The organism is Candidatus Saccharibacteria bacterium oral taxon 488, assembly GCA_013100805.1.
Taxonomy (GTDB): domain Bacteria; phylum Patescibacteriota; class Saccharimonadia; order Saccharimonadales; family Saccharimonadaceae; genus Nanosynbacter.
In genome coordinates this window covers 346029-403699 of sequence record CP040000.1, presented here as the reverse complement: position 1 = coordinate 403699, position 57671 = coordinate 346029, and the positions used below count along the sequence as shown (strand labels likewise).

Below are 57671 nucleotides of genomic sequence, written 5' to 3'. Positions count from 1 at the left end.
AGGAAGTCCTAGCCGATGCCTCGGAAATCGTCAAGCCTAACGACTTTTACGATAAAAACCACGGGCTGATCTTTGGTGGCATGATGCGGCTGTTTGAAAAGCACAAGCCAGTTGACCTGTTGACCTTGACCGATGAACTGAAGCGCAAGGATGAGTTGGAACTCATCGGCGGCTCGGCGTATTTGACAGAACTCACCAACTACGTACCGACGGCAGCGCACGCGGCGGCGTACGCCGAAATGGTGGCGCAAACAGCGGTGCGGCGGCGCTTGATCAAGGCTAGCAGTGGCATCACCGAGCTTGGCTACGATGAATCAACCACCACCCAAGAATTATTAGAAAAAGCCGAGGCCGAATTATTCAGCGTCTCCGACCAATCATTGAAACAGGATCTGGTCAGCCTGGAAAGCATCTTGACCGATAGCTTTGATCGTATCGAGGAGCTTCACCGCAACAAGGGCAGCCTGCGCGGCATGCGAACTGGCTACCGCGATCTGGACACTATGACGGCGGGGCTGCAAAAGTCGGATTTGATTATCCTGGCGGCGCGGCCGGCCATGGGTAAGACCACGCTGGTGACTAACCTGGCGTACAACGTGGCGACGATTGAGAAAAAGCCGGTGCTGTTTTTCAGCCTGGAGATGAGCAAGGAGCAGCTGACCGACCGTATGCTGGCGGATGCGGCCGGCGTTGATAGCTGGAATATTCGTACCGGTAATCTAAGCGGCGATGATTTCGAGAAGCTGTCCGAAGCCATGGGCGAGATGGCCGAAGCGCCGATTTACATCGATGATACGCCGGGTCTCAGTATTTTGGAGATGCGCACCAAAGCTCGCCGTTTGGCACACGAGGGCGAAATCGGCCTGATCATCGTCGACTACCTGCAGCTGATGCAGGCCACCAACAATCACAACGGCAACCGCGTTCAGGAAGTGTCGGAAATTTCCCGCGGCCTCAAACTGATCGCTCGTGAACTCAACGTGCCGCTGATCGCCCTGAGCCAGCTGAGCCGTTCCGTCGAGTCGCGCACGCCGCCAATTCCGCAGCTAGCCGACCTACGCGAGTCCGGCTCCATCGAGCAGGACGCCGACATCGTTAGCTTTATTTACCGCCCAGGCTACTACGAACCAGACAACCCAGAAGTTCAAAATATCACCGACCTGATCATCGCCAAGCACCGTAATGGTCCGGTCGGCAAAGTCCAATTGTACTTCCACCCAGAACGCCTGCGTTTCATGAGCCTCGATCGCAAGCATGACTAGAATTGTGCTATAATCAATACCAATGAAAAAGCACAAACTCGCCGACTCGGCTGTCTATCGCTGGCGCTATTGGCTGGGCTACATGGCGCTGATCGTGCTATTCTGTGCGGCCATCACCGCCGCTAGTTTGTATGCTCCGGGCGGCGTGACCGAGGCGGAAATTGAGGCGCTTAATACCACTAACGCTATTTCGCCGAGCCATCTCGGCTCGTTCGCGCAAACCAACTTGCCATTCCACCTCCTGCAGCGCGGTCTGTTCAGCGTATTTGGCGTCACCATCTATACCATCAAGCTGCCGTCGCTCATCCTGTCGTTCATCGCCGCCGTCGCCGTGTTTTTCCTGCTGCGGCGCTGGTTCAAGCCTAATGTTACCATCCTGTCGCTCGTCATCATGACGGTCACCGGCCAGCTGATCTTCTTTGCCCAAAGCTTCACGCCGCACATCCTCTACATCACCTATGCTGCGCTCATCCTCCTCTTTGCTAGCCTAATCGTTCAGCGCGCTAAAGGCTCGGCCTTGTGGCGGCTGCTACTAGCAGCGACGGTCGGCCTGAGCCTGTTTACGCCGTATTTTTGGTATATTCACCTGACGCTGCTTCTGGTAGCGCTCATCCATCCACACACACGCTATGCGCTGCTCGCCAAACGCAATCGCTTCAAATGGCTGCCAGCGATCATCGTTCTCGCGCTCACCAGCGCGCCGGCAATTTTCCTCGCCGCGACACATCACGATCTACTCAAATCACTGGTCGGTATTCACAGTCTCAGCTGGGCGTTGGTCGATAATTTACGATTGCTGCTGTATCATTATCTCTGGGTCAAGCCAACCGTTGTCGGCGGTCAGATCGCACCAGTGCTCGACTTTTCGGCGCTGTTTCTGATCATGCTTGGCATTTTCAAAACTATCCAGCACCACCACACCGCGCGTTCATACATGATCGGCGTCTGGCTGCTGTTGAGTTTGCCGCTACTGGTGCTGCAGCCATCAATGACCAGCATTATCATCTTGCCGCTATTTATCCTGCTGGCCGTTGGTGTCGAGGCACTGCTCAATCAATGGTATTCGCTATTTCCGCGCAATCCTTACGCCCGCATCACTGGCTTATTGATGCTGATGGCGCTCATCGGCGTGATGGTGCTCTCGGGTCTCGACCGCTTTACCAATGGGTATCGCCATTTCTCGGGCGCAGTGCATGAATTTAGCACCGACTTACCACTGCTACAAAAAGCCATCGCCGGCCGGCAAAACGTCGTTCTCGTCGCTAACCCGCACGAGGCACCGCTCTACGAAACCGTCGCCCGCTATAGCAAGCACAAACTCGCCGTCAATCAACCAACCACGGAGAGCGCTACACTCGTCATCACCCGCGCTGAACAAATGGCGCACCCCAACACTGACGGCTGGACGCTCGAGCGCATCATCACCAATAGCCACGCCGAGCGGGCTGACCGCTTTTACCTCTACAAATTGGCGAAAAAATAGCGTATAATGAAAAAGTAAATTCAAGGAGGAATTAATAATTATGGCGTTTGACCAAGTCAAGATGTTGCAGCAACTGCGCAAGGCCCAGAAACAGCTCGGCAAGGAAATCATTGAAGTAGAGGCCGGCGACGGTGCGGTGATTGTCCAGATCACCGGCGAGCTAAAAATTAAGTCGATCAAGATTAATCCAAAGATGGTTGATCTCGATAATATCGAGCAGCTGGAGCACTGGATCCAAATCGCAATTCGCGATGGCCTGGCTAAGGCACAGGAAGTTGCTGCCGAGACGATGAAACCGCTGATGGGCGGGCTGGGCAACTTGCCGTTCTAATGAAACCGACGATTTTGCCGGCGGCGCTGACGACGCTGATTGATGAGTTTGGCGGGCTGCCTGGGGTTGGGCCGCGAACCGCTGAACGCTATGCCTATGCCGTACTTCGGCGTGACGCCAGACGGGCCGAGCAGCTAGCGCGGGCGCTGGATCGGCTGCACACACGCGTCAAAACCTGTCCGGTCACGTTCGCGTTGATTGATCATGATCAAGAGGTGTCACCGCTATACCAAGACGAGTCGCGCAATCGACGCTTGATTTGCGTGGTCGAAGAGCCACTGGATATCGTGGCGCTAGAGCGGACGGGGCAATATAGCGGCACCTATCACGTGCTGGGCGGCGCGATTTCGCCAATTGATGGCATCGGCCCGGAGCAGCTGCATATCCCCGAGCTCATTGAGCGGATCAAGCATGATGACGCCGAGGAATTGATCATCGCCACCAACGCGTCGGTCGAGGGTGAGTCAACCGCGCTCTTTTTGCAGCGCTACCTCCAGGAGGCCGGCCTCACTATCACCATCTCACGCCTGGCCCGCGGCATCCCCGTCGGCGTCGACCTCGAATACGCCGACCAAATCACGCTGACGCACGCGCTGGAGGGGCGGCGGACATTATAGCTTGCTAAGGCCCTCCTGCTTTTGCTACAATACAACCATGAAACCAGAGGTGGGAAAGGTGCGCGCTGAGGATATCGCGGCATTTTTAGCGAAATTTGACGATGTCGAGGAGGCAATCGACGCAATCCGCAGCTTTGCCCAGCCGGCTGTTTCAGCTGGCTTAGTCGACTTACCTCCAACCGCCAAACCCGATCCAGCCGCCAAGGTTATGACACCGCCCGCTGCCGCGCCAGAACGCTCCGGCCGCTGCCACATCGCCGTAACCGACCTCGCTAAATCTTACCGCGTCGGCCGCCAGACCATTCCAGCGCTTGGCGGCGTTAGCCTTGATATTTTCGCTGGCGAATTCGTGGCCATCACTGGCGCTAGCGGCTCGGGCAAAAGTACTTTACTGCAGCTCATCGGCGGGCTCGACAAGCCGTCCACCGGTCAAATCCTCATTAACGACCAGCCGCTCAGCCGCTTGTCCGACCGGCAACTGTCGCGGTTCCGATCGCGTGAAATCGGCTTTGTTTTTCAATCATTTTATCTGCAGCCATTCCTAACTCTGTCCGCCAATCTGGAAATACCCGCCATGTTTGCCCGCGTCAAGCCCAAGCAGCGCCGCGCCCGCGCCCAGGAACTCGCCGAATTGGTCGGACTAGCAGACCGAATGCACCATTTGCCGCGCGAACTTTCCGGCGGTCAAATTCAGCGCACTGCCATCGCCCGCGCCTTATTCAATCGCCCGAATATTTTACTCGCCGACGAACCGACAGGCAATCTGGACAGCGCCAATTCCGACCGCATCATCGATCTATTTCACCAAATTCGCCGCGAACTCGGCACCACGGTCGTTATCGTTACGCATAATCCAGACATCGCCGCAGCAGCCGATCGTGAAATCCGCCTGAAGGACGGGAGAATAGCCGATGCTTAGAATCACCGATTCGCTGCGGCTGGCTGGCACCAAACTCCGAGTGCGGCGCATTCGCTTATCTATCACCGTAGTCGTGTCCGGGCTGCTTTTCGCGGCGCTGCTGGCGGGACTAACTATGCTAATGGGCGCCCAGCAGAGCGTCGAGGAGTTTGATCGAGGCAGCCTGAATAGCCGCTATTTGGTGGCGCAAACTGCCATTCGGCCAAATAATATTGAATTTACCTCAAATCTAACTGCTCGCGCCGAAGCCGAACGTACGCAAATGATCAAGGACAAGCAGGCGCTGGCCGCCCGCCTCGGCCTGCCATACGACCCAAAATCCGAACCACCAATTATGCAGTCGTTTCCTGATAGCCAGCCGTACCCGAACAACCAGAGCGTCATTGTCCAGCGGCTTATTCGCCAGGAGACCGCCAAATTACCGCGCCTCACAGCGGACGCGCAGTGGCAATTTGCCCGCACCCACGGTGCCGTGCGACAGTTTAGTATTCAATCAATCGCCACCAATGGCATGCTAAATTATATGGAGCGAGGAATTGAGTCGTTTGACGACAAGCGCCAGCAAAACAACCAGCCGACACCGCTGGAAGAATTTAAACAGCAATTCAGCAGTATAACCGCCATCGACCAATCGTTGCTGGGCGGATATTTGCTCGCTGGCGCCAGCGCCAAACCCAGCGAGATCCCGCTGATTATCCGCTACCAGGACGCCGAAGTGCTGCTTGGCCTCAAGCCGCTGGATAAAAATGCCAGCAATGACACGCAACTAGCACGACTCAAAGAATTGCGCCAAAAAGCCGGGCAGCTGACATTCAGCGCCTGTTATCGCAACCCGACTTCGCGAGCGTTACTGCAAACCGCCAAACAGCAAATCCAAGCTGCCGCCAATCAGGCCAAGAAACCATCCGCCGATTATGTCAAGCCAGACCGCGAATACGCCATGCCGTCCGCTGATTCCTGCGCTGCGCCAACCGTCATTAAGGATAATCGCTCAGCCGAAACCAAGCGTACCGAAGCTAACCAGCGCTATTTTGATCAGACTTTCGGATCAGCCCAGCCCGAACCCGCCCAGGCTAAATTTACTTTCCGCGTCGTCGGCCTGATGCCAGACGGTATTAAGGCTACCCAAAGCGACATCGGCAGCTTCTTACAGCAATTTTTAAGCACCCGCCTGTCATACACCTGGATCATGCCGCGCGGCTCAATGACTACCGCAGCGCAAACGGCATTTGAATCGACTATTCAAACCGCCAACAATGATCAAGGCGGCGCCAATAGAGACGAGACACTAGCTATCTATGAATTCAGCGACCCCAATAAAGCTCGCAGCTACCTGGCAGCCGCTTCTTGCGGCGAAGGAGCTTCTGGCGGTACGGAAATAACCGATTTATCCGCGCAACCCGAACCCGCTGAAGCTTCCAAAACCCAAAAATCTAATAAGTCAATCTGCCTGCCGCACTACGTAGTATTCGCGTCGCCCACCGGCAGCAACTCGCTCGTCAATTACGACGCCATGGAACGCCTCAAGCCGATCATCATGTGGACATTCATCGGCGTGACGATCATCGCCGCCTTTATCTTGCTGATTATCATCTCCCGCACTATCGCCGACAGCCGCAAAGAATCCGCAGTTTTTCGAGCGCTCGGAGCAACGCGGCTTGATATTAGCCAAATTTATTTCGTTTACACCATGATCGTGGCGCTGCTTACCGCGCTGTTTAGCATCGCCGCCGGACTAATTGTCGTATATATCGCCGACAATGTGTTCGCTAGTCAAATCACCGCGACGCTGCGCATCGCCATGACGCCGAAAGATTTGGCGACAACTTTCCATTTCTGGACGATTGACTGGGCAATTATCGGCGCGGTCGCCCTCAGTATCATCGCTGCTGCTGTACTGGCGTGCCTGATACCGCTCATCCGCAACACCCGCCGCAACCCGATCAAGGATATGCGCGACGAGTAGCCCCGTCACCCCATCGAAACTCCCATCTGCTATAATAAGACTATGTTTGATATCGCCGAGCAACTCATCCAATCTGCCAATAACATCGTTATCATCCAGGCCGAAAACCCCGACGGCGACAGCCTGGGTTCTAGCTTGGCGCTGGAGGAAGTGCTGAGTGATTTGAATAAAACCGTGACGCTATATTGCCCAGTCGACATCCCCAAATACCTGCGTTACATCCGCGGCTGGGACCGGGTAGTTGGCGATTTTCCAGCCCGCGCTGATGCCGCCATCATCGTTGATACCAGCGCTGATATTTTGCTTAGCAAAGTCTTAGAAACACCCGGCGCGCGGCATTTTTTGGAAACGCATCCGGTACTAGTTATCGACCATCACACCGCCGAGTCGACGCTGAGTTTTGAGCACACCATGCTCTCTGACACCGTAGTAGCTACTGGGGAATTGCTCTACCAATTGTTCACCCACGCTGGCTGGACTATCAACCAGCAAGCGGCGGAGAATCTGCTTATCGCCATCATGTCCGACAGCCTGGGCCTGACCACGCCAAATACCACCGCGTCAACCTTCCACGTGGCTGGTGAATTGACCGCGCTCGGCGCCTCCAACGCCGACATCGAGGAGCGGCGGCGCGAATTTATGAAGAAATCGCCGGAGATCTTAACATACAAAGGCAAGCTAATTGAGCGAATCGAATATTTACTAGACGGGCAATTGGCGCTCGTACACGTGCCGTTTGAGGAAATTCAAGCCTACAGCGACGCCTATAACCCCGGCGCGCTGATCGGCGACGAACTGCGGCTAGTCGAAGGCGTGGCGCTCAGCTGCGTCATCAAAACCTATCCCGACGGCAAATTAACCGCCCGCCTGCGCGGCAATTTACCAATTGCCGACACCGTGGCTGGCTACTTCGGCGGCGGCGGTCATCCGTACGCGGCTGGTTTTCGCGTGTACGAGGAATATGACGAAGTCGTGCGGGAATTGGTGACGGCGGTGGATAAGGCTTTGCGAGAAGCGGAGCAAAACTAGTCATTCCTTATGAACATGCCACAAAACTATCCACTTTTCTTGCTATAATTACGGTTACCATATGAACAATTATTCAAATATCCTCTTCCCGGAAATAGTCAACAAAGCATTCCCAATTCTCGACGGCGCATCATATATTCGCCAGCTGGCGTCGCTTGTGCCACTCTGTCCCGACACGGCGTTTCATTTGTTTGACGATAAAAATGGGGGCTTTTTCGCGCTGGTAATGACGGATTATCCCGACCCGCTTTATCAGAGCGAGGAGTTGAAGCAGATTTCTGGCGAATATGGGTTTGAGTTCGCTTACCTCATCAAGCCATACGCCAACAACCAGCATATTGAAATTCGTCCGAACGACGATATCGATAACAGCTTTTTCGTGCCAGACCCAGAGAGTTATTATCGGTATTATTTAGCGGCGACCAAGCAAAGGCTGGATCGGTGATTTTCGCATACATAGCGCGGAAAGCGGCCACCGATAGCGAATGCGAGCTATCATCGCTACCCAAATTTATTTATAATCATAACAGAGGTGAGAGAAATATTACACCACATTTTTGACAAAATCCATTGACATTTTATTCTATTAGTGATATATATATATCAGCTTTCAGCTCAGAGTTTAGTCTAAGGGCGGAAGTCGCCCTTTAGCTTTGAGCTTTCTCTAGGAAAGGTAGAAGGTATGTCCAAGAGTGAACTCATACCCCTTGTGGTTGTATCCCTCATCGGAATTTTGGGGGGATGGTGGTCGCTTTGTAATGGCGCATGTGCCGATCTTGATCAATGCATCGGGATCAAAAACTGCGCTGAAAGCGAAAGCTGCTCCGCCGCATGGATTGGCATCATCCTGGGAGGCATCGGGATCATCGTTACGGTGTTGAACATCGTAGCCGACCACATGGAAAAGTAAGCGTAATCAAGGGCCGCCCACCGAAAATAGCTCACCGACTGGGCTCAAACTGGTTGAGATGCATCATTTGCATTTCCTGGGTTGAGATATATCCAGTTCTGGTTTGAGCTCATTCGGTGGGCTATTTTCATTGGAGATAGTTGTTACTAATTAGAGACCTATTCGCCCGCTCATTCTGGGTGGTTCGTCTGAGTCTGCTTATCAGCCACCTCTACCATATCAGCAAACTTCCGACCAGCGCGGCGAGCCAGCCACCACTGGGCCAAGGCGACGGGAACGACTACAGCGATGCCCGGCCAGAGCAGGGTGACATTTGGCATAGTAAAGTCAAAGAACTGCCTGAGCGGCTCAATACCAAAGCTCACCAGAGTGACGAACAGCACACCCGCCATATATAGCGTCCGCGCCAGATGCGCCCGCTTATCCAGGACCACACCGAGCATCGGACCGACCAAAAACACCAGATAAACCCCGAAGAACGTAGCTGTGAGGACCGTCATCGTCGCTGCCTCGGCCGCCTGATTTGGATGCAGCGTCACGCCCGACCAATAGGTAAAGGCCACCGTCAGGCCCGTCAGCAGCGCAATTGGCGCCACCGCCCGCAAGGTGTCGCGCCAGAAATGCGCCGGATTGACCCGGTGGCGCGGCCGTGGCGGAAACAGCGTCCACATGATCGTCGGCATGGTCACCAGGAAAATATTGAGAAACGTGATGTGCCGCGGCGCGTACGGATAATTCAGCCCGACCAGCATGGTACTGAGTAGCAGCACCACGCCGTAAATAATCTTGTGAAAGAACAGGGTGGCTATCACTTCGATCGCTTGCATGATCCGATTGCCCAGCTTCATACCGATCGGCAGGGATGTGAACGAATTGTTGAGTAAAATTATGTCCGCCACCCGCCGCGACGCCGGAGCACCGGCGTACATCGCCACACCGAGGTCAGATTTTTTCAGCGCCAGCGCATCGTTAACGCCGTCGCCGACCATGCCGGTGAACTTACCGGACTGCTTGAAATGAGCGATCAGCCGCTCCTTCTGCTCCGGTAGCACGCGGGCAAAAATCGTGTGTTCATCAGCGGCCTTGTCGAAGGCCTTATCGCTGAGACCTGCTAGCGCCGAGCCGAGAATCGCCTTGTCCGGATTGTTGATGCCCGCCTGGCGCGCAATGTGCTGAACGGTGCGCGGATTATCGCCAGAAATCACGCGAATAACCACGCCTTGCTCCTGGAGGAACTTGACTGTATCAATCACGCCGTCGCGCAGGGAATTACGCAAGATCACCGCGCCAATCGCCCGGCCAGAGCCGTCTGGCAGATCCTTGAGCTTCGCCGTTTCATCATCAAATTCCGCCAGCATCAGCACCCGTAGGCCGCTGTCTGCCCACTCGTCCAGCTGGCGCTGGAGCATGGCGTCAACCGGCGCTAGCTTGGCCACAAACTCCGGCGCCCCCATCATCAATGTCCTGGTTTTCCCGTCAATCTTCGCCCGGACGCCCGCCATCTTGCGCGCCGAGGAAAAGGCCATCACCTCGATGATATCTGCGTGCTTGGGCGGCGTGATTTCCGCTAGGATCGCTTGCCCGGTGATATTGCCGCCGCTGGTTTCATGGGCGATGAGGGCGGCCAGCTCGGCAACGTCCGAAGCAGCTTCAGATAGTTTTATCTCCGAAAATCTACGCTCTGGGCTGCCCGCGGCCGCTTGGGCTGCGGATTTTTCCGAGGTATCCGTGATCGAATTTGCCAGTATCATCTCATCAAACGCCACCACCCGCTCCAGTGTCACCTCGTCGCTGGTCAGCGTGCCAGTCTTGTCCACCGCTAGTAAATTCAGCAGGGCCATTGCCTCGATCGCCGCTAATTTCTGCGGCAACACCTTGGCCTGCGCCAGCCGCAGCGAGCCGAACGCCAGCAGCAGGGAACTGGCCAGCAGCAACCCCTCCGGCACCACCGTTACCGCCGCCGAAGTAATGGTCTTTAAGATAATCACCACATCATCGCCCGAGAAATAATACACTATAAAAATCAATGTCGCCAACACAATCGCGCCGTATGTCAAGAAAGTGATCGCCCGCCAAATCGCCACCTGCAGCGGTGTCAATTCCGGTTTGTAGCGCTTGAGGACTTGGCTGATAGCGCCGGCTTTCGTCTGGTCGCCGACCGCCGTGACCCGCGCCGCACCTTCGCCCGCCAGCACCGTAGTTGCCGCCAGCACCGTGTCGCCAACCGCTTTCTCGACCGCCGCCGACTCGCCAGTGAGCATACTTTCATTCAGCTCCAGGCCCTTCGACGCTGTCACTGCCGCGTCCGCCGGCAGCTCATCACCAGCCCTAAGGATAATCTCATCACCCACCACCAGCGAATCATACGGCACCTCCACCGCCTGGCCATCACGCAGCACCCGCGCCCTGGGCGCACTCATCAGCTCCAGCCGGTGCAGCACCCGCTTGGCACGAATTTCCTGAACGATGCCGATCAGCGAATTGACCACGATCACCACTGAAATAAACCAAGCGTCCCGGTACTCGCGCACATAAATCAGCGCCCCGGCCAGCAGGAAAATCGCCAGCACAATCGGCGACAGTAAATTTCTCTTGATAATATCCAGATAATCTCGCATTATATTGCCTCGCTCCTTTTGTAATGTAATCGCGCGCCGACACGATAGCCGCCGCGGGCGTCCGGGTCAAATTGGTATATTTCGCCACGCTTGACCTCCGATATGACGACCAGGGCTGGATTATACGGCACCAGCGTTCGATAATATATCAAGTCATCCGGCGAAGTCACATTCATCCCCGGAAAAACCGCCTGAAACTTCTCGGTCGCCACGTCGTCAAAGTAGTTCGGCTGGTGCTTTGGCGGCACGAACCGCTCTGGCCGCAGGCCCATTCGCCGCACCAACCGCTTGACATCACCCAGCGTCATGATAGCCCGCGCCGTGATGTAAACCAGCAATCCACCCGTCCTATCAAGCACCACCGTCGCCTGCGCCGTGCGGCTGACATCGCTCATCGGCAGCACGACCGACTGGATTTTGACCGTCAGTCCAAACTGATCATCAATCAGCGCCGCGAGCGCCCGTTCATCGTGCATATCTACCATTTTACCATTGTTACCAGCGCTTGTGCCAGCGTGCTACAATTGACTCATGGATTTTCACACTCGCTACGCCACACTGAACGCCAATCAGCGCCAAGCGGTCGATTATATTCACGGCTCGCTCCTGGTGATCGCCGGGCCGGGCACGGGCAAGACCGAGCTACTGAGCATGCGCACCGCCCAGATTTTGCGCCAGACCGACACGCTGCCGGATAGTATTTTGTGCCTGACATTTACCGAGAGCGGCGCTGCCAACATGCGCCAACGCCTGCGCCAGATTATCGGCGAGGATGCCTATAAAATCGCCATTCACACCTTTCATAGCTTTGGCACGGAGATTATCAATCAGCACCGCCAGTATTTTTTTCGCGGCGCTGACGCCCAGCCGGCGGATGAGCTGACGCAGCACCAAATCGTCACGGGGATCCTCGAGGGGCTTGACTGGCGTAATCCGCTGAGCGTTAAAAACAACGGCGAGTTCGTCTACGCCAGCGAGTTAATCCGGGTCATTTCCGAGTTCAAGCAGAGCGGCCTCACGCCGGCGGAACTGCGGCTGGTGATGGCAGATAATCAGCGCGTCATCGCTGACATTGCCTCCGACATTCAGCAGGTATTTGCGACCAAAATTTCTAAAAAAACCATTGAATTATTTGCGCCGCTGGCAGAGAAGATTGCCGAGAGAATCGGCGAGGAAAATGCTGCGAAAACTAGCAAGGAAGGCGCTACAGAGCTTTCTGAAAATGCCGCCAGCTCAGCGCCGCACCATATCAAACCGTCCGCTGCGCTACCATCCTCCATCACCCCGTACGCTCAGGTTCTGGCGCTCAGCATCGCTCACGCGGCCCAAGAGGCCATCGACGCCAACTCCACCAAACCGCTAACCGCCTGGAAAAACAAGTGGTGCGAAAAGAACGCCGCTGGCGAGTTCGTCCTGAAAGATTTTGCCGCCAGCGAGAAATTATCTGCCGCCATTGATGTCTACGAAGCATACGGCAACGTGCTGGCCGAGCGCTCGCTGTTTGACTACGACGACATGATTTTGTCAATCATTCAAGCCTGCGAAGCCCACCCGGAACTGCGCGCCAACCTCCAGGAGCAATTTCAATTCATCATGGTCGACGAATTTCAAGACACCAACCTGGCGCAGCTGCGGCTACTGTTCGACCTGACTGGCGATGAGGACAATCCCAACATCATGGCGGTCGGCGACGACGACCAGGCAATTTTCAGTTTTCAGGGCGCGGACGTTGGCAATATTCAGCGCTTCCGCCAGCAATACCACGACCCGAAAATCATCGTGCTGACGGACAATTACCGCTCGGTGGCCGACATCTTAACGGCGGCGCGGGGGGTGATCACCCAAGGAACAGATCGCCTGGAGAACACCATTGACGGCTTGTCAAAGCAATTGACCGCGCATGCGTCTGGTAGCGGCGCGCGGGTTGAGGTGCAGGAATTTACCTCAGTGAGCGAGGAGCGGGCAGGGGTAGCCCAGCAAATTGCCGAACTAATCAAACGTGGCGCAGACCCAGCGCATATCACCGTCATCGCCCGCCATCACAAGGAGCTGATCGAGCTGCTGCCATACCTGTACCGCCAGAGCCTGACGGTTAATTACGAGCGGCACGACGATATTTTAGAGCAGGACATCATTCAGGCGCTGGACAAGCTAGCGCGAGTCGTCATGGCGATTCATCAGAATAATCTTGACGTCGCCAACAGCTTACTACCAGAGGTAATCGCCCATCCGGCGTTCGGCTTTTCGGCGCTGGATATCTGGCGATTAAGCCTCCACGCTTATAAAAATCGAGAGCTGTGGCTGGAGAGTATGTTGGCGAACAGCACCTTTCAGCCGTTCGGTGAGTGGCTGCTAGAGCGAGCAAAGGACGTGCCAAATTTGCCGCTGGAGGAGCAGTTGGACAAGTTGTTGGGATTGGAGATAGACGCCGGAATTACTCCAATCGACTCCGTACAGCGAACATCGCCTGAGAACCCTCAGACGCCCGGCGCGAAAAGAGTATTCGATAGGGATAGTTCCGGCGCTCACTCTGGCAGGGAACTCTTGCAATCAACCGGCGAGGAGCTTTCCTCAGAACTTCGTACAGCGATTGCAGCCCGAGCGTCCTCAGACGCCCGGCGCGAAAAGAGGAGTCCTAGTAAAGGCTCTTCGCTTAATTCTCTCGCCGACCACTACTTCTCGCCCGACAACCTCGCCCAAAATCCCGACGCCTACCTAACCACGCTCGAGAGCCTGCGCACGCTGCGCCAAAAATTACGCGACCGCACTACCGACGCGACCCCGACACTGGCGGACTTCCTAGAATTCATCGACCTGCACCGCTCGACCAAAACCCGCCTGACACACATCCGCCCCCAGGCCAGCGCCCTCGGCGGCGCCATCAACCTGATGACCGCCCACAAATCCAAAGGCCTGGAATTCCCGCACGTCTTCGTCATCGGGGCAATCGACAGCGCTTGGGGCGAGAAAGTCCGCTCGCGCTCGCGGCTGATTCGCTATCCCGCCAACCTCCAGCTCCAGCCCGCCGGCACCAGCTACGACGAACGGCTGCGGCTATTCTTCGTGGCGATGACCCGCGCCAAAACCACCCTGACCATGACCTATTCCCAGACCAACGACGCCGGCGGCGACACCATGATCGCCAGCTTTCTGACCGACCACACACCGACGATTATCCCCGCTGCCAACACACCCGCGACGCAAATTACCGTGGCGCAAACCGACTGGAGCGCGCGGCTGAGCGCGCCGATTACCGCGGAGCTCAAGGATGTACTGGCGCCGACCTTAGAAACCTACAAACTTTCCGTCACTCATCTCAATAATTTCCTCGACATCTCGCGCGGCGGCCCGCAGAACTTTTTGTTGAATAATCTGCTGCGCTTTCCGTCCGCCAAAAGTCCCGCCGCCAGCTACGGTACCGCCATTCACGCCAGCCTCCAGCAGCTGCACAATCTGCTACGCGCCGACCACCGCCTGCCGCCTGCCGAACGCATCCTACAACATTTCCGCACATCGCTCGAGACCCAGCACCTGCCGCCCGACGATTTCGAACTGTATTTGGACAAGGGCACGGCGGCGCTGACGGCGTTTCTGGACGCCAAATCGTCCGATTTTCATGACACGGAGCTGGCGGAACTCGATTTCGCTCATCAGGGCGTCGTCGTTGGCAGCGCGCGCCTGACTGGTAAGCTGGACGTCGCTGACATTGATAAGCATAATAAAACCATATTCGTGACCGATTACAAGACCGGCAAGCCATCGCACTCCTGGAAGGGCACGTCTGATTACGAAAAAATCAAGCTCCACAAATACCGCCAGCAGCTGATGTTCTATCAACTCTTGGTCACATCATCACGCGATTATGGCAATTTCACCTTCACCGGCGCCCGCCTGCAGTTCGTCGAGCCAGATATGAAAACTGGCGACATCCTCAGCTTGGAAGATACGTTCTCCGAGGAGGAATTAGCTGAATTCGCCCGGCTCATCGGCGTCGTCTGGCGGAAAATCACCACGCTGGAACTGCCGGATATTTCTGGGTATCCAGCGGACTATAAGGGGATGGTGCAGTTTGAGAATGATTTGTTAACAGGGGCGGCGTAGGGAATTATGCCAAAAGATATTGACATTTCTTGATCTTATTGATATAAATATACTTGCTTTTGTTCGACGGAGCTAACTTCCGGTGAGGTGTCGCGAATGACACCAAGCCCTGACCATACTTCGCACAAAAGCATGGTTCGACAGGGGAGTTAGCTCTTTTCTACGCGCCGCAACTGCGGCAGGAAGGGGGTGAAACCCCTTGTTTAGCTACTACAAGGGTTCGCCCAGCGCGTCAGGCTGGGTGAACCCGGTCTGGGTGCGATGCAAGCACTGTTCCCAGAAAAATAACATAAGTTCGGTACCAGGGGGGAATCCCTGGCTTTGCTACGCTTGTGGCAAACTGAACTAATTATTATTACGTGGCGGTCGGGGTTTGTGCGACCCCGAAACTCGCTGACCTTGCGTCAGCAGTAGGGTGTCCGTCCGCCCCTGGGATGATTCGCCCAGCCGGTAATCTGGAAAAGAATCACAGGGTGTGTCGCGGTAGAGGCAAGGTCTTAAAAACCGATGCGCCTCGCGGGTTCGACTCCCGCCACATCCACTGAGGGTACATGCGTCGCTCAATAGCGCGCGGCGTATGGCAGACTGACAGCCCCCACAGCCTGTCAGTCTGTTGTGAGAACAACGTTGTTCTCCACCCTCAATCTTCCCGGGAGAGCCCCGGGAAGGATTCCCCCGAGAGGGGGAGAAAGGAGGTCACTATGGGAGTGTAGACCTCCGCCCCGCGACCAGCGACTCCGGGAGAACGAACAATTCACCTGGTCGCGGGGCCTTAAACCCCCGGACTCGCGAGATTCACTCGTAGTAGCAGCCCTCCGGGCCGCTCCGAGCAGAACCGCTTGAGTCCACTACCCCGCGTCAACGATGACGCGGGGATTTCACCTTTTTGGGGGTAATTGTCGGGCAGGGGTAGCCACTTGTACATCCCAAAGACCCTCGCCACCATACCATCAGACTACGAGAAAACATCGTGTTATTTGACAAACATCATGATGTTTTGGTAATATCACGACATGAATGCTGCGCAATTACTCCAAGAAATTCTGATGCGGACAGGCCTCACCCAAGAACAACTGGCGCGTCGCCTAGATGTGCCGGTGCGTACGCTCAACGCCTGGGTACACCAACACATGTCGCCGCGTGCCAAAAACCTGGCGAATATTCAGCTATTACATCAAGAGATGATCGGGCGGGACACCATCGACGAGGCGAAGCGCCTCGCTACTGAACGTGCCGCCCATGCCAGCTGCATGACGATCCGGACACTCCTCGCGAATCAGGAACTACTTGACATCCTGACGCTCCACTTGACCTACCACACGAACACGATCGAGGGTAGCACAATGACCCTAGCAGACGTCGCAGAGGTGCTGAACGATGATAATCGCGTCCTCGCCAACAAGACAGCGCGCGAACAGATAGAGGCCCGTAACCACCGCACTGCGCTCTACTTTCTGCTGGATGCCCTGCACAAAGAAGGAACGCATTTTACGTGGAGCGAAGAGTTGATCTTACAAACGCACGTCCGGCTGATGAATACGCTGGTGTCTGATGCCGGACTCTACCGCCGGCACGGTGTGCGCATCATGGGTAGTCGTGTCACAATAGTAAATCATCTGCGCATCACTGAAGCGATGTCCGAGTGTATTGATGAAATGAACGAGCTGCCCAAAACAGAGCCAATAGAATGGCTAGCCCGTACTCATGCGACATTTGAAAAAATCCATCCATTTAGCGATGGCAACGGTCGCACCGGGCGACTCTTGCTCTTTGTCCAGGCCCTGCAACTGGGGTTGGTGCCACCCCTCGTTGCCAAAGAGCGTAAGCGAGCGTACTATACCTATCTGGAACGAGCGCAGGTTCGCGGCGAGCTGGACGCACTGCGTCTATTTATCGCGGAAAGTATATTGTTTAGTAAAGGACTGGTGACGTGAACATGACATGTTGGGACAACTTACCACAGCCATTTTTTATCTTGGCACCCATGGAGGCCGTCACTGACGTAGTGTTTCGTCATGTCGTCAAGCAGGCGGGCGCGCCCGACGTGTTTTTCACCGAGTTTGCCAACGCCACCGGCTGGGTACATGCTGGCGACAAGGCCATCGCTGGACGGCTCGTCAAGACCGACGACGAGTATCCATTGGTCGCCCAAATCTGGGGCGGTGAGCCAGGCGACATGGAGCAATTTGCCAGCTATTGCGCCAAGCTCGGCTTCGACGGCATCGACATCAACATGGGCTGTCCCGCCAAATCCGCCACCAAAAGCGGGGGAGCAGCGCTCATCCGCCGACCCGATGTAGCAGTCGCCGCCATCACCGCCGCTAAAACCGCCGGGCTACCAGTTAGTGTGAAAACTAGGTTGGGCTATTCACGCGTTGACGAGTGGAAAGAGTGGCTGGGCACGCTACTGGCGCATGACCTCGCCAACCTGACCATCCACCTCCGTACCAAAAAAGAAATGAGTAAAGTCCCGGCGCACTACGAACTCATCGACGACATCATCGCCCTGCGTGATGACATCGCCCCACAAACCCTACTAACTATCAACGGCGATATCCGCAACCGAGCCCACGGTCTAGAGCTAGTCCGTCAACATCCCGGCATCAACGGCATCATGATCGGGCGGGGGGTTTTCAGCGATCCGTTTTGCTTTGCCTGTACCGACGCTCGGACATCTCATAAAATAATCCGGGACCCGCTAAAGCCAGCCCAGATTTTTTCTGAGATGCCGCTCGCGCCAGATGCGCCAGCACCGACGACACGCTCGCGCCAAATCTCCAGTGGAGATTTAAGCGAAAAGTGTGCTTCGAATCAGAACGATGCGCCGTTCACCAACGCTTTAGAACACAAATCTGAACTGATTGTCTTACTGTACTACCATCTCGACCTCTTCGACCACTACCAGCCAACCCTCGGCCGCCCCTACGAAACCCTCAAACGCTTCTTCAAAATCTACATCCGCGACTTCGACGGCGCCAAGGAACTGCGCGACCAGCTGATGCACACCACCAGCACCGACGAAGTCCGTAAGATATTTGAAAAATATAAATATTATGATATAATGTGATAATGTTACCTTCAGAGATACGCGTATACGACACACTCCCTCAAAGTCAACCAAAGCGAAAACTGCGTACAGCGATAGAGAATACACCTAACGGACAACTCCTTGTAGCATATGATACACCGCTAAGTAATGTCAGCTGTGGTCAAAAATTGACATTCACTCCCATTGAAGAGTATTCTATAGGACGACATGACACCACGAGTGGTGTCAGATTCGGAAAGATATCAACAGGTAATACGGACATACCTGTAGCTCTTAAGCCTCACTGCAATGCCGCCTCTGCGCTCTCGGAATTCTGTATTACACAGCGGCTTACTAGTGAAGGGTACATTAGGCCATATCAGCCGCTGGGATTTCTACCAGACAGGAATTCTATACATACAATATCAATGTTTGAGGGTGATGTCGTAAGTTGTGACACAATTACGGATCGTACAGATGATCCTGAAAAAATACAACGCGTCCTACTCATAGGAGCAACAACACTCGCGAAACTACATAAATCAGGAGTTGCCCACGGTGACGCACAAATTAAAAATACCGCATTTCATACAAAGACAGGGGACGTGCGAGCAATAGACCTTACTTCCTCTTATTTCGACAAAAGCTGTCGCGGCATTATTGATGATATGGATTGGTATATGGGAACATTACCTGATTATATTACTTCAATGCCAAGTAGTGAGTGTATTAAGACATATTTTTTTGACCCATACTTATCGCTAGTTGCTGGCGCATTATCAAAAAAGCAACAAAATAATATATACCATATCACTAATGATTTGTTGGCAGGTCTGTAAACGATTAGAATAATACCTTCCGATCCTCACCTGGCTCGATATAAGAATAAGATCTCCTATCATCGGGAGATCTTATTCTCTTACATTTCAAACCTAGCGTCGTCGCTTGCGCCGATGCAAATCTGCAACCTTTAGCCGTACCATGTGCCGGTCGATGAGCTGTTTGGCTTTCTCGCGTTCGACTTGGTCGCCGGCTTCGTCGCGGGCTTTGATGGCACGCTCTAGTGCCGCCTGAGTCTCCGCCTCGATGATGTCGTCGCCATGATCCGCTTCGTCCACCAGGATCTGCACCGATGAATAATCAATTTTCACCACGCCGCCGGAAATTGCGAAATACTCCAACTGATTGTCAGAATCTTCTTGGCGCCGGCGCACGGTGATCACGCCGTCCTTGGCCACTGTCACCAGCGGCTCGTGGCTCGGCAGCACCGAAATCTCGCCGTCAATCGTCGGGATAGTTACCGAGTAGACCGCCTCATCCAGCTTGACACCACCGAGCGTTACTAGCTTCAAATTCATCAGGCTAGTCCTTCTTTGCCTCTGGTTGCTTTGCTGCTTCAGCGTCGCGAGCTACCTGGTCAGCCAAAGTGCCTTGCACCATGTAGAACCAGCTTTCTGGCTTGTCGTCGTATTTACCAGCCAAGATGTCGGCAGCGTCGCGAATGGTGTCCTCTAACTTGACGTACACGCCTGGATTGCCAGTAAATTTCTCAGCCACGTGGAATGGCTGCGCCAGGAAGCGCTGAATGCGGCGAGCCCGAGCAACGATTTGCTTCTGGTCATCCGACAATTCTTCCATACCGAGGATGGCAATGATGTCCTGCAATTCTTTGTACTGCTGCAGCACTCGCTGAACTTCGCGCGCCACGCGGTAGTGTTCCTCACCAACGATTTCTGGATCCAACGAATTAGAGCTAGAATCCAGCACATCGACAGCCGGGTAGATACCAATTTCCGTCAAAGCACGGTTCATCACGATGGTCGCGTCCAGGTGGGCGAAGGTGGTTGCCGGCGCTGGGTCGGTCAAGTCGTCAGCTGGCACATAAACCGCTTGAACAGAGGTAATTGAACCCTTTTTCGTCGAAGTAATGCGCTCCTGCAGGGCACCCATTTCTTGCTGCAAGTTTGGCTGATAGCCCACAGCGCTTGGCAAACGACCAAGCAGCGCCGACACCTCAGCACCAGCCTGCGTGTAGCGGTAAATATTGTCGATAAACAGCAGCACGTCTTTACCTTCGTCACGGAAGGCTTCAGCCATCGCCAAGCCAGACAGCGCCACGCGCAAACGTGCTCCAGGCGGCTCATTCATCTGGCCAAACACCAGCGAGGTCTTGTCCAGCACGCCCGCTTCTTCCATTTCGTAGTACAAGTCATTTCCTTCGCGAGTACGCTCACCAACGCCGGCAAAGACCGAGTTACCAGAGTGGAACTTGGCAATGTTGTTGATCAGCTCGGTGATCAGGACGGTTTTACCAACACCAGCACCAGCAAACAGACCAGCCTTACCACCTTTGGCCAGCGGTGCAATGAGGTCGACAACCTTAATTCCAGTTTCCAAAATCTCCGTCTTGTTCGACTGCTCACTCAGATCTGGAGCAGGGCGGTGAATCGGCGCGGTTTTGCCCTTTGGCTGTGGCTTCTCGTCAATCGCTTCACCAACCACGTTAAACATGCGTCCCTGAGTCTCGGCGCCCACTGGCACAGAAATCGGCGCACCAGTCGCCACCACGTCCGCACCGCGAGCCAAGCCGTCAGTCGACGACAGAGCAATCGTTCGCACGGTGTGCTCGTCGAGGTGCTGTGCTACTTCCAGCACCAGCGTCTCTTTGCCGTTCTTGACATGGAGCGCATCATAAATCGCCGGCAATTTAACGTCACGTGGAAACTCCACATCGACCACCACGCCAACGATTTGAATAATTTTTCCTAATATTTTACTCATCAATTCCTCCTTTTACTATCTCGATTATCTCGCCATTCTTAATACCTTTTAGCGATGCCACTTCATCAATAGATAATCTCTGTATATATGCTTGCAAAAATTTATACACCTCGCTATTGCTAATGATGAGAGTAACTCCAGGCAAACGAACTGCGTCCTCATAAGCAGATGCGATAGTTGTTAATATCTTATCTAGCGGCCTGAGCTCACGCTCTGGTCTCGAGGATTTACCGTGCCACCCATTTCTCAACCAGTACATTAGTGCGTCGATATCAAAATCCAGCCATCGCTCATCAACACTAATTTGTACATCATCGGATCCAGCCGTTTGAGCTATTTCCTTAGCGGCAGCCCTTACAACAAGAAGCGGTGAAGTAATAATCCTATCAATTATTAAATTTTTATCCAAAATACCCCGTTTAGTTCGCTGGATAGCTTCAGTACGCAAGGATACTTTTCCTGAGAGCTGATCTTCATCGTAGCAAGCAAAATACACACTCATTGTTCCATCGCCTCCACGCCGCCGGAAATTTCTGCCAGCTCTTGGGTAATCGCGCCTTGGCGGGCTTTGTTCATCGCCAAGGTCAGATCATCCACCAAATCACTGGCATTATCCGTCGCATTCTTCATAGCCATCATCCGCATAGAGTGCTCACTGGCGCGGGCATCCAATAGCGCCTGAAACAGCCGCGCACCCGTCAAACGGTAGGCGACGGCGTCCAGTACCTCTGGAATGTTTGGCTCATACTTGGCGTCAGAAACTGTGTTCGAGACCTCGCTCGGATCAATTAAGGCTTTAGTGCCCGCCGGCAGCAAGCGCGACAACTCCGCCGTCTGCACCATGCTATTGACAAACCGCGTGTACACCAACGTCACCGCGTCAACCTCGCCATTCTCAAACATACTAATGGCGGTATTCAGAATCGTGTGAAAGGTGAGTCCCGACGGCTGATCTGGCAAATCTTCGTACGTACCGATAATCTTTGTATCCTTCAGGCGCGAGGCGAATTGCGAAGCTCGGCGGCCAATGGTCAAGGTCAAATTCTCAATGCCGCGTTCATCGTCGCGCTTCAGCAGCTCCAGATATTTCTTCAAGACGTTAGTGTTGTATGCACCGGCCAAACCCTTGTCACTGGCGATGACAATGATCAAACGCTTGTTAATCTTGCGGCGCTTAAACAGTGGGTGATTGTCAGTCGCACCTTGACTGGCCAGGTAGCTCAGCAGCTCCTCCGCCGCCATGGTGTAGGGAGCCGAGGCCTTGTCCGCCTCTTGGGCGCGGCGCATCTTACTGGCGGCCACCAACTGCATCGCCTTGGTGATCTGCTTGGTCGAGTCCACCGAGCGAATGCGATTTTTCAGCGCACGAGTACTCGGCATGGATTACTCCTCAAAGCCTTTCGCCGCCACTTGGGTTGCCTCGTCAATGACTTTCAGTTGCTCGTCAGTTGGCTTGGCACCCTTGTTTAGCTCGCGCATGGCGTCTTTACTATTTTTCCAAAGCTGCGTCAACAGAGCGGCCTGCGCTTCCTTGATCTTAGCAACCGGCACATCATCAAAGGCGCCGCTAGTCACCGCATGAATACTGACAAATTGCTCCCAGACACTCATCGGCTGATACTGCGGCTGCTTGAGCAGTTCAGTCAGGCGTTGACCGCGGTCAATTTGCGCCTTAGTCGCATCATCCAAATCGGAGCCAAATTGCGCAAACGACGCCAATTCACGGAACTGGCTCAAGCCCAACTTCAGGTTACCGCCAACCGACTTAACCGCCTTGGTCTGGGCGGCACCACCAACGCGTGAGACCGACAGACCAGCGGAGATAGCTGGGCGAATACCCTGGTAGAACAGATCGGTTTCTAGGAAAATCTGACCGTCGGTAATGGAAATCACGTTGGTTGGAATGTAGGCCGAGATGTCGCCAGCCTGCGTCTCGATGATCGGCAGGGCAGTCAGTGAACCAGCACCCAATTCGTCTGACAACTTGGCTGAACGCTCCAGCAGGCGAGAGTGTAGATAGAAGACGTCACCCGGGTAGGCCTCACGTCCCGGTGGGCGGCGCAGCAGTAGCGACATCTGGCGGTAGGCCACGGCGTGCTTGGTCAAATCATCATAAATCATCAGCGCATGGCCGCCGTTGTCGCGGAAATATTCACCCATGGCGGTACCAGCATATGGTGCCAAGTACAACAGGGAAGCTGCGTCCGACGGGCTGGTCGCCACCACGATGGTTTGTTCCATCACGCCTTCTTCTTTGAGGCGGTCAACCAACCGAGCAATCTTTGATAATTTCTGTCCAATCGCTACGTAGACGTTCACCACGCCGGTCTTTTGCCGTGCCTGGTTGATCATGGTGTCGATAGCAATCGCGGTCTTACCAGTCTGGCGGTCACCGATGATCAGCTCGCGCTGCCCGCGACCGATCGGGAACATGGCGTCAATTGACATGATACCGGTCATCAGCGGCTCGTGCACCGACTTACGACCCATCACGCCGATGGCTGGGCGCTCAATCAGCCCACGCTGTTTCGTCTTGATAGCTGGTCCGCCATCGAGCGGCCGACCGAGCGGGTCAACCACACGGCCGAGCAGCTCCTCGCCAACTGGTACATCCAGCACCGCACCCTTGCGGCGAACGCTGGCGCCAGCCTTGACTTTTTCTTCACCACCGAGGATCACCGCACCAATTTCATCTTCCATCAAGTTCAGCGCAAAGGCTTCCACCGTGCCGCCATCAGTCTCAATTTCTAGGACTTCGCTGTAGCCAGCTTTGCTGAGGCCGTGCACCCATGCCACGCCGTCACCAACGCGGATAACCACACCAGCGTCCTCTAACCCTTCCGTTGCCTCCAGCTGCGCGATTTTTTCCCGCAGGCTTTTGGCTAGTTCTGTCACATCAATCTTGCTCATTTTTCCTCCTAGATTTTCTTCGCCCGCAAGTCGTTTAGTTTCTTGGCAATTGTCGCGTCCATCACTTGGGTCGGCGTGGTAATCTTCACCCCGCCGATCAACTCGGAACGGATGATTTCGCGCAGGCGCACCTGAACGATGCGGTCGCTCGGGACTTCCGTATCAGGAAGTTCGACATGCTGAGTGGCACGGTCGCTACCATCTGTTTCGGGTACGCGGGCTTCGCTCCGGGCGTCCTTTCTGGACGCTCGGGCTGCAGAGCGACCCTCCACAGATGACAGCGACTCCATACCCGAGTCAGACGATAGTAGCTTTCTAATTGCACCCTTTGTCGCCTCGTCCAGCGATGTCGCACTCTCCACCGTCGCCACAACCGTCCCACGCTCAGCCAATTCCGCCTCAATATCCTGCACCAACAGATCAACCTCTCGCTCGCGCCGCTCGTGGACGATCAGTGCCGCCAGTTCATCAATCACCGCCGCGTCGCCCGCCAGCAGCCGCTCGGCCGCGTGTCGTGCCAACTTTCGCCGAAGCGTCCGCGCCATGACTAGGCAACCTCCTTGACCGCAGTCGCGATTAGCTTGGCGTCTGTCTTAGCATCAACTTTCTCGTGCAAAACCTTGCCAGTCGCCTCGGCCACCAATTCCAGCGTTTCATTGTGTAGCGCTTTCTTAGCCTGCTCAACTTCCTTAGCAATTTCCGCCTGTGCCGCGCTGACGATGGTCTCGGACTTGGCAGTCGCCTTAGCGGCGGCCTGCTCGACGACCAAGGCTGCTTCCTCGCGCGCTGCCGCCACGATATCACTGGCCTCCGCCCGAGCTTTTCGCATCAACTCGTTGGTCATTTTTTCGGCTTTATCAGCGTTATCACGCGCCGACTGCGCCGCCTTTTCGGCTGTGCGCATGTCTTTTTCGCGCTTGTCGAGCATCGCTGCCAGTGGCGGATACACCCACTTGCGGAGAATCACCAGCAAGATCAAGAACGCCGCCGTTTGTAACATCAGTAGCTTCCAGTCAATGCCCAGCGAACTGAACAGATCAGCCTTCTCGGCCGCGTGCGCTTCGGCACTCGCAAATTGTGTCAAAATTCTCTCCACAATTTACCTCTCAAATTACATAACTTTGCCGACGATAGCCGCCACGAAACCGATAATCGCCAGGGCGTCGATGAACGAAATACCGAGGATCATCATGGTGCGTAAATCGTTAATTTTCTCTGGGTTGCGGCCAGCCGCGTTCATCGCTGCCGCGCCGACGATACCAGCGCCGATCGCTGCCAGCGCAGCCGGGATGGCGTAGGTGAGTGCAAATGCTAATTCTTTCATATAATTTCTCCTTTATTTAATACTTTACTTTTCTAATCATTCGCCGCCGCGAGTTTCGTCGTATCAGCAGGTGAATGAGCATGATCAGTCGGCTCGTGTGTGTCGTGGTGAGCCAGCCCCAGCGAAATAAATACCGTTGACAGCATAAAGAAAATGTACGCCTGAATACCACCGATGAACAGCTCGAACAGATAAAATGGCTGGAGCGCCGCCGGGGAAATAAACTGCGTCAAAAAGGCAATCATAATCAGCAGCACCTCACCGGCCAACACGTTGCCAAACAAACGGAAACTCAGACCAAGCAGGCGCGAAAACTCCGCCACCAACTCCAAAATACCGACAAACGCCATGATCGGATCGCGCAATGGATTAACAAAGTAACGGCCCATATTACCCTTAAAACCAAGGTATTTGAAGGCATAAATTTGGGCAGCGACAATTGTCACAATAGCGAGGCCAAACGTCATATTCAGATCAGCCACACCGCCACGAAACAGCGGCGTACCATGACTACCCACAGTAATCGGCCCGACGATCGGTAGCAGCCCCAACCAATACTGCGCCACCACGAAAAAGAATATGGTGATGCACAGCGGCGCCACTCGACGCGCCCATGTCTGGTCCGGGATGACTTGGCAAACCGTATTGTACAGCCCATCAAATGTCCAATGTACCAGCCGCGTCGCAAAATTATGCTTTTTCTTGCCCAGCACTGCCGCCCGCGTCCGAAACATCAACCACACCAAAACGATCAGCCCCAGCGCGCCGAGCATGTGCGAATTAGTAATTGACACGCCCATAACATTCGCTACTTCATCAGCTTTGACTGAAATGTGCGGACCGGCACTGGCAAATCGTTGCATCATATGTTTTTACGCTCCTTTTTTCGTTTCACACGCCCCAGCTGCTTATTTACCAGTAGATACGCGCCCAAAAAACCAACTACCACGCCAGTAAACATCAGCCACGGCTTCAAACCAGACACACTATCCAGCCACACACCCAGCAGCGTACAGCCGATACTCGGCACAAACATCCGCCACGTTGTGTCGCCGATCGTCCCGAGAATAACCCGAGCCGCCGCCACTTCCGTCGCTGTCGTTACGCCATTCTCAATATCTGGTCTCTCAGCCATTACTCTGTCACTATAGCAACATGCTATACTCTTGACAAGATGCCACGCCGAAATTATCCTAAAAATCAACCAAAATCAGCCCGGGTATTAGTCAAGCCGATGTTAACAACTACTGATCGCGACACGTGCCGGCGTAAGCGCCGCTTCGCCACCGAGCAAATCGCCAGGCGAGCGGCTGATACGCAGGAGCTGATGTCACCAAAGCTGGAGTTAGACGTGTACTATTGTCGAGGGTGTGACGGCTGGCACTTAACGAGTCGGGCGTCCCGAGACTAGGGTGGCATTGCCGAGGCACCGATGCTTATGCTACAATAGAGAAAAGCCATAAGGAGGGAAGTTATGAGCGAAGATAACACGGCCAATCACCAAGACGCTAAAGTCACTGTCTATAGCACCAGCTGGTGCGCATTCTGCCACACCGAGATGGAGTGGTTGAAAAAACTCGGCATTGATTTTGTCGCCAAGGACATCGAGGCTGATCCAAGTGCCAAAGAAGAATTGCTCAGCAAGAACGGCGGCAATTTCCAGGGCGTACCAGTGACTGATGTTTGCGGCGAGGTCATCCTGGGATTCGACCGGCCGAAGCTTCAGGATGCGCTGAAGAAGAATGGTTTGATAAGCGAGTAAATATCACTGATTGACGCCAAAAAACCTGCTGCCTAGGAACTTACTGGCAGCAGGTTTTTCATTAGTACACCCTTTATGCTGCGCCGATTTGCACCACCTCACCGCCAATTGCTTGACGGAAATAATTGTCGTGGCTGACGTACAGGATAGCGCCAGAATATTTCGCCAGTGCCGTCTCTAACTCCTCAATGCTCGGCAGGTCAAGGTGGTTGGTCGGCTCATCTAAAATCAGCAGCTGCGGGTCATTCGCCAGCATAGCAATGATCTGAAAGCGAGCTTTCTGGCCACCCGACAGGCGCGCCAGTGGCATCATCCGATCCGCTTCAGTGAACAGATAATCGGCTAGTAATTGGCGAATTTTCGTATCAGAAATCGGCAGGTCATGGCTAAGATACAACTTCTCAATCGCTGCCTCCAACGGATCCGCCAAATACCGCTCATCAATCTCTTGCTCATACACGCCCACCCGCACCTGCAGATCAAGGAAGAGATTACCGGAGTAGAGGATAGGGGTGACGACTGCGCCACGCTCCTGCGCTGGAGTACTCTTTTCGCTTGTATCTCTACTGGAGATACTACGCGAGCGTTCGGCTGAAACGTCCGCTCCTCGCGAACGTTTCACAGCCTCCAGCGCAGGAGGTGTCGCTGTTGCTGGTGCATCTGGCGCGAGCGGTGTCTCAGATTTCTTCTGAGTGTATTCAAGCTGGCTCGTCAAACTCTTTTTCCGAAGGCTTTGCCTTTCCGGCGAGTGTGCGCCAAGAGCGCCAACTGAATCAGTTAGCGGCGCGCCGGCCTGAGGAAAAAGATGTTTGCGAGACGGGCGAGCCACATCACCGCTTGCCAACAGCATCCGAATCAGCGTCGTCTTACCAGCGCCATTACGGCCGCGCAGCTCCACCGCTTCACCCTCACGCAGATCAATATTCACGCCCTCAAACAATAGCCGCTCGCCAACCCCAACTGCCGCATCCTCAACTCGCACCAGCACATGCTGACTGCGACTGACCGCATCCTTCATCGATAGCCGAATATTGCGCGCCTTGAACTTACCGTAGCGCTCAGCTGACTTATAATCGAGCTGCCCAGCCGACTGCTTGTCAATCCAAAACGTAGGCTTGTCCATCTCTGATAATTCCGCTAGCTCGGCCCGCGCCTCATTCTCCAGCCGCTTGAACTTCTGGATGGTGCCGGGGTTGCGCGACTTTTCCTTTAGCCGCTGATAATCCAACACCTTTTGCCGAAGGTTAGTCATCCGCTTCTCAATCTGCTCAAAATTATTCATGCCCGCCGCCGTCGCCTGAGCATTCTGCTTGAGGTAAGCGTCATAATTACCGCGGTAGCTGACCGCTCGGCCGTCTTTGAGATCAATAATTCGATCCACCCGGCCCAGCACATCGCGGTCGTGCGTGATGATCAGCATGGCCTGGCGCGGCTGCGAACTCATCCAATCAATGAATTGCTGCTTGGCCACATAATCCATGTGGTTGGTCGGCTCGTCAATCAGCGCCAAATGCGCCCCCGAATGCATAATCTTCACAATCTCCACCAGCCGCTTCTGACCACCCGACAGGGAACCAAGCGGCCGCTCACTGCACCCGCTCAGCTGAAAATTATTGAGCTCCCGCTCGATCTTCTCCTCAATCTGGTAAAAGCCTTTCTGGTCAAATCGCTCCAGCGCCTGCGTATACTCCTCAATCTTACGCATATTATCGCCCATGGTTTCAGGATATTCATCGATAATTTTCTTTAAGCTCGCATATTCTGGCAGCCCCGCCAAGATGTAGCTCAGCACCGTCTGATCGCCCAAACCGTGATGCTCCTGTGCCGTACTGGCCACCGTGATGCCGCGCCGAAAAATTACCTCGCCGGTGTAGTCGGTGTCCGTACCCGCCAAGATGCCAAACAGCGTCGATTTGCCGACGCCATTGCGACCGACCACGCCAATTTTCTCGCCGTCGTCCACGCTAAACTTGACGTCGCGCATCAACGTCTTGTCGCCAAAACTCTTCTCGGTGATGTGAATGTCGGCTATCATGCTTGGGATATTGTAGCATATCACCCTTATGACCAGAGCCGGCTGGCTGTTTTTTGACGATAAGACCGCACCTGGCACAAACGCAGATATATGATATGCTACCATTATGGGTATACACGACAAACCGCCAACAAACACGGCAAAAACGCCGGAAGCGATAGAAACCATCATGAAAGGATATGAGTCGCGCCTCAATGGTATCTTTACTGAGGCCAATGCCGTACTAGATAATCCAGAAATGCATGAATCCCGAGAAGTTACGATAAACAATCTAAAGCGCATGACAGCTCTCATCCTGTACGCCAGACACCGCATCCCAACGGATGAAATTACCAAGAATATGAACGAGGCGATCGAGGGCTTCGTTTGTGATCGTGATGATGATGGCGAGCTAATTGAAGGTACGCTCAACAACACGATGCTGCAGCTGATTGTTGATATACATAAGGCCAAAGACAGGACGAATAGAAAGAATCGTGCTTGGAAAGATCAGTGGTCAAATGATATCAAACAACTAGGAATGGTAGCCGCCGTGCGAGTCAGCGCTCTGACGGATGAACCACCTTTGACGGTTGATGATCACTAAATATTCGGTAGACACGTGTACGCCAATTACATAATACCCGATGCTTTCAGCTACAAAGTGCAGCATACGGCATGCCTCGATACATACGTTGTTATTGCTTTTTAAATTATTTTATGTTATAGTTAAAAACTATGGAAACCATGAGTAAAAACCGCCCAGCACGCATGCAGGAGATCCCTCGTCTCACTGACGACATGGGGCAAACACACCCAACAATTAACGCCATACGAGATAAGTGTAAAGAGGTCGACAAGAGAGACGACCCTAATTACGTCTTGAGTTTTGCCGATAGTCTCAATGTTATTGGCTACGTTGCCAAAGTGGCAGCAACTGGCGACCGTGAGGCGGCACAAAACGCTCTTATAGAGTTCAATGTAGCTACCGGTAAATACAGCGAAGAGTTGTACAATGATATCCAAGATACGGCCACATCTGTATTTGCCTATATTGCTGTAGTTAGAGAACGACTCCCCAAAGAGAAACTGGACAGCAACCTTGAGTATCTACTAACAACACTGGATGACTACTCCAAGAAACTCGAATATAATGACAGCGTTATAAAACAATTTAAAGAATTTTCTGCGGTAGAAGCAGAAATGGAAAAACGCCGTAGTAAGCTAACGAGGTTACTCGCAGAAAGGACTAAGCTGTTAGCAAAAGTAAACGACGTTGAGGACGAATTAACTAAACTAGCAGGCTAGCGCTAATAATCAAATCGAATTTATTGGTATAAAAGTATGAATATAGAGACGGCACCACGAGCATCACAAGAGCCAACAGATAAAAGATACCCAGCCAGCGGCACTAACGTTGGCGCACCGTCTGAACACGAACTTGATATAGTTAATCCAAACGAAATTTACATAGTCAACGCCCCAGACAAACTTGATGTGATTAGGCAGCAAATTCTAAGCCCTCCAGACCCTGAGCAGGCAATGCTATGCCTCGTTTACGCAGAGATTGTCATTGAAGCTATCCAAAACATCCTCGAAAGTGAGCTAGCTGGACTACTAGACAATACAGAAGGAAAGAATCGCTTAGCGCGTCAAGTGTTGTTAAATGAAGCAGGACTTCCAGGCCCCCTTCCGCTTATTTTTACATCAGACAAGTCAGGGTTACTTCGCCAATTATATTACGAGTCTCTGGATCGTGTTGATAGCATATATCATGATGATGAATTAGATGTGTCACAAAAGCAAGCAGCCCTGGGAGAAATCGCAGACGTCATGAATAAGTTACAGAATAGTATGATGATTCTAGCAAAAGAGGAAATTGCAGCGCCAGAAGATCCCAATGAAAGACTTTTCTCGCCTCTAGATTAGATGTAACGGGACGCAGTCTAGACAGACCAATCATCTTCTAGCTAAGGCTCCAGCCTACATGCTACAATAATCACGTGACCAAGCCCACCAAGACCAAAAAGCCGTCCACTCAAGCCGTCGTGAATCGCCGAGCGCGATTTGACTATGAGTTGGGCGAGGAGATTGTGGCCGGGCTGGTACTGACGGGCATGGAGGTGCGCGCGGCCAGGGAAGGGCACGTGCAGCTAAAGGGGGCGTTTGTTAGCATGCGAAATGGTGAGTTGTGGCTAAATAACGCGAGTTTTTCGCTACGGCTGAACATTCGCGGCCAGGCCAACGCCCGCAGCATTGACACTTCGGCGCGGAAATTATTAGTCAGCAAGCGCCAGTTAGCGCGCTTTACCGAAGCAAAAAAGCAGGGCATGACTATTGTACCGACCAAATTATTAACCAACGACAAATTCATTAAAGTAGTCATCGCTCTGGCCAGAGGTAAAAAAATCTATGACAAGCGCGAAACCATCAAGCGTCGCGATCAAGATCGCGAGACGCGGCGGCAGCTTTCTGGGCGATAACCCGACGGTATAATTTCTCTAATTTGCGGACCTGGCGGCGCTCGGTGAACGTGGCCGCTAATTTTTTGCTCTCAGCGCCAAACTTTGTTCGGCGGGCCGGTGAACGGAGCAGCGTAATGATGGCATCTGCCATGCTCTTGGGCCGATTTTTCACGAATATACCGTTCACGCCGTCGCGCACCACTTCGGATACTTGCGTGTCAATGATGATAATTGGTTTACGAGCATGCGCCGCTTCGTGTAGTACCCAGCCTTGCGTATCCTTAAGTGACGGGAAGCAAAACACATCCAGCGCCTGATACGCTACGCCTAATTCCTCGCGCGGCAAGGCACCAGTAAAGATGATCCGATCAGCGTACTTACTCTCGGCTGCCATCTCCTCAAGCTTTTTGCGGTATTCAAAGTCGCCAACGAACAGCAATTTGGATTTGGGGCGAGCCTTGGCGACGTACTTGTCAAAGGCTTTGATCAAAATCGGTAAGTTTTTCTCTTCACCCAGCCGCCCAATGAAGCCAAACACTTCATCAGACGCCCTGAGGCCCCACTGCGCCCGAAAGGCCTTGAGCTGAGCCGCCGACGGTCGCGGCAGGGCATTGACACCATTTGGTAGCAATGTCAAATCATACAGATGATCATCGTCCTGCCAACCACTGAGCTGGGCGACGCTTTTGCGACTGAGGGCGATGACGGCATCAGCTTTACTGTAGAGAATGCTGATGGTGCGCTCGATGATGGCCTGATTCCATTTGGTGATACCACGCGGCCGGTATAGCTTGACCAGCTCAAATAAATCACGACCTCTGAGTTTAATCGACAGCGGCAACACCACGCCAGCCAGCGTCAAAATCCCCGGCAGTACCGCCGGATAATGCTCGGCAAATTCGTACATATCGGTGCAGTGCTGGATAACGAGGGGGGTCTGCTGCTTGTGCGCCGCACTGACGCCAACCAGCCCAATTTGCGACGGCGTAAAGATATGCACGATGTCGAGCTCCAGCTCTTTGATGCGGCGCTGCACCACCGGCGGGAAGAACACCGACGTATCGTAATCATCAAAAAACGCACCCTTGATCGACGGAAAGCGAACGATGTGCGAATCCGGATCTTCGTTAAGCAGCTCAGCCTGCTTGGCCGGATTTATCGACTTAGCGGGGCAGAACACGTAGACGTCGTGGCCCAGCGCCTCGAGCTCGCGCTTGAGCGATTCGACCACAAAAACGATGCCGTTAATCGACGGCCGATAGGTATCGGTAAATAAACCTACACGCATACAATTCCGCCATTATATCACAAGATGGTATAATAGGGTAAGTTATGAGGAGACAGCAGCGACTGCGGATCGCATTGGTGACTGACGATTTTTATCCGGCATCCGGCGGTATCGGACGGTCGATCCAGACGCAAATTAGCGAATTGGTTAGCTTGGGGCATGAGGTGACCCTGCTCGCGCCGCGGCATTTTTTGGAGCGACCAGTTGGCTGTAAAACCGTCGTTGTGCCTTCATTTTACGTCCCGGGCACGCCCTCGCACATGTGCGTTCTCAAGTGCGGCCGGCGTAGCGCCTGGCGTATCTGCCGCCAGCACCGCTTTGATATCATCCACAGCCAAACGGAGCGGGGCGGCCTGATGTTGGCAGCGCGCATCGCCAAAGAGCAGGGCATCCCTCACATTCACACCTTTCACGCCAATCTCGCCGGCACTCACACGTCGCAGCCATTCGGTGCGTTTTGGGGGTCGATGGCGTATCTATTTTTGATCAATCCAATGATTTCGATGATCGCCGATAAGCGACTCGACCAGCCAGTATTCTTTGCACCAAAAAGCCCCGACGCACCGGGGATCTTGGCACGATTTGACTGGCACACCATGGCGACCGTCGCCTCGCGCGTCGATGCCTTTACCGCACCGGCTGACTTTATGACCCAACGGATTAGCGACTGCGCATCGTGGCTGGACGAGCGCTCGCACATCGTACCGACCGGTGTCAATCCTAATCTCAGCCACGCCATCGCCCATACAGAACGCCGCCGCACCGACCGCACCATCCGCTTTTTGAGCGTCTGCCGCCTGGCGCCTGAAAAACGCGTCGATGCCATCATCCGCGCCTTTGTTCAAGCCAACCTACCAAACGCCGAGCTGCACATCATCGGTGACGGTAAGCAGCTCAAGCTCCGACTGCTCGCCGAAAAGCACCAGGGCATTATCTTTCACGGACATGTCTCGTGCGTCAAGCAGATGGCCGAGGCGTTCGTCAACGCCGACGTCTTTGTCCTGGCGTCGCACGGCTTTGATACCCAGGCCATGACCATCGGTGAAGCGGTGACTGCGGGACTGCCGATTATCTACTGCGACCCGCGATTGACCATCGGCACCACGAAGGATAACAGTATCCTAGCCCGCGACCCGTCAGTTGAGCAGCTGGCGGCGGCGATGCGTCAGATGGCCGACGATACACGGCGCCGTCAGATGGCCCGCGCTTCATCCCGCCTAGCATCTGAGCTTAGCCCGGAACATATGACCAACCAATATCTAACAATTTACCGCGACTTGATAGCGCGTACGGTATAATAGGCGTATGCGATTATTTTCCTGGAACGTCAATGGTATCCGCGCCGTCATTAACAAGGGCGAGTTTGCCCGCTTCCTGCAAACGTACGATCCAGACATTCTATGCCTGCAAGAAACCAAGGCCGCCCGCAACCAGGTAGAAATTGATTTGCCAGAGTACCACGAGCATTTCTATTCAGCCGCCAAAAAAGGCTATTCCGGTACGGCAATTTTCTCGAAAATCCGGCCGCTGCATTGGCGCGACGGGCTGCCGCCGGCCATCATCGAGCGGTTCAATCTGACCGGCGATCAGTATGGCAACCCGGCGGGCGAGGGGCGTATCATCACTGCCGAGTTCGACGATTTTTGGGTGGTGACCTGTTATACACCAAATTCGAAAGGGGATTTGAGCCGGCTGAAATTACGCCATGAACAGTGGGATCCGGCAGTGCTGGCCTATCTGGAGGAATTGGAGCTCGTCAAGCCGGTGCTATACTGCGGCGATATGAACGTGGCGCATCAAGAAATTGACCTGGCAAATCCAAAGCCTAATGTCGGCAAGCACGGCTTCACCGATGAGGAGCGGGAAGGTTTTCAGAATTATCTGGACGCTGGGTTTGTCGACACCTTCCGGGCGGCGTTTCCTGACAAGACCGGGGCGTACACCTGGTGGACACACTGGGCCAACGCCCGGGCGCGTAATGTCGGTTGGCGGATCGACTATTGGCTGGCATCGCGCGAAATCGCTGAGCGTGTCGCTAACCCACAGATTCACGCCGAACAAATGGGCAGCGACCACTGCCCGGTAAGCATTGAGGTTGAGGTATGAAAATCGCCAAACGCTCAGGGAAACGTAATCTGCTCATCGGCCTGGGTGCCGTGCTGATCATCGCCAGTAGCGCCGTAGTGACTTATTTCACCCTCCGTCATTTCAACCCACCGCACACCACCGCCCAGCAGCCAATTAGCAAAGAGCGGCCCGCGCCAGCACCCAAAGAAAAAACTCCCGACAGCCAGAAACCTCCAGCGCCAGCTGCGCCGGGCCTTGCTCTGCCAAACGCTACGCCGATCCCCGCCCGCATTGTCAACAACGCCGATGATGCTGATCTCTGGAAAATTGCTAACAAATCCCGGGCCTTCGCCAATCCTCGTTACCAACCCAGTGACCTCCACCTCGTCAGCGTGCCGACACTACCCGGCCGCGGCCAGGATGAGCGCTCACTCCGTGCCGTCCTCATGCCTGATCTCGAGAAATTAGTCGCCGCTGCCCGCGCCGCTGGCGTTACTCTCCGCGTTGGCTCAGGCTACCGCAGCTACGCCACCCAAGCCTCGCTCTTCGCCAGCTACGTCCGCCGGCACGGCGAGGCCGCAGCCAGCCGCTTTAGCTCACGCCCCGGCCACAGCGAACACCAATCAGGCCTAGCCGTCGACTTTGCCGGCGCCGACCAAACCTGTTGGGTAGATGATTGTTTCGAACGAACCGCCGCTGGCAAATGGCTAGCCGCCCACGCTCACGAATACGGTTTTATTCTGCGCTATCCGAAGGGCAAGGAAAAAATTACTGGCTATCAGTACGAGCCGTGGCATTTTCGCTATGTTGGGCGGGAACTAGCGGGCGCTCTGCATCAGTCGGGCTTGACGATGGAGGAGGCTTGGTCGTATATTGAAGAGGCAATGACCAAACTCAAACAGCGAGGAACACAATAAATGAAGCACGGGGTGGGACGCGCAGTCGTGGCCATGGTTTTGGCGGCCTGGACGACACTGACACTACTGATGATCAATGGCGGCACGCAGCTCGTCAACCAAACGTCGGCGTCAGTCGCTAATTCGCCGCTGTATAATTTTCAGCCAGTCACCATCCGTCTTGACCGGACCAATCGCGACTTGACCTTTCCGTCGTGGAAGTATTTACAAACCGGGAAAATCTGGTCTTATGTGTCAGGCAAGCAGGGCATCGACCCAGCCTTTGAGCCGCCGCTGACTGATATTACTGATGGTACGCCGAGCTGGATAGAGGATAAGCGCGTGCAGCCGATGGTTAAAGAGCCACTGGAGCAACTGCGTCAGGCTGCAACCAAAGCCAAGCTACCGGTCCTCGTCTCTAGCGCCTACCGCTCCGGCACCGCCCAAGCCAAAGTCCGCACTGAAACCACCGCCAAAAACGGCGCCGCCCACACTGACGAATATGTCGCCAAGCCTGGCCACAGTGAGCATCAGCTCGGCCTAGCGGTTGACTTAACCAGCTTTTCCGAGAAATGCAAGGCCCGCTTTAACGACTGCGCACTTGATCCAAAAACCGCCGGCTGGCTGGCCGCCCACGCCCACGAATACGGTTTTATTCTGCGCTATCCGAAGGGCAAGGAAAAAATCACCGGTATCGCTAACGAGACCTGGCACTTCCGCTACGTCGGAAAAGACCTGGCCAGCCTCATCCACGAATCAGGCCTAACCTTTGACGAAGTGTACCAAAACATGGTCAAATTACGCGACAATACATCAGTTGCCAAGTCATCTACCTCATGATATAGTAAGCTCATGGTAGAGCTCACCCCCCCGATCACTAAACTAGCTACCGAGGCGTCGCCTGGCACACGATGCCAAGAAGCGACCATTACCTTTCCTGTTAGGAGTAACGAAGTGCTACTCGGCATGAAAAAGCGTGGGCATGGCGTCAACTATCTCAATGGGTTTGGCGGTAAACTTCAGCCAGGAGAGACTCCACTCGACGCCACCGTCCGTGAGCTCAAAGAAGAATCCGGTCTCAAGGCAGACCCCAGTGCTATTGAACCAACCGGCATCTTGACCGTTATGGGAAGTGGCAAGCCGATGGTCATTTACTTGTCGCGCTGCCTCAGCTGGCAGGGGACGCCCGAGGAGACGGAGGAGATGCGACCAGCATGGTTTACTGTCGGCCATAAGCTCGCAAACGGAATATTCGTCAACCACTTGCCCCTAGAGACAATGTGGCCAAATGACAGGCTTTGGATCATCGCGGCCATCCTTGGACGCAAAGCTTGCTATGACCTCACTATAACCGACAGCCTAGCGACACTTCAGACTGCACGGCCTCACGCTGATGATCCATGGCAGCCTCATCAGCCTCGGCTACCAGAGAGCATACATCAAAACCTATCAATGCGGCGCGCCAGCTAAGTTGCCAAGAAACTAAAAATACGAGATAATCAAGCGATGAAGCAGCAGAAATTCGCAGTTTTTGATATCGACGGTACGCTCATTCGTGGCGGGCTGTACCGGCAGCTAGTGCTCGGGCTGATTGATGCTGGCGCCATCCCCGAAGTCCACGCGTCGATCATCCAGCAGAAATTACTCAGCTGGAAGCGGCGAGAGTCAAAAGACGCCTACGACGAGTACGAACTGAGTTTGGTCAATGCCATCTCTCGTTCGCTGGCTGACATCCCGACCGCGGTGTTTGACGAGGTGGCGAGTAGCATCGTCACGGAAGAGCTTGACCACGTTTACACCTACACGCGGCATCGCCTGCGCGAGCTAAAGCAGGCGGGCTATTTTCTGATCGCTATCTCTGGCTCACAGCAAGAATTAGTCGAGCCATTTGCTAAAAAATACGGCTTTGATGCCTGGGCGGCCCAAGCTTATGAACGACACGGCAACACATTTACCGGCACAATTACCGCCAAAACGTACACCAATAAAGACAAGATCCTCCAGGGAATTATTGATAAATACGGATTGACCCTGACTGGCAGTTATGCCTTTGGCGACAGCGAGGGCGACCGGCATATTCTGGCGATGGTTGAACATCCCGTCGTGTTTAATCCGACGGAAAAGCTGCTTGAAATTGCCAAAACCAACGGCTGGCCAATTGTCCTGGAGCGTAAAAGCGTAGTGTTTGAACTCGAGAAAGGCGAAGGTGGATACCTTTTGGCGCAGGCAGGAAAAATCTAAGCCGCTGTTTCCCGACGTTGAATGGAATCGGCCAGAGCGCCGCGACCAGGCCGGGCGGCTGGGGATCGTTGGCGGTAACAAGCTCGGCTTTGCGGCGGTGGCAACCAGCTACCAGGCAGCACGTGACGCCGGGGCAGGCGAAGTACGAGTCTTGCTACCCGACACACTGCGCCGCACCGTGCCAGCGGCGATGACCGACGTCCTGTTTGCACCGACCAATCCGTCCGGCGGCCTCAGTGGCGCGGCGGCAGGCGAATTGGCCGCACTCGGCGAGTGGGCTAATGTCATGCTGCTAATCGGTGACGCCGGCAAAAATAGCGAAACGGCTGCGCTGTACGAGCAATTTGTGCGCCAGTACCACCGGCCGGTCGTGCTGAGCCGCGACGCCATCGACCTGGTGCAAAACAGCTTTCCCGCCATCCTTGATAACCCCCACGTCGTCTTTGTCGCCTCATTTGCCCAGGTACAAAAACTGTTTCGCAGCGTCTACTATCCAAAAATCCTGACATTCAGCATGCAGCTGGCGCAGTTAGTAGAGGCGCTGCACAAATTCACCATCACCTATCCGGTTACATTAGTAGTTTTTCATGCCGATCAACTGGTCATCGCACGGGGCGGGGAAGTCATCACCCAATCCTGGGCCGAGCCGATGCAGCTGTGGCGCGGACAAACCGCCGCGCGCGCCGCCAGCTACCTCTTGTGGTCGCCGGAGGCACCATTGGCGGCAGTCGCCACGTCAATTACCAACTAAAAACTCCCGCCAAGAGCAGCGGGGGATAAAAGTTTGAGAACCCAAGGCGCTTTCTGGTACCGCGGGCCGGACTTGAACCGGCACGAGCGATTGCTCACCAGATTTTGAGTCTAGCGCGTCTACCAATTCCGCCACCGCGGCACGAGAGAACGCCCCAAGTCATCCGAGGGTAATTATACCACGGCCGCTACCACATCAGCAAGAGCCCGGATACTTTATCTTTCCGGCGTTTTCCCGTATAATAAGAGGTGATGAATCCACATGACGATCAGTTTGGCAGGCGAGTGGGGGCGCCAATCTCGAGTCAACCTCGTCCACTGACGCCACCACCACGTGATTATTCCGGCTCGCAAGCTGCCGCCGCCAATGTTATTCGTGATCAAATCAATGCTATTTACGGCGGTCGCGGCACCGAATCAACGCCACACACCACACCGGTGGTTCAACCGCGCCCTATAGAGCAGCCACATCCAGAACCGACCGAGCGCACCACTGTCACGCCGCCACCGCGCACGCCAATCCCACACGCCCTGAACACCGCGCCACCGGCAGCTCAACCGACCCAGCCGATTGCAGCGTCATCTCCCGCTCATCCCGCTCACATCCCCGAGTCACCTCAGCCCCAACCAGCGAACAAGTCAACGGACAAGCCCACCGTCGCGCCGCCGCAGTCAGCCGCCCCGGCCAAAACTTCCACTCATCAGCCGCAAATCACCGCCGATCAGTGGAAGCAGTATCACAGCTCGTGGCAAAAATACTACCAGATGTACTACGAGCGCTATTATGCCTCGCACCTCGACCAAAAGCAACAGGAATTTAACCGGCTGGTCCAGTCTGCTCGCGACGCTAACACCGCCGCCGCGCCGGCCATGACCGATATGTTGTCCTCCGCCCAAAGCCCCATCAAGCGCCTCCGTGCCCAGATCCAGCAGACCGTCCGCGACAAGGCCAAAAAAGTCACCAAGTCACGCCACTTCATCCCGGCACTCGCCGGCGTGTTGGTGCTACTGGCGTTCGTCTTTTTGCAGTACAACCGCGTTCTGTTTGGCATCGCCGCTGCCTACACCACCCCAGGCAATGTTGATCCACAAAACATCATCGTCAATCCAGCCAGCAACGCCGCTGTCGGCCCCGACCCACGGCTGATCATTCCTAAACTCAATGTTGATGTACCGGTCATTTATGGCGTCAACGCGGCCGACCATAACGCTCAAATGAAAGCAATGGAGAAGGGCGCTGCTCACTTCGCGATCGCTGGCGCTAACGCCGTGCCTGGCCAAGTTGGTAATGCCGTCTTCTCGGCACACTCTTCTAACGATGCCTTTGCGCCCGGCGACTATAAGTTTGTCTTTGCCCAAAACGAAAAGCTCGTCAAAGACGACATCATCTACATGCACTACCAGGGCAAGCGCTACACCTACGCCGTCACCAAGAAAGAAGTCGTCCTGCCAAATGAGGTCAGCCGCATCCAGATCCAGACCGACAAGCCGATACTCACCCTGATCAGCTGCGTACCGCTCGGCACCGCTGAAAAACGCCTCTTGGTCTTTGCCGAGCAAATCAGCCCCGACCCATCTGGCGCTACCAAATCAACCGAGCCAGTCAGCACTCAGTCGGCCGCCATCCCCGGCAAGCCATCGCCAACACTACTGGAGCGATTATTTGGCGCCAAGGAATAAAGCACAATAAGATTCAAATTAGCACTTAGCGCTTGATCGTCATGCGCAGCCGTGACATCGTTACCGTGCCGTTATCGGCTCGGCGGAAAGCATACAGCCAGTCGCCGTCGTGCGACAGTGACGCATCGAACCCTTCGCTGGCCTCCAGCATCGTCGATTGATTAGCGCCGTCGAACTCGCGCATCACCAGCTTGCCACCCTCGACGCTCCACACGTGATAATCATCCAGCCAATCAAGCGTCGTCCCCGTCGGCAGTGCCGTATCGTGCGACACCGATTGCCGCTCAATATCATAACTCATAAAGCCAGCCCCCGTTCGCATCAAGACAAACCGCCCGGTACCGCTCAGGTCAAGTTCAGCTAGTTGCTCGCCGACGGTGATCGACTTGACGCGGCTCAGTAGCTTTGACGCCGATGAGCTCGACCCGTCCAGCGCCGCGCCCATGTGCAGCGTCACCGCCGAGCCAACGCCGACCACCAGCACGTCTTTATTGTCATAGCGCGAGAACTTAATCATCAGTGGCGTTGCAGCCTCCGCCTCAGTCTGGCGCCGGACAACCACTGGCTCAGTCCAATCCTTGCGCCAAATGCCCGCCAGCTGCAGCTTGCTCGTACCATTCGTCCCGACGTAGGTGATATAATCCGTGCCATACACCGAGAATGACTGTACATGACTGATCAGCGGCGCAGAAATCGTCGCTGCGTTCAGGTCCGCTCGCCGCAGTTCACCGCTTGATTGTAGTACATACAGTTCATTGCCACTCTCACCGAGGAAGCGCACGTCTTTTAGCTCCAGCCCGATCACTTTCGCGATATCAACCACTGTCTTATTCTCGCGGTCAACTTTCAGCCACTGGACCTTCTCGCCTTGGCCTTCGACCACGTAGGTGTGTTTGAGAATGGCGTAGCGATTGCCCGAATCCCACTCAACAATCTTAAACGTGTGCGCCGTCGCCTGGCCGCCGTAACCCGCCACCACCGACGTATCCAGCGTTACCTCGTTAAACTTTGGCTTATCTGAATCACGCAAATCACCCCAGACGATCTTTGGTGCATCGGTCGCTTGCATCACGCCCAACATGAACCGCCAATTTGGCGAAAATCGCACTGAGGCGAGCGACGAAAATTCCTTGACCGAACTCACCACCCGCTCACTCGGCACCAGCCGCGCGTACGATAGCCAGGTCAGTGTCCCGGCTTTAACCTCGACGACTTTGCGCCACTCGTCATAGCCATCCAGCCGCATGGAAAATTGATGCTGCCCCTCGGGAAGCATGCCCTTGATATGTGTCTTGCCGAGCTCCATGCCATCGACGGACACCCGTGCACCTTGCGGCCGCGAATCATACTGCACCAGCGCCCGCTGCTCAACCGTCTGCGTCTTGAGATCCAGCTGATAGCCAAGCGTATGAAAAATCAAAATAAACGCCAGCGTACACACCGCCAGCACCATAACTGTGTAAATCAGTGTCCTGCGGGCGAGCTCTAAACTGCGTTTTTGCTTCCGATACATGATTAGAGATTATACCACATTTCGCCCCTTGCAAAAAGCATGTCCAGTTTGTACAATTAGGAGTAAGCATTAGGAATACGAGGGGTTCATGAACAAACAAATCATCCATAAAACCGTCCATAAAACTGCCGGCCAAAAATCAACGACGCTCAGTCGCCGTCACGTCGCCGCGCCATCGCACGCCAAGCGTCGCTTGGCCAGCCGCCCCGACATTACGCGCGACACCTCCGTTCCGATAAGTGTCCATGTCAATAAATTTGCGCCGAGCACGCCGAGCGTCCCGCCGCAACCAACTAAGCGCGACCGTCCCGCCGAACCGCACCCGGCCGTCGTGCGTGCTCAAGCCTGTGCTGCCCAACAGCCTCATCAGACCACCCGAACTGTAACTCGCCGCAGTCCAGCCACATCACACCATCACTCGACGCGTATTATCAAGCCAAACCATCTGCCGTCTAAGCAACACACTGCCACCCTCGCGCCCAAGCCGGCCGCCGTTCTCAAAAACGAGGCCATCACCGAAGCACTGCAGCGCGCCACTACTCCAGAAAAAGCGCCACGCCGCAGCAAAAAACCAAAGAACCGCATCGGTCGCTGGCTGCAAATCGCCTCTGTCGGCCTAGCCATCATGCTAATCGGCGGTTATTTCACCTACCTCGGTATGCCTAACATCTCCACCCGCATCGCCGCCATCCAATCTGGTGTCAACGCCAAATACCCCGGCTATCGACCGACCGGCTATGCCCTCAGCGGCCCAATTACCTTCAAGAGCGGGGAAGTCCGCATGAAATTTGCTTACGCTGACGGCGGCCAATCCTACACCATCACCCAGCAAAAAAGTTCGCTCAATTCCGCCGCCCTCAAAGAGACCCTGACCGCCGACGGCGGCGACGTCCAAACTACCACCGCCGGCGGTCTGACTATTTACAGCACCGACCGGACGGCCAGCTGGATCAATGGCGGCGTCCTCTACCAAATCACCCTCGGCGGGGCATTGTCAAGCGAGCAAGTCACCAAAATCGCCACTAGTTTATAATCAACGCCACACCGATGCCTCGGCGTTTACCAGCGCTGCGGCCTCATGCTATAATCACCCCATGACTACACGCACTCGTTTCGCACCCTCGCCAACAGGGTTTTTGCACGTTGGCGGCATTCGCACGGCATTATTTGCTTTTCTCGTCGCCCGGCAGGCCGGCGGCCAATTTATCCTGCGCCTCGAAGACACTGACAAGGTCCGCGAAGTTGCCGGCAGCCGCGAGCATCTCATCGCCAGCCTCAAGGCGCTGCACCTCGACTACGACGAAGGTCCGGACATCGGCGGGCCACACGGGCCGTACGTCCAAAGCCAGCGGCTCGAGCATTACCGCCAGTGGGCACAAACATTAATCGACGCCGGCCGCGCCTACGCTGATCCCTACACACCCGAGCAAATCCAGGTGTTTCGTGACGCCGCTCAGGCCGAGAAGCGCGCCTTTCGCTACCGCGACCATCGCCCCGATAATCCACCGGAGTGGGACGGCACCATGCCACTGCGCTTCAAGGCTGAGCCCAAAAGCTACATCTATCACGACGAGGTCATGGGCGACGTCACCACCAGTCCCGAGGTTGTTGACGACTTCATCCTCATCAAGTCCGACGGCTACCCGACCTACAATTTTGCCCACATCATCGACGACGCCGAGATGAACATCACTCACGTCATTCGCGGCCAGGAGTTCATCTCGAGCATGCCAAATTATCTGGCACTCTACGAAGCACTGGGCTTGCCGCGGCCTATATTCGCTCATCTGCCACACATCATGAACGAGCAGGGTAACAAGAAACTAGGCAAGCGCGACGGCGCCAAAGACGTGCTCGATTATATCCGTGATGGCTATCTGCCAGAGGCGCTGGATAGCTTTATCGCCACCATGGGCTGGAACGACGGCACCGAGCAAGAGACCTTTACTATGGATGAGCTAATTACCAAGTTCAGCCTCGACCGCGTGCAGCGCTCAGGCGCTCGCTTTGACGAAAAGCGGCTGCTGTGGACGAATGGGCAGTTTATCCGCTCGCTGACGCTGGATGACCTAGCTGGGCGAGTCAATGATTTTTGGCCGGACAGTGCCGCTGGGGCAGACGAGGGGTATCGCCGGCGCGTCCTAGCCCTGGCGCAAGACCGCCTAAAAACCCTGCGTGACCTCGGTGGATTTGGCTACTTTTTTGCGGAGCCCGAGATCAACCTGGAACTTATTGACGGCAACAAGCAGCTCAAGAAGTTATCTGAGAGCGAACGGCGCAGGCTGCTAGAGACTGCCCACCACGAGCTCGCTAACCTCACTGACTGGACGCCAGGGTTAGTCCAGACTCGGCTAAACGAACTACTGGAAATCACCGGCCAAAAGCCCGGTATTCTCTTTAGTCTCATCCGCATCGCCATCACCTGGGCACCGTTTAGCCCGCAGCTGAATGACACGCTGGCGCTGATTGGCCGCGAGCGCACGTTGGCGCGGCTTGGGCAGGGAATTGACGCGTTCTCGGTGGGCGTGAGTGTACCATAATGCTACGCCATAGACACCAACTGGCCAGCACACTGCTCCGTTTACCACCGCATGTCGCTTATGCTATACTAAACCCATGCACATCAAGAATCCTCGCCCAGCCACCGCGGCCCAAAAACCGACGGTAAAATCAGCTAAACTTGAGCCGGCATCACCAAACGCCCCGGCCAAAAAACGCTCGTTTGCCCAGTGGTGCAAAAAGCACTTGTGGGCGATTGTCCTCATTACCGCCTCGCTGGTTATCGCTGGCATTTTCATCGTCGCTATCAATTCTGTCCAGCACGACGGTGGTCTGCCGTTTTTCGCCGCTAAGAAAAAGCCAACCAAATTCTACTCACCGCTCACCGGCCTCGAGGTCGCTGATGAAGCGGCCACCAAGCAGCCCGTCACCGCCGTCATGATCGAGAACAGCCCCGACGCTCGCCCACAGTCCGGCCTATCGAGAGCTGGCATCGTCTACGAGGCCGTCGCCGAGGGCGGCATCACGCGCTTCCTCGCCGTTTATCAGGGTGCCAAGCCCGGCCTCATCGGCCCAGTTCGTAGCCTCCGCCTCTATTACCTCAGCTGGGGCGCACAGTATCAAGCCTCCATCGCCCACGTCGGCGGCAGCCCGAACGCTCTCGACACCGTCCGCAGTAGCAGCTACCGCGACATCGACCAATTCTTTAACGGCGGCAGTTATTGGCGGGCCAGCGACCGCCGCGCTCCGCACAATGTCTATACATCCGGCGAGAAACTTGATGCTCTGAACGCCAGCAAAGGCTTCAAGGAGTCATCATTTACCGGCTTCAAGCGTGGCGATGGCAAACCGGCCGAAACACCGAACGCCACTACCATCCAGCTCAATTTTAGCAGCGGCATTTACAACACCGCCTATGCTTATGACAAGGCGACCAACACCTACAAACGCTCGCTAGCTGGCGCACCTCATGCTGATCGGGAAGGCGGCCAGATCGCCCCGCACGTCGTCATCGCCCTCGAAGCGCCCGTCGAGCGACGCGTCGGGCCAGATGGCTACGAGGACACCGTCACCATTGGCTCGGGCAAGGCAACCGTCTTCCAAAACGGTACTGCTACCGCCATCACCTGGAAGAAAGACAGTCTCACCGCACCGCTCAAACTGCTTGACGAAAATGGTAAAGACTTTACCCTGAATCGCGGCCAAACATGGATCGGCGTGTTTACGCCCGGGCGGGGATCCGTCACGTGGCGATGACAGCTGGCGGCACGTCAATTCGCAGCTTTCGACGATACCACCGGCGCATGTTGTTCGCTTGCGCACTGGCCGGGCAGGCAGCCGTAGCGCTCATCGGCGGTGTGATTCTCAGTATCACCGGCGTCACCTCGTGGAGTCACCCGACGTTCTGGCTAATCACTGGCACGATTTTCATCGTCGGCAGTCTTTTTTCGACCATGTTGATCATCATTGCCGGTCGGCCGCTTGATGATATCTTGACCGCCCTGATCCATAAACGCGGCGAGCGCACCACCACGCCGCTACCAAATCCAAACGCCGAGCAGCACGCCAAGACCGGCTTCAAGACCGTCCTTGAACTCATCTATGATGAGCCGGCTCAACCCGCACCGCCGCCAAGTCCCGACGCGCTGCTGACCCAAGCGCTCAATCACACCAGCTGCGGCATCGTTGTCCTCGATCCCGCTAAGCGCATCATCTCCGCCAACAAGGCTGCACCAATTGCCACTGACGCCGACGGCCAGCCGTATCTGGCGCTGGATTTTCTCAACGAGCAGTCGCTCGACGCCTGGCTCAGTGACGCCGACGCCCGCCAACTCTCCGCCGAGCGTACCTGGCGCCATGTCGCCACCACCAACGGTGCCTTCAAAAAAACTCGCTTCTTTGACATCATCGCCTCCTACCAAAAAGACGCACCCGGCGAAACCGTCATCATCCTCATCGACCGCTCGGCCCAGTACCTCCCCGAGGAAGAAGACCTCAATTTCATCTCCTTCGCCGCCCACGAACTCCGTGGCCCGATCACCATCATCCGCGGTTATCTCGATGTCCTCGCCGAGGAGCTGGCCGGCCGCCTGAAAGGCGACGAACCGCAGCTGCTGGCGCGACTGACGGTCTCTGCCAACCGCCTGTCTGGTTATATCAATAACATTCTCAACGTCGCCAAGTTCGACCGCCACCATCTCAGCATCCACCTCGCCGAGGACTCGCTGTCTGACATCTACGGCTCAATCGCCGACGACATGCAGCTACGCGCATCGACGCAGCACCGCTTGCTCAACATCAGTATCCCCTCTGATCTGCCGACCATCGCCGCCGACCGCTCCAGCATCAGCGAAGTCATCTCCAACCTCATCGATAACGCCATCAAATACAGCTTTGAGGGCGGCACCGTCTCGGTCAGCGCCGAACAAAAAGGCGATGTTATCGAAGTCTCTGTCGCTGACAATGGCGTCGGTATGCCGCCGAGCGTCGTCAAAAATCTATTTCACAAATTCTACCGCTCGCACCGCAGCCGCGAAACTGTCTCTGGCACCGGCATCGGCCTTTACATCTGCAAGGCCTTTATCGAGAGTCACGGCGGTCACATCACCGCGCGCTCCAAGGAAAACGAAGGCTCAGTCTTTTCATTCACCGTGCCGCTCTACGCCGCCGTCAAGGACAAGCTACTCGAGGACGGACAGCTCAATCGCAATCTGATCCGCCAAGGCGGTGGCTGGATAAAAAATCACGCTATGTATCGAGGATAAGAGGAGGGAAGTATGGCGATCAAAACAATCTTATGCGTGGAGGACGACCGCTTTATCGGCGAGATGTACGTGCGCAGCTTGCAAAAAGCTGGCTATGACGTGACCTGGGTGGTCGATGGCAATGACGGGCTGGTCATGGCCCGGAGTCAGCCGTTTGACTTGATTATCCTTGACTTGATGCTGCCCGAACAGCGCGGCGACCAAATTTTGGACGCTCTGCGCTCTGATGATACCGACCTGATTCCCAACAGTAAAATCCTCATCATGACTAACTTTGAGCAAGACGACGCCGCAAAGTCCGCCATCATGAACCGCGTCGACGGCTACCTCATCAAGGCCGACATCACGCCCCGCAAGCTGATCGACGTCGTCAACAAGATGGGCTAGACGCCCCCAGCTAACCATGCTATAATGGCCCGGTAGCTTTGACACGGCCCTATCGTCTAGCGGTTAGGACACTGGGTTCTCATCCCAGCAACCCGGGTTCGATTCCCGGTAGGGTCACCATCAAAGGATTTATCATCCATCCGGATACGAAACAGCTCGTTTACCTCTGGTAGCGGGCTGTTTTTGTGAGTTCCAAACTTTATTTGGTCGTAAGTTGGGATTTTATTGAAGATGGCAGCGAAAAAGGCGGCTTTCCGCAAGGGATTACAGAGGTCAAGCAGTAGTTCTGGTAGGTGTTCCAAAATATATTTGGCGTATTGCAAGACTTGGTCGAATTCGGCTTGCAGATTGGGCTGATTGGCGATTTCTTTGTCTAGTTTTTCTAACTCATTTTCGGCATTAACTATATCCTCCTCTAGGTACGCAAGCGCTGTCTCGCTCGTGACAACGCGCATTCTGTCCACGGTCGCCCGAATTTGGTTTTGCAGGCTCTGGCGGTGCTCTAGGCGCTGCTGATTGGCTTCTAGCTGATTCGCGCCACAGCTCGGCAATAGCAGTGATAATGTCATCAACATACTCTGGTTTTACAGTAATAGTCCGCACAAAATCGTCAAGCGTCTTGTCAAATTCAGCCTTAGGCACACGGAAATAATGCCCATCACGACTGCAATGGTACGCCGGATAATACGCACCCATCTTGCCGCGCGAAGCACTGCCAGAAAGGGTTTTGCCACACTTCGGGCAAGCGATAACTTGTTTATATGGATAGTCTGGGTTATAGATCTGTTTATTTTTTAGGTGCTCTGGCACGGCTCTGCGCTTAATGGTTATCATGTCGCAACTGTCAATCTCCACAAAAATCCGTCCGCGATTCGCTTCGTTAAAAAGCTCGACACTGACCAATCCATCAAACTGCGCCTTGACTGGCTGGTCGTGCGTCCATTTTTCTTTGATGATACCGCAATAAACCAGTTTACTGGCGTACTGGTCGATCATTTTGGCGGTCATTTGCTTGCCGCCAATTTGCCGCTTAATTTTCGTTCGGTCGTATTTGTCGCGCACAATCTTAACACGCGAGCGAAAGCCCATTGAATTTAGCTCGTCGGCAATTTGCTGATTGGTATAAATATGAACGGCGCGCATTTCAAAAAGTTTGATGATGAATTTCGCCTCGTTCTCATCAGGCTTCAAAATCGTGCGCCGACCATTTTTCGTATCCACCTTGACACTGCGAAAACCATAGTGCGGACGGCGCATCCAATAACCGAGCTGCGTGTAACGAATCTCCGCACCAATCATCCGACTCATAATGTCGCGCATCTCATCTTTGGCGCGTTCCGCTTCCAAATACTCCGACTTTTGTGTCGGGTTAAACTCGCTCCAATAATACTTAAATCCAGTGTGCTCCAGCGTGTTTATTTGCTGCTTGCCAATCACGCCATACATATCCTCAAGGGCGATGCCTAGACGCGTCAACTGTCGTTTCAACGGCGAATAATAATCGCCGCCACCGCGCGTAAAACGGTCGATTGACTTAATCAGCACAACTTGAAAACCTTTGCTTTTGTCCTTGCAAACGTCGATTACTTTTTGCATCGGCTGCGTTTCGTGCGACGCCGATTCAAGCAAAATAATCGTCTCGGTAATTATGATATTGTGTGCCTTGGCGTAAGCTTCGCCTTGCTCGCGCTGGGCTTCGGGCGAGTCGCCATCAAGACCTTGCTTGTCAGAAGAAACTCGTATCGCCAACAAACCGATTCGCGGCTGATTATTTGGAGACATTTTTATCATCCTCCAATATCGTAATTAACTTTTTGGCAAACGCACCATCTTCGACGATTTTCTCGACGATTAAGTTTGCTACCAATCTAATCCGTTGCTCGGTCGTGAACGAAAATTGCTCCACCAGAGGGGCTTTTGACTTATTTTTACTTCCTTTTGGTCGCGCCATAATCCCTCCTGTCGCGACTCGTCATAACATCAACTAGACTTAGACTGCTGCGGACGACCGCGCCCGGAACGCTCCTGCAAATCCTTTTCAATCAGCTGTTTCAGCTCCTTGTCGCCAACCGTCGCCAGCGCTTTTAACACCAATTCTGTCAGACTCATGCCTTGGCTATAAGCAACGGCTTTGGCTCGGTTGCGCACTTCTTTTGACGTGTCGATTTGTAGTTGAACTCTTGATTGACTCATTAATCCTAGTATACTACACGGGATGATAACCAAAAAGCGCTACTGTTTGAAGTCTAGTTTTTCGTGTTATTAACGAGCCAGTTTTATGATTAAACCTCTACTTAAATTGTACTACTTGTACTGCAAATATTCAATAGTTTTTAGTAATTTTATGATGTAAAATATACCGAATATCGATATACACTACAATTTATCTATAAAACTACTGTTGTCTATTGCTATTTTTCTCTTCTTTCTATATAAATATACTAGAAAGGAATCGTGAAAGGCTGATAATGAAAATAGACAAACGTTCAGCGCTGAAGCAGGGACAGATAGACATCCTGGAAACGCTATACAAATATCGGTTCGGTAGTCGTCAATTGTTGGCAGATAGTCTGGGTATTAAGTCGGGTTCAAATTTGTTTGAAAAGTTGAATGTGTTGATGAAGCATGGCTTTGTAGCTAGACGATATGACAAAAGTTTCAAATTGCTGGGCGTGCCAGCGGCGTATTATTTAACGCCAAAAGGACTTAGGCGATTGCAATTGATTCACAGCAGCGAGCGCGTTACCGACGCCATTATCAAAGCGAGCTACCGCGACAAAGTTGTTAGTCAATCGTTCGTTAATCATGTGGCTGAAGTCTACGCTCACGCCAATAGACTACAGCACAAACACCCATCGCTAAAAGTATTTTTGCGGCGAGAAATGGCGATTTATAGTTATTTTCCGGCTAATCCGCCTGATGCTTTTTTGTCGCTCAAAACGGCTGATAGGTTGCAGCGATTTTTCTTTGATACCGTATCCAAAGGCACGCCGCCTAGCGCCATCAATCGCCGCCTGGTAAGTTATATAGAATTTTTCGATGACGGCAGCTGGGATGCGACGGGCAGTGATTTACCGAAGCTCCTGTTTTTACTGGAAAACCTATCCGCAGAAAACCACTTGCGGCGCACTGCTCATGCCGTGCGCAGTCGGTTTGACTTGGATGATGAAGTTGAGGTATATACGGCAACGACTGAGAATTTACTGGGCGAAGGTTCTGCGATTTGGTCGAATATTGATGAGCCTGGTGAGATTCTTTCCTTAGATGAGTTGTGAATTTTTGAGGCTGCGTATATGTCAATCGGCCGTGCGATGATTGCAGGTGCGCCTCGGGCGAGCTTGCAATGGTCGCACGAAAGCCGTCACGTAACTTTCAAGACGAGGCTTATTTCGCAAATGACAGGCAGGTGGCGCGTTTTGTGCGCCAGCGCAGTACGCGCTAGCTAGCTTGTCTTTTTGTGAAATAAGATAACGATTCATCAACTAATATTGCCAGCTTCCGGCCTAAGCGCGTTCATTCTTACCTCCGCTCATCTTGACTGTGCCAATAAGGCGTATGTCAAGTGAGCGGGGTAAGTATGGACGTTGTCTGGTGAGGTAAATTGAGTGTACACTCAATAACTAAGCTGTCTTTGTTCTGGGTAGTTTCTTGTCATACCCAGGACGGCGAAGTTAGCGATTATTCTCTATGATCTCTTGCCAACTGACTCGACAGAGAAAATATTGACCTTACGGATGTATGGGCAGTTTAGTAAACCCTAAGTCCTGCAAGAAGATCTCTTTTACATCAGATGCCTGTTGTACACATATAAAACGATCGATTATATCTACGTACCGTAGGCAAACTTCGTTTGTTATGAGAGACTTTGTGATAGTAGAATATTCTTTGGTGTATAGAAACTTTCTGATGATGCTTAGATTAAATAAAATATAGTCAGCGTAGGTAGCGCATAATTTTCTGTCTATCTTCTGCTTATTCAGGTAGTTGTCTAGATTGCTCCCTGTAATCCTTGTTTGGTCAAGTCCTGCTTTGACAAGATGTTTGGTGTCTCTCATTATTTCATCTTCTAGTCTAGTTGGTGCTGTTATGCATGCATTTTCTATATCGTCAATAATGGTTACTATCTTCGCCCAAGCCAGAGCCTCTTGAGGCAACGAAGCTGCAGTAGATTGATCAAGAAACTCAACGGTTCCATGATACTTAATAACAGTTCGCACAAGGCGAGCCTCTGGAGTGTTGGCTATAGACTTTTCCAATATTGCTGTGTTTATAATATCCTCTCCTAGGTCATTGTGATGAATTATCTTGTCATCATACGACCCTATCATTGCCAATTGTTTAAATCTTCCGATGTCATGTGCTTTGACGGAGACCCTAAGAAGCTTACAGTAAGCTTCTTCGCACTTGGGATATAACATATCAAAAATCTTACAGCATGATTCAGTATGTCTAATTTTTCTTTCAGCATCATTGTTTCCCTGAAATAGATTGTGCTGCTCTAACAAATAGGTGTTAATAAAATTATCTACCTCTGCTACAGCACGCAAGTCAAAGTTGTTTTCTTCTTTTGAGTGTGTCATATGCTTATTCGTATAACACCTAAAATAAAAGGTTGACCATCAATAACGTTAAAAGGGTTATACGGCTCATTAGTGAGTCGTTCTACAGCTCCGATAGCCACATACTCGCTATCATTTATTGTCGTAGCTGTCATAATTCCGTATACGCGCCTTGCACCACCCCTAATCTCTCCCATACTTTCGGCTTTAAGGGTGTCTTTATTAATCATTATAAATTGCGAGAATCCACTAGCCATCTCTGTTCTGTTATAGTCGAATAACCCTATTGAGCTAGCGTAAAACATATAATCTTTACTTTGTGCTAACGAAAGAGTAGGAAAAATATTAGATTTTCTATCAGGAGAAGTGTTATTAGAAGATAAATCCTCCCCTAGGGTAATAGACAGACTTAATGGGTCTAGAGTAAATATTCTAGATTCTGAGCTTAATATTCCAAAAAATTTTTTACGGTATTGACAGAAGTAAATTCCTCTCCATAAAGATCTGTCTAGCCTATTAACACCCCCTCGAGAAGAACTGTTCCATTGTTTTGTTGATGATGTAGGCAGAAAATTATCATGTAAACTCAACTTCTCTTTCTCTGGATCGTAGACGAAGAGCCCACCTCCTTCATAACATCCAAAGACCCTGCCATCATGATCTATCGCGAAATTACGACTTACGCATGTAGTGCTCGGAATATCACCTACGCGTATGAGCTCGTTGTCTGATATATTATACCTGAATAAGCTAGCATCGGGGATTGTCAGTAAGTAGATGACACTTCGCTTATTATCAATAGCTGTGTAGATAACTCCATTACCGGGTTTAATGAGCCCAAGGTCAACCGCGTCTCCATACTTACTTACCTTTATAAGCCTGCTTCCAGGGTAGTTAATCGGTTGCGGCAACCCGTACGGATAGGCAAAGTGGGTAGCACAAAAGCGATCTCCGTATTTATCCGTTACTATAGGAGTGTGAATTTTGCCGTGAAGACTGCCATCAGGCAGTATTAGGTTGGTATCAGAAAAGCGAGCTACAGAGTTGTCTCTAATATTGTAACTATAAATTACGGCTGGTTTTTCGGGCATGTGTGTGCAGCAGGCAAAAAGTAGAGACTCGCCAACTAAAGAGTCGCTTATAGCTGAATATGAACTATCTACTTCCGATTGATTGTTAATTGGTATTATAGTTACTTTCATGTTCTTTACTATATCATATCTAGGGTTCGTTCCGTACATACGCTGACCCGCATGTATTCGTATCTTGATCTTCCTTGAGACTATAGAATGCTCTTGGAGTGGTATGAAGCTTACCTACGCATTAGTGGCGTGAATGTGGCCTTACTAACCTATTGACGATGAGATTTCTACATTGTATTATATGATAGTAGATGATAACGAATGTAAACAATAGGGTAATTTTTATCACAGGTTCAACTAGGGGTATTGGTAGAGCCGTTGCTGAGGCCGCAATCAAAGTAGGATATACAGTCATCTTACACGGCAGAAAAGAAAGTGAAAAGGGGTTGGTGTTGGCGAAGATGCTTAAGTGTGACATTTACTACTTTGATGTGTCAAATAAGGTGGCTGTTGATTTAGCAATGAAGAGACTGACACAGAAGTATCCATGTTTGTCGTCCGTTGTAAATTGTGCTGGTATTGTCATGCCTCAATCCTATAACGACTACGCGACTAAAAACTGGATGGATCATTTCGCCGTTAATGTACTAGGGGCTGTCAATGTAGTTACTGCATTACGTGACAACATCCGGTCGGGAGGTGCTGTTGTTAATGTGGCCTCAATCCGGGGCGTACACGGGTCTGCGTCTGACAGAGTAGCTGCATATTCTGCCTCAAAGGCTGCCCTGCTCAATGTGACAGAAACTATGGCAAAGCACTACAGTCCTTTTATTCGTGTTAATGCTGTTTCTCCGAGCTTTACGTTAACAGATATGAGTAAGTCCTGGGACGAGTTAACTATAGCATCTACTAAAAGTAATTTACTCCAACAGCCAGCAACTACAGAGGAGGTGGCATCAGCCATTATGTTTCTTGCGAGCGATAGCTCGTCGCACATTACGGGACAAAACCTAATAGTCGATGGAGGTTTTAATGTCAGAAATTAACAAGCCCTCTCATGATGTACTAGCTATAGTTAAAAATGATGCCATTGAGGATGGTATAGCTGACGCTATAGTTGATAGACTGGACCAAACAGAGAGGTTGAGGGTAGTATCACGCCATATAATAAATTTAACAATTAGTGATGTATTGCATATATATAAACACGAGCACGAAGTTGATCCAACCGAAGTGCGTGAGATACTCATTGCTATGAATGCTATAGCAATGAGAGGAGATAACCTACTGGTAGGCCTAAATGCACAAGGTTTCGCAAACACTAGCGATGCCCTTTTACATCTTGAGTCAGTTAAGGGTAAAGTAGGTCGTGATACGGAAGATACTATCCGTTCAAATTTTCCATTTTCAAAGCCTGATGACTTTAGCTCCCATTCGTTCTGGTTTCAAGCTCCATTTTTTGTGAGAAATCGCATTCACTCACCGCACGATGAAGTCGATTTAAGCAATATAGAAACTATAGCTTTAGAAAAAGGCATCTCCATTGATGATATTTACCCGAGGCTTGGTCATGAAGATTTTAATATTTAGCATGGAGTATCCTCCTATTAAGGGAGGTGGCGGAACATATGCGCTTAATCTCGTAAATGCACTGACTGCACACTATCCTGACACGAGTATAGCCGTTATGACAAGCGGCACAGAAGACAGTGTCGATCACTTGAACGAAAGAGTGAGTATTTATAGGTTTAGGAGCTGTCAACACGCATACGACAATAATTCTCTGTCCGCAAAATTAATAGACGACTTCAAGGCTGTAGTTACATCCATTAAACCCGATATTATTCATGCTTTCCACTCCATTCCTATTATCGTTGCATGTCTTACTCGTGAGCAAATTAAAACCCCCTACGTATGTACACAGCACCGAACACCGGAGCCGGGCTGGATGTCAGAAAAGCTAGATGGTAAAGGTGAACTAGCTAGTTTAGCCTACGATCTAGGGTTTAACAGTACTTGGATAGCTCCATCTGTATGTTTTCGCAATAATTTATTGAAACATGGCGTTAGCCATACTAACATAAAAACAATATATACATCTATAAACGAAAACTACTTTTACTATAAAGATTTTAGCAAAGCTAGAAAAAGGCTGCATAAAATGCTTCGTATTGATGATGACCAAAAGATAGTCACCATGCCTGTTGTCAATAGGCCTAGGAAGGATATCAAGTTCTGTTTGCGGGCGGTTGATGGCCTTGATCCTGCTGAAAGAGCGGACATAAGTGTTCTGATAACGGGTGTTAATGCTGGATCAAATGATATTCTTGAATTTCGTGAATTATATCCGAAAGTTAACATCGTAGAACATGGAAGCTTTGATAATAGTATTATGCCTTCAATTATTGCAGGATCTGATGTAGTAGTAATGAGCTCGCTTTACGAAGGCTTTGGCATATCTTGCATTGAGGCACTTGCGAGTGGAGTAAGAACTGCAATTCGTGTTTCACCAGGCCAAGAGGAAATAATTAAACTTATGAAGCAGTATGCGTATCCGTTTTCAACTATACAAGAGCTGCAGCAAATAATCTCTGGCTCTACTTTTACGACCGAGCAGCACAGAGAAAGCCAAGCAGTTCAAGCAAAATCTATTTTTTCACAGGAGAAACAAGCATCTAGCCATATGGAGGTGTATAGCCGTGTGCTTACACAGGCGACACCAATACCAACGGTTGTGCAGCTGCAAGATGAACTTGAAAAAGTATTTAAGAATAGATCTAAGGTGTTATTAAAAGAGGTTGACGCAATATTCATATCTGGTAGCGTAGCAAAGGGCGACTACATACCAGGATGGAGTGATATTGACATTGTTGTAATATGTAAAAATGGAGCTGCTTCAGATGCGGTAGTTTCAAAGATTAGAAAATTTCAGCAAAATCTAACAGCAATTTATAAATGTAAAGTTGGTATAGATTACATATCATCCCAATATCTTCTGAGTCAGTCTAAATCATCGCTCATATCGCAGCATGAAGTCCCGAATCTTATATTATTTCATGAAGGTAATGTAGATCATACCCAAAAGGGAGTTCTATACAAAGATGGTTCATTCAAGTTTCCGGTTTTTGCAAATGATAAATTTCAATACCTATCTCTTGATGAGTATAAAGAAATGTGTAGAGGAATAGTTCACGAAACACTTTTTAGGGCAGGTGATTCGCTAGCTTCTTCTGTAAAAGCGCTACGCATTGTCACTAAGACCTGCGTTTACTTGTTGCGTATGCGTGTACTAGTGCAGAGCGGGGAGTATATACAAAGTTATGACGAACTTATATCCGATCATGTTCAACAGTACAACACTAAAATACTACAAGATGTATATGCGTCAGCAAGAGGTGCGGGACTCAATAACAGGCATGATGTTGAAAAATATACGAAGAAGGCTCTTGCCTGTTTCCATCGCCTGGTCGAAACACTATAAGTACTCTATGCCGGGGCTATCTATTTTGCTGTTATATAGTTTATGTACGTGAGAAGCAAATTCATCGATCCATGCATAGTATTCCGTCTCGGTTCCGTTATTCTGTATAACTAGATCAGCTCGTTCTCTTATATCGTATAGTCCACAGGCAGCTTTACTAGAGTCTTTGTCTATAATGTATTCTAGCATCTTTTCCCCGGAAACATTTAGTCGGCTAGACTCACGATCTACTCTTATGTTGATGTCGGCATCTATGTATATGACATAGATGCACGCGTCTATTGCGGCCTTTCCAAAACTGTGAAGTAAGTTTGGATGCTTGAGCGACTCAATAACCGATATACGATTGCCCTCGCTTGCCACCTGATCAATAGTCTGCCAAGTGCCTATTTCATTTTGCATACGCTGATGCTCATCTGCTGTACTTAACATATAGAACGGATCTGTAACAGAAGCACCATTTAACGTGCCATAACAGTGTGTAGCTTTTAAGTATTTAATTCTATTTGCACTATGCTCGTGTAGCATTCTTTTACTAAAAGAACTTTTGCCGGATTCACTAGAGCCACTTAAGCATATGAAAAGTTTTTCTGTGCTGTTTCTAGGAGGTGCAACCGATTGCCTTGTTTCAACTGTTAATTTCATAGGCTGAGATGATTTTATCATGTAGCAGCAAGCATTTGCAATACAGTAATGGTCGTATATAATAGTTTCATGGAGATGCCTATGGAGTTTAAAGATCAGAAGTCGGAGTATATGCGCAACAATCTTGGTATTGTCCGCAATCTTATTAGTGCATTGCCCGACAGCATTAATCGTATTGATGTGTTAGCTCAAAATGTCGAAGGTGGCGATATGCCCAAACGATGTAGGGCTCTGTTGTTTAGCAATGATGGAAAAAATATTGCTATTATTGGTAGAGAGCGTGATGGGTGCAGTTATG

At 52.7% G+C, this 57671-nt stretch carries 58 protein-coding genes and 2 tRNA genes (2 of these 60 cut by a window edge); 38 read left to right on the top strand and 22 right to left on the bottom strand.

Annotated features, from left to right (window positions below; translation table 11 throughout):
• The 9 genes from dnaB to FBF27_02015 all read left to right on the top strand — a co-directional run.
• Positions 1-1262: the 3' portion of a replicative DNA helicase gene (gene dnaB / locus FBF27_02055; protein QJU09197.1), read on the top strand. Its footprint begins 97 nt before the window's first position; the window shows 1262 of its 1359 coding nt (coding positions 98-1359); the start codon falls outside the window, past its left edge; it ends in the stop codon at positions 1260-1262.
• A gap of 22 nt (positions 1263-1284) precedes the next feature.
• Complete coding sequence (locus FBF27_02050) at positions 1285-2745, top strand: glycosyltransferase family 39 protein (protein QJU09196.1); 1461 nt, start codon at positions 1285-1287, stop codon at positions 2743-2745.
• A gap of 40 nt (positions 2746-2785) precedes the next feature.
• Positions 2786-3076, top strand: coding sequence for a YbaB/EbfC family nucleoid-associated protein (locus tag FBF27_02045; GenBank protein ID QJU09195.1), 291 nt, complete (start codon positions 2786-2788; stop codon positions 3074-3076).
• A complete protein-coding gene (gene recR, locus FBF27_02040; GenBank protein QJU09194.1) occupies positions 3076-3693 on the top strand; it encodes a recombination protein RecR in 618 nt (205 codons plus the stop codon). The genes FBF27_02045 and recR overlap by 1 nt, the downstream gene beginning before the upstream one ends.
• A 37-nt stretch (positions 3694-3730) precedes the next feature.
• Complete coding sequence (locus tag FBF27_02035; GenBank protein QJU09193.1) at positions 3731-4612, top strand: ABC transporter ATP-binding protein; 882 nt, start codon at positions 3731-3733, stop codon at positions 4610-4612.
• Entirely contained in the window at positions 4605-6578 is a 1974-nt protein-coding gene (locus FBF27_02030; protein ID QJU09192.1) for an ABC transporter permease, read from the top strand. The genes FBF27_02035 and FBF27_02030 overlap by 8 nt, the downstream gene beginning before the upstream one ends.
• Positions 6579-6620: 42 nt before the next feature.
• Positions 6621-7607: a hypothetical protein gene (locus FBF27_02025; GenBank protein QJU09191.1), complete on the top strand. Its 987-nt coding sequence runs from the start codon at positions 6621-6623 to the stop codon at positions 7605-7607.
• 61 nt (positions 7608-7668) lie between these two features.
• Complete coding sequence (locus tag FBF27_02020; protein ID QJU09190.1) at positions 7669-8052, top strand: hypothetical protein; 384 nt, start codon at positions 7669-7671, stop codon at positions 8050-8052.
• 237 nt (positions 8053-8289) lie between these two features.
• A complete protein-coding gene (locus FBF27_02015; GenBank protein ID QJU09189.1) occupies positions 8290-8517 on the top strand; it encodes a hypothetical protein in 228 nt (75 codons plus the stop codon).
• Positions 8518-8687: 170 nt separating this feature from the next.
• Here FBF27_02015 and FBF27_02010 read toward each other — a convergent pair whose 3' ends face one another.
• On the bottom strand, positions 8688-11135 hold the full coding sequence (locus FBF27_02010) for an HAD family hydrolase (GenBank protein QJU09188.1): 2448 nt from the start codon (positions 11133-11135) through the stop codon (positions 8688-8690).
• Positions 11135-11620, bottom strand: coding sequence for a hypothetical protein (locus FBF27_02005; protein ID QJU09187.1), 486 nt, complete (start codon positions 11618-11620; stop codon positions 11135-11137). The genes FBF27_02010 and FBF27_02005 overlap by 1 nt, the downstream gene beginning before the upstream one ends.
• A gap of 46 nt (positions 11621-11666) precedes the next feature.
• Between FBF27_02005 and FBF27_02000 the strand changes: the two genes are divergently transcribed.
• The 4 genes from FBF27_02000 (at position 11667) to FBF27_01985 (ending at position 19103) form a co-directional block, all read left to right on the top strand.
• Positions 11667-15236, top strand: coding sequence for an ATP-dependent helicase (locus FBF27_02000; protein QJU09186.1), 3570 nt, complete (start codon positions 11667-11669; stop codon positions 15234-15236).
• A gap of 1013 nt (positions 15237-16249) precedes the next feature.
• Positions 16250-17170, top strand: coding sequence for a hypothetical protein (locus FBF27_01995; protein QJU09185.1), 921 nt, complete (start codon positions 16250-16252; stop codon positions 17168-17170).
• A gap of 2 nt (positions 17171-17172) precedes the next feature.
• Positions 17173-18303: a tRNA-dihydrouridine synthase family protein gene (locus tag FBF27_01990; protein QJU09650.1), complete on the top strand. Its 1131-nt coding sequence runs from the start codon at positions 17173-17175 to the stop codon at positions 18301-18303.
• A gap of 389 nt (positions 18304-18692) precedes the next feature.
• On the top strand, positions 18693-19103 hold the full coding sequence (locus FBF27_01985) for a hypothetical protein (GenBank protein QJU09184.1): 411 nt from the start codon (positions 18693-18695) through the stop codon (positions 19101-19103).
• A gap of 93 nt (positions 19104-19196) precedes the next feature.
• On the opposite strand, the gene atpC is transcribed toward FBF27_01985, so the two are convergent.
• The 10 genes from atpC to FBF27_01935 form a co-directional block, all read right to left on the bottom strand.
• Positions 19197-19622, bottom strand: a complete 426-nt coding sequence (atpC, locus tag FBF27_01980; GenBank protein ID QJU09183.1) for an ATP synthase F1 subunit epsilon — start codon at positions 19620-19622, stop codon at positions 19197-19199.
• A gap of 4 nt (positions 19623-19626) precedes the next feature.
• On the bottom strand, positions 19627-21045 hold the full coding sequence (gene atpD, locus FBF27_01975; GenBank protein QJU09182.1) for a F0F1 ATP synthase subunit beta: 1419 nt from the start codon (positions 21043-21045) through the stop codon (positions 19627-19629).
• Entirely contained in the window at positions 21038-21547 is a 510-nt protein-coding gene (locus FBF27_01970; GenBank protein ID QJU09181.1) for a hypothetical protein, read from the bottom strand. Before FBF27_01970 ends, atpD begins: the two co-directional genes overlap by 8 nt.
• Positions 21544-22425, bottom strand: a complete 882-nt coding sequence (gene atpG, locus FBF27_01965; protein QJU09180.1) for an ATP synthase F1 subunit gamma — start codon at positions 22423-22425, stop codon at positions 21544-21546. Before atpG ends, FBF27_01970 begins: the two co-directional genes overlap by 4 nt.
• A gap of 3 nt (positions 22426-22428) precedes the next feature.
• The gene (locus tag FBF27_01960) at positions 22429-23955 is read right to left on the bottom strand and encodes a F0F1 ATP synthase subunit alpha (GenBank protein ID QJU09179.1); all 1527 of its coding nucleotides are present in this window, start codon (positions 23953-23955) and stop codon (positions 22429-22431) included.
• A gap of 8 nt (positions 23956-23963) precedes the next feature.
• Positions 23964-24500 carry a F0F1 ATP synthase subunit delta gene (locus tag FBF27_01955; protein ID QJU09178.1) on the bottom strand — a complete coding sequence of 179 codons (537 nt, stop codon included), beginning with the start codon at positions 24498-24500 and terminating at the stop codon, positions 23964-23966.
• Positions 24501-24502: 2 nt separating this feature from the next.
• On the bottom strand, positions 24503-25051 hold the full coding sequence (gene atpF / locus FBF27_01950) for a F0F1 ATP synthase subunit B (protein QJU09177.1): 549 nt from the start codon (positions 25049-25051) through the stop codon (positions 24503-24505).
• Positions 25052-25066: 15 nt separating this feature from the next.
• Positions 25067-25279: an ATP synthase F0 subunit C gene (locus FBF27_01945; GenBank protein ID QJU09176.1), complete on the bottom strand. Its 213-nt coding sequence runs from the start codon at positions 25277-25279 to the stop codon at positions 25067-25069.
• A 32-nt stretch (positions 25280-25311) separates the two neighbouring features.
• Positions 25312-26079: a F0F1 ATP synthase subunit A gene (locus FBF27_01940; protein ID QJU09649.1), complete on the bottom strand. Its 768-nt coding sequence runs from the start codon at positions 26077-26079 to the stop codon at positions 25312-25314.
• A 62-nt stretch (positions 26080-26141) separates the two neighbouring features.
• On the bottom strand, positions 26142-26414 hold the full coding sequence (locus FBF27_01935; protein ID QJU09175.1) for an AtpZ/AtpI family protein: 273 nt from the start codon (positions 26412-26414) through the stop codon (positions 26142-26144).
• A 39-nt stretch (positions 26415-26453) separates the two neighbouring features.
• Here FBF27_01935 and FBF27_01930 point away from each other — a divergent pair, with 39 nt between their 5' ends.
• Both FBF27_01930 and FBF27_01925 read left to right on the top strand, forming a co-directional pair.
• The gene (locus FBF27_01930) at positions 26454-26690 is read left to right on the top strand and encodes a hypothetical protein (GenBank protein QJU09174.1); all 237 of its coding nucleotides are present in this window, start codon (positions 26454-26456) and stop codon (positions 26688-26690) included.
• 63 nt (positions 26691-26753) lie between these two features.
• Complete coding sequence (locus tag FBF27_01925) at positions 26754-27041, top strand: NrdH-redoxin (protein QJU09173.1); 288 nt, start codon at positions 26754-26756, stop codon at positions 27039-27041.
• Positions 27042-27114: 73 nt separating this feature from the next.
• Here the strand turns inward: FBF27_01925 and FBF27_01920 are convergent, their stop codons facing one another.
• Positions 27115-29391, bottom strand: coding sequence for an ABC-F family ATP-binding cassette domain-containing protein (locus FBF27_01920; GenBank protein ID QJU09172.1), 2277 nt, complete (start codon positions 29389-29391; stop codon positions 27115-27117).
• On the opposite strand from FBF27_01920, the gene FBF27_01915 reads away from it, so the two are divergent.
• The 4 genes from FBF27_01915 to smpB all read left to right on the top strand — a co-directional run bounded on the left by FBF27_01915 (position 29357) and on the right by smpB (position 31538).
• Complete coding sequence (locus FBF27_01915; protein ID QJU09171.1) at positions 29357-29662, top strand: hypothetical protein; 306 nt, start codon at positions 29357-29359, stop codon at positions 29660-29662. The two genes, FBF27_01920 and FBF27_01915, sit on opposite strands and share 35 nt — an antisense overlap.
• 131 nt (positions 29663-29793) lie before the next feature.
• Complete coding sequence (locus FBF27_01910) at positions 29794-30363, top strand: hypothetical protein (GenBank protein ID QJU09170.1); 570 nt, start codon at positions 29794-29796, stop codon at positions 30361-30363.
• Between the two features lie 36 nt (positions 30364-30399).
• Positions 30400-30984, top strand: coding sequence for a hypothetical protein (locus FBF27_01905; GenBank protein ID QJU09169.1), 585 nt, complete (start codon positions 30400-30402; stop codon positions 30982-30984).
• A gap of 74 nt (positions 30985-31058) precedes the next feature.
• Positions 31059-31538 carry an SsrA-binding protein SmpB gene (smpB, locus tag FBF27_01900; GenBank protein QJU09168.1) on the top strand — a complete coding sequence of 160 codons (480 nt, stop codon included), beginning with the start codon at positions 31059-31061 and terminating at the stop codon, positions 31536-31538.
• Here smpB and FBF27_01895 read toward each other — a convergent pair.
• Positions 31486-32808 (bottom strand): glycosyltransferase family 4 protein, encoded by a 1323-nt coding sequence (locus FBF27_01895; GenBank protein ID QJU09167.1) that lies wholly within the window; start codon positions 32806-32808, stop codon positions 31486-31488. The two genes, smpB and FBF27_01895, sit on opposite strands and share 53 nt — an antisense overlap.
• A 44-nt stretch (positions 32809-32852) precedes the next feature.
• On the opposite strand from FBF27_01895, the gene FBF27_01890 reads away from it, so the two are divergent.
• The 7 genes from FBF27_01890 to FBF27_01860 are packed head-to-tail and all read left to right on the top strand — an operon-like array spanning position 32853 to position 38763.
• Positions 32853-34106 carry a glycosyltransferase family 4 protein gene (locus FBF27_01890; GenBank protein ID QJU09166.1) on the top strand — a complete coding sequence of 418 codons (1254 nt, stop codon included), beginning with the start codon at positions 32853-32855 and terminating at the stop codon, positions 34104-34106.
• 7 nt (positions 34107-34113) lie between these two features.
• On the top strand, positions 34114-34914 hold the full coding sequence (gene xth / locus FBF27_01885) for an exodeoxyribonuclease III (GenBank protein QJU09165.1): 801 nt from the start codon (positions 34114-34116) through the stop codon (positions 34912-34914).
• Positions 34911-35792, top strand: coding sequence for a D-alanyl-D-alanine carboxypeptidase family protein (locus FBF27_01880; GenBank protein ID QJU09164.1), 882 nt, complete (start codon positions 34911-34913; stop codon positions 35790-35792). Before xth ends, FBF27_01880 begins: the two co-directional genes overlap by 4 nt.
• Complete coding sequence (locus tag FBF27_01875; GenBank protein ID QJU09163.1) at positions 35793-36611, top strand: D-alanyl-D-alanine carboxypeptidase family protein; 819 nt, start codon at positions 35793-35795, stop codon at positions 36609-36611. It abuts the gene before it with no gap.
• Positions 36612-36623: 12 nt separating this feature from the next.
• On the top strand, positions 36624-37241 hold the full coding sequence (locus FBF27_01870; protein QJU09162.1) for an NUDIX domain-containing protein: 618 nt from the start codon (positions 36624-36626) through the stop codon (positions 37239-37241).
• Between the two features lie 36 nt (positions 37242-37277).
• Complete coding sequence (locus FBF27_01865) at positions 37278-38012, top strand: HAD-IB family hydrolase (GenBank protein QJU09161.1); 735 nt, start codon at positions 37278-37280, stop codon at positions 38010-38012.
• On the top strand, positions 37978-38763 hold the full coding sequence (locus FBF27_01860) for a hypothetical protein (GenBank protein ID QJU09160.1): 786 nt from the start codon (positions 37978-37980) through the stop codon (positions 38761-38763). Before FBF27_01865 ends, FBF27_01860 begins: the two co-directional genes overlap by 35 nt.
• Positions 38764-38817: 54 nt before the next feature.
• Here the strand turns inward: FBF27_01860 and FBF27_01855 are convergent.
• Positions 38818-38904 (bottom strand) — tRNA-Leu (locus FBF27_01855).
• A 110-nt stretch (positions 38905-39014) separates the two neighbouring features.
• Between FBF27_01855 and FBF27_01850 the strand changes: the two genes are divergently transcribed.
• Positions 39015-40442, top strand: a complete 1428-nt coding sequence (locus tag FBF27_01850; protein ID QJU09159.1) for a sortase — start codon at positions 39015-39017, stop codon at positions 40440-40442.
• Positions 40443-40467: 25 nt separating this feature from the next.
• Here FBF27_01850 and FBF27_01845 read toward each other — a convergent pair whose 3' ends face one another.
• A complete protein-coding gene (locus FBF27_01845; GenBank protein QJU09158.1) occupies positions 40468-41955 on the bottom strand; it encodes a PEGA domain-containing protein in 1488 nt (495 codons plus the stop codon).
• An 88-nt stretch (positions 41956-42043) separates the two neighbouring features.
• Between FBF27_01845 and FBF27_01840 the strand changes: the two genes are divergently transcribed.
• The 6 genes from FBF27_01840 to FBF27_01815 all read left to right on the top strand — a co-directional run bounded on the left by FBF27_01840 (position 42044) and on the right by FBF27_01815 (position 47726).
• The gene (locus tag FBF27_01840; GenBank protein QJU09157.1) at positions 42044-42988 is read left to right on the top strand and encodes a DUF4367 domain-containing protein; all 945 of its coding nucleotides are present in this window, start codon (positions 42044-42046) and stop codon (positions 42986-42988) included.
• A 61-nt stretch (positions 42989-43049) separates the two neighbouring features.
• Positions 43050-44495 (top strand): glutamate--tRNA ligase, encoded by a 1446-nt coding sequence (locus tag FBF27_01835; protein ID QJU09156.1) that lies wholly within the window; start codon positions 43050-43052, stop codon positions 44493-44495.
• Positions 44496-44571: 76 nt separating this feature from the next.
• Entirely contained in the window at positions 44572-45711 is a 1140-nt protein-coding gene (locus FBF27_01830) for a DUF3048 domain-containing protein (GenBank protein QJU09155.1), read from the top strand.
• On the top strand, positions 45663-47219 hold the full coding sequence (locus FBF27_01825; protein ID QJU09154.1) for a HAMP domain-containing histidine kinase: 1557 nt from the start codon (positions 45663-45665) through the stop codon (positions 47217-47219). The genes FBF27_01830 and FBF27_01825 overlap by 49 nt, the downstream gene beginning before the upstream one ends.
• 12 nt (positions 47220-47231) lie before the next feature.
• Positions 47232-47606 (top strand): response regulator, encoded by a 375-nt coding sequence (locus tag FBF27_01820; GenBank protein ID QJU09153.1) that lies wholly within the window; start codon positions 47232-47234, stop codon positions 47604-47606.
• 45 nt (positions 47607-47651) lie between these two features.
• A tRNA-Glu gene (locus tag FBF27_01815) sits at positions 47652-47726 on the top strand.
• Positions 47727-48005: 279 nt separating this feature from the next.
• Here FBF27_01815 and FBF27_01810 read toward each other — a convergent pair.
• From FBF27_01810 to FBF27_01800, 3 genes are read right to left on the bottom strand one after another with little or no spacing between them, the layout of a single operon-like run.
• Positions 48006-49397, bottom strand: a complete 1392-nt coding sequence (locus FBF27_01810) for a recombinase family protein (protein ID QJU09152.1) — start codon at positions 49395-49397, stop codon at positions 48006-48008.
• On the bottom strand, positions 49375-49557 hold the full coding sequence (locus tag FBF27_01805; GenBank protein ID QJU09151.1) for a hypothetical protein: 183 nt from the start codon (positions 49555-49557) through the stop codon (positions 49375-49377). Before FBF27_01805 ends, FBF27_01810 begins: the two co-directional genes overlap by 23 nt.
• A gap of 29 nt (positions 49558-49586) precedes the next feature.
• Complete coding sequence (locus FBF27_01800) at positions 49587-49799, bottom strand: hypothetical protein (protein QJU09150.1); 213 nt, start codon at positions 49797-49799, stop codon at positions 49587-49589.
• A 275-nt stretch (positions 49800-50074) separates the two neighbouring features.
• Between FBF27_01800 and FBF27_01795 the strand changes: the two genes are divergently transcribed.
• A complete protein-coding gene (locus FBF27_01795; protein QJU09149.1) occupies positions 50075-50881 on the top strand; it encodes a hypothetical protein in 807 nt (268 codons plus the stop codon).
• Positions 50882-51334: 453 nt separating this feature from the next.
• Here FBF27_01795 and FBF27_01790 read toward each other — a convergent pair whose 3' ends face one another.
• Positions 51335-52186 carry a hypothetical protein gene (locus FBF27_01790; protein ID QJU09148.1) on the bottom strand — a complete coding sequence of 284 codons (852 nt, stop codon included), beginning with the start codon at positions 52184-52186 and terminating at the stop codon, positions 51335-51337.
• Positions 52183-53367: a hypothetical protein gene (locus FBF27_01785; protein QJU09147.1), complete on the bottom strand. Its 1185-nt coding sequence runs from the start codon at positions 53365-53367 to the stop codon at positions 52183-52185. Before FBF27_01785 ends, FBF27_01790 begins: the two co-directional genes overlap by 4 nt.
• Before the next feature lie 191 nt (positions 53368-53558).
• On the opposite strand from FBF27_01785, the gene FBF27_01780 reads away from it, so the two are divergent.
• The 3 genes from FBF27_01780 to FBF27_01770 are packed head-to-tail and all read left to right on the top strand — an operon-like array spanning position 53559 to position 56728.
• Positions 53559-54293 carry an SDR family oxidoreductase gene (locus tag FBF27_01780; GenBank protein ID QJU09146.1) on the top strand — a complete coding sequence of 245 codons (735 nt, stop codon included), beginning with the start codon at positions 53559-53561 and terminating at the stop codon, positions 54291-54293.
• Positions 54280-54837 carry a hypothetical protein gene (locus FBF27_01775; protein ID QJU09145.1) on the top strand — a complete coding sequence of 186 codons (558 nt, stop codon included), beginning with the start codon at positions 54280-54282 and terminating at the stop codon, positions 54835-54837. Before FBF27_01780 ends, FBF27_01775 begins: the two co-directional genes overlap by 14 nt.
• On the top strand, positions 54794-56728 hold the full coding sequence (locus FBF27_01770) for a glycosyltransferase (protein ID QJU09144.1): 1935 nt from the start codon (positions 54794-54796) through the stop codon (positions 56726-56728). Before FBF27_01775 ends, FBF27_01770 begins: the two co-directional genes overlap by 44 nt.
• Here the strand turns inward: FBF27_01770 and FBF27_01765 are convergent.
• Complete coding sequence (locus FBF27_01765; protein QJU09143.1) at positions 56723-57373, bottom strand: hypothetical protein; 651 nt, start codon at positions 57371-57373, stop codon at positions 56723-56725. The genes FBF27_01770 and FBF27_01765 overlap by 6 nt on opposite strands.
• A gap of 48 nt (positions 57374-57421) precedes the next feature.
• Between FBF27_01765 and FBF27_01760 the strand changes: the two genes are divergently transcribed.
• On the top strand, positions 57422-57671 hold the 5' end (the start) of the coding sequence (locus FBF27_01760) for an NUDIX domain-containing protein (GenBank protein QJU09142.1). Its footprint extends 341 nt past the window's final position; only the first 250 of its 591 coding nucleotides appear in the window; it begins with the start codon at positions 57422-57424; the stop codon falls past the right edge of the window.

Bases quoted from the DNA above. Each gene is read 5' to 3' on its own strand.
- FBF27_02035 (QJU09193.1), top strand. From the start codon at position 3,731: ATGAAACCAGAGGTGGGAAAGGTGCGCGCTGAGGATATCGCGGCATTT.
- FBF27_01840 (QJU09157.1), top strand. From the start codon at position 42,044: ATGAACAAACAAATCATCCATAAAACCGTCCATAAAACTGCCGGCCAA.
- FBF27_01825 (QJU09154.1), top strand. From the start codon at position 45,663: ATGGATCGGCGTGTTTACGCCCGGGCGGGGATCCGTCACGTGGCGATG.
- FBF27_01910 (QJU09170.1), top strand. From the start codon at position 29,794: ATGGAAACCATGAGTAAAAACCGCCCAGCACGCATGCAGGAGATCCCT.
- FBF27_01970 (QJU09181.1), bottom strand. From the start codon at position 21,547: ATGAGTGTGTATTTTGCTTGCTACGATGAAGATCAGCTCTCAGGAAAA.
- xth (QJU09165.1), top strand. From the start codon at position 34,114: ATGCGATTATTTTCCTGGAACGTCAATGGTATCCGCGCCGTCATTAAC.
- FBF27_01875 (QJU09163.1), top strand. From the start codon at position 35,793: ATGAAGCACGGGGTGGGACGCGCAGTCGTGGCCATGGTTTTGGCGGCC.
- FBF27_01930 (QJU09174.1), top strand. From the start codon at position 26,454: ATGCCACGCCGAAATTATCCTAAAAATCAACCAAAATCAGCCCGGGTA.
- FBF27_01940 (QJU09649.1), bottom strand. From the start codon at position 26,079: ATGGGCGTGTCAATTACTAATTCGCACATGCTCGGCGCGCTGGGGCTG.
- FBF27_02025 (QJU09191.1), top strand. From the start codon at position 6,621: ATGTTTGATATCGCCGAGCAACTCATCCAATCTGCCAATAACATCGTT.
- FBF27_01830 (QJU09155.1), top strand. From the start codon at position 44,572: ATGCACATCAAGAATCCTCGCCCAGCCACCGCGGCCCAAAAACCGACG.
- FBF27_01780 (QJU09146.1), top strand. From the start codon at position 53,559: ATGATAACGAATGTAAACAATAGGGTAATTTTTATCACAGGTTCAACT.
- FBF27_01835 (QJU09156.1), top strand. From the start codon at position 43,050: ATGACTACACGCACTCGTTTCGCACCCTCGCCAACAGGGTTTTTGCAC.
- FBF27_01775 (QJU09145.1), top strand. From the start codon at position 54,280: ATGTCAGAAATTAACAAGCCCTCTCATGATGTACTAGCTATAGTTAAA.
- FBF27_01880 (QJU09164.1), top strand. From the start codon at position 34,911: ATGAAAATCGCCAAACGCTCAGGGAAACGTAATCTGCTCATCGGCCTG.
- FBF27_01785 (QJU09147.1), bottom strand. From the start codon at position 53,367: ATGAAAGTAACTATAATACCAATTAACAATCAATCGGAAGTAGATAGT.
- recR (QJU09194.1), top strand. From the start codon at position 3,076: ATGAAACCGACGATTTTGCCGGCGGCGCTGACGACGCTGATTGATGAG.
- FBF27_02020 (QJU09190.1), top strand. From the start codon at position 7,669: ATGAACAATTATTCAAATATCCTCTTCCCGGAAATAGTCAACAAAGCA.
- FBF27_01870 (QJU09162.1), top strand. From the start codon at position 36,624: ATGGTAGAGCTCACCCCCCCGATCACTAAACTAGCTACCGAGGCGTCG.
- FBF27_01955 (QJU09178.1), bottom strand. From the start codon at position 24,500: ATGGCGCGGACGCTTCGGCGAAAGTTGGCACGACACGCGGCCGAGCGG.
- FBF27_02045 (QJU09195.1), top strand. From the start codon at position 2,786: ATGGCGTTTGACCAAGTCAAGATGTTGCAGCAACTGCGCAAGGCCCAG.
- FBF27_01905 (QJU09169.1), top strand. From the start codon at position 30,400: ATGAATATAGAGACGGCACCACGAGCATCACAAGAGCCAACAGATAAA.
- FBF27_02030 (QJU09192.1), top strand. From the start codon at position 4,605: ATGCTTAGAATCACCGATTCGCTGCGGCTGGCTGGCACCAAACTCCGA.
- FBF27_02010 (QJU09188.1), bottom strand. From the start codon at position 11,135: ATGCGAGATTATCTGGATATTATCAAGAGAAATTTACTGTCGCCGATT.
- FBF27_01945 (QJU09176.1), bottom strand. From the start codon at position 25,279: ATGAAAGAATTAGCATTTGCACTCACCTACGCCATCCCGGCTGCGCTG.
- FBF27_01890 (QJU09166.1), top strand. From the start codon at position 32,853: ATGAGGAGACAGCAGCGACTGCGGATCGCATTGGTGACTGACGATTTT.
- FBF27_01845 (QJU09158.1), bottom strand. From the start codon at position 41,955: ATGTATCGGAAGCAAAAACGCAGTTTAGAGCTCGCCCGCAGGACACTG.
- FBF27_01995 (QJU09185.1), top strand. From the start codon at position 16,250: ATGAATGCTGCGCAATTACTCCAAGAAATTCTGATGCGGACAGGCCTC.
- FBF27_01865 (QJU09161.1), top strand. From the start codon at position 37,278: ATGAAGCAGCAGAAATTCGCAGTTTTTGATATCGACGGTACGCTCATT.
- FBF27_01895 (QJU09167.1), bottom strand. From the start codon at position 32,808: ATGCGTGTAGGTTTATTTACCGATACCTATCGGCCGTCGATTAACGGC.
- FBF27_02015 (QJU09189.1), top strand. From the start codon at position 8,290: ATGTCCAAGAGTGAACTCATACCCCTTGTGGTTGTATCCCTCATCGGA.
- FBF27_01770 (QJU09144.1), top strand. From the start codon at position 54,794: ATGATATTTACCCGAGGCTTGGTCATGAAGATTTTAATATTTAGCATG.
- atpD (QJU09182.1), bottom strand. From the start codon at position 21,045: ATGAGTAAAATATTAGGAAAAATTATTCAAATCGTTGGCGTGGTGGTC.
- atpG (QJU09180.1), bottom strand. From the start codon at position 22,425: ATGCCGAGTACTCGTGCGCTGAAAAATCGCATTCGCTCGGTGGACTCG.
- FBF27_01935 (QJU09175.1), bottom strand. From the start codon at position 26,414: ATGGCTGAGAGACCAGATATTGAGAATGGCGTAACGACAGCGACGGAA.
- FBF27_01800 (QJU09150.1), bottom strand. From the start codon at position 49,799: ATGAGTCAATCAAGAGTTCAACTACAAATCGACACGTCAAAAGAAGTG.
- FBF27_01765 (QJU09143.1), bottom strand. From the start codon at position 57,373: ATGAAATTAACAGTTGAAACAAGGCAATCGGTTGCACCTCCTAGAAAC.
- FBF27_02005 (QJU09187.1), bottom strand. From the start codon at position 11,620: ATGGTAGATATGCACGATGAACGGGCGCTCGCGGCGCTGATTGATGAT.
- FBF27_01805 (QJU09151.1), bottom strand. From the start codon at position 49,557: ATGGCGCGACCAAAAGGAAGTAAAAATAAGTCAAAAGCCCCTCTGGTG.
- FBF27_01925 (QJU09173.1), top strand. From the start codon at position 26,754: ATGAGCGAAGATAACACGGCCAATCACCAAGACGCTAAAGTCACTGTC.
- FBF27_02000 (QJU09186.1), top strand. From the start codon at position 11,667: ATGGATTTTCACACTCGCTACGCCACACTGAACGCCAATCAGCGCCAA.
- FBF27_01920 (QJU09172.1), bottom strand. From the start codon at position 29,391: ATGCGGTGTCTGGCGTACAGGATGAGAGCTGTCATGCGCTTTAGATTG.
- FBF27_01850 (QJU09159.1), top strand. From the start codon at position 39,015: ATGAATCCACATGACGATCAGTTTGGCAGGCGAGTGGGGGCGCCAATC.
- atpC (QJU09183.1), bottom strand. From the start codon at position 19,622: ATGAATTTGAAGCTAGTAACGCTCGGTGGTGTCAAGCTGGATGAGGCG.
- FBF27_01790 (QJU09148.1), bottom strand. From the start codon at position 52,186: ATGACACACTCAAAAGAAGAAAACAACTTTGACTTGCGTGCTGTAGCA.
- FBF27_01820 (QJU09153.1), top strand. From the start codon at position 47,232: ATGGCGATCAAAACAATCTTATGCGTGGAGGACGACCGCTTTATCGGC.
- FBF27_01795 (QJU09149.1), top strand. From the start codon at position 50,075: ATGAAAATAGACAAACGTTCAGCGCTGAAGCAGGGACAGATAGACATC.
- FBF27_01990 (QJU09650.1), top strand. From the start codon at position 17,173: ATGACATGTTGGGACAACTTACCACAGCCATTTTTTATCTTGGCACCC.
- FBF27_01985 (QJU09184.1), top strand. From the start codon at position 18,693: ATGTTTGAGGGTGATGTCGTAAGTTGTGACACAATTACGGATCGTACA.
- FBF27_01810 (QJU09152.1), bottom strand. From the start codon at position 49,397: ATGATAAAAATGTCTCCAAATAATCAGCCGCGAATCGGTTTGTTGGCG.
- FBF27_02050 (QJU09196.1), top strand. From the start codon at position 1,285: ATGAAAAAGCACAAACTCGCCGACTCGGCTGTCTATCGCTGGCGCTAT.
- FBF27_01960 (QJU09179.1), bottom strand. From the start codon at position 23,955: ATGAGCAAGATTGATGTGACAGAACTAGCCAAAAGCCTGCGGGAAAAA.
- FBF27_01915 (QJU09171.1), top strand. From the start codon at position 29,357: ATGACAGCTCTCATCCTGTACGCCAGACACCGCATCCCAACGGATGAA.